Origin of the sequence: Phenylobacterium sp. (assembly GCF_025934275.1) — a bacterium.
In the GTDB taxonomy this organism is placed as follows: domain Bacteria; phylum Pseudomonadota; class Alphaproteobacteria; order Caulobacterales; family Caulobacteraceae; genus Phenylobacterium.
Genome location: NZ_JAICYI010000016.1, coordinates 1 through 54,493, shown reverse-complemented (window position 1 = coordinate 54,493; position 54,493 = coordinate 1). Strand labels below are relative to the sequence as shown.

The 54,493-nt window shown below is 71.4% G+C and carries 55 protein-coding genes, 1 tRNA gene and 1 pseudogene (1 of these 57 cut by a window edge); 28 read left to right on the top strand and 29 right to left on the bottom strand.

All coding sequences use genetic code 11. The features are described from left to right. Positions 1-76 carry the 5' portion of a hypothetical protein gene (locus tag Q0W60_RS06190; RefSeq protein WP_297693666.1) on the bottom strand. It extends 572 nt beyond the left edge of the window, so only the first 76 of its 648 coding nucleotides appear in the window; it begins with the start codon at positions 74-76; the stop codon falls past the left edge of the window. Between the two features lie 527 nt (positions 77-603). On the opposite strand from Q0W60_RS06190, the pseudogene Q0W60_RS17385 reads away from it, so the two are divergent. From Q0W60_RS17385 to uvrC, 3 genes and pseudogenes are all read left to right on the top strand, one after another. Then, positions 604-738, top strand: a pseudogene (locus tag Q0W60_RS17385) (ClpX C4-type zinc finger protein); the annotation flags it as partial. A 314-nt stretch (positions 739-1,052) separates the two neighbouring features. After that, complete coding sequence (locus tag Q0W60_RS06180) at positions 1,053-2,840, top strand: long-chain-acyl-CoA synthetase (RefSeq protein ID WP_297693662.1); 1,788 nt, start codon at positions 1,053-1,055, stop codon at positions 2,838-2,840. Between the two features lie 32 nt (positions 2,841-2,872). Further along, a complete protein-coding gene (gene uvrC, locus Q0W60_RS06175) occupies positions 2,873-4,738 on the top strand; it encodes an excinuclease ABC subunit UvrC (RefSeq protein ID WP_297693660.1) in 1,866 nt (621 codons plus the stop codon). Positions 4,739-4,790: 52 nt separating this feature from the next. On the opposite strand, the gene Q0W60_RS06170 is transcribed toward uvrC, so the two are convergent. From Q0W60_RS06170 to Q0W60_RS06160, 3 genes are all read right to left on the bottom strand, one after another. Next, positions 4,791-5,066 (bottom strand): hypothetical protein, encoded by a 276-nt coding sequence (locus Q0W60_RS06170; protein WP_297693658.1) that lies wholly within the window; start codon positions 5,064-5,066, stop codon positions 4,791-4,793. 202 nt (positions 5,067-5,268) lie between these two features. Further along, positions 5,269-6,954 (bottom strand): gamma-glutamyltransferase family protein, encoded by a 1,686-nt coding sequence (locus Q0W60_RS06165; protein ID WP_297693656.1) that lies wholly within the window; start codon positions 6,952-6,954, stop codon positions 5,269-5,271. Positions 6,955-6,994: 40 nt separating this feature from the next. Further along, a complete protein-coding gene (locus tag Q0W60_RS06160; protein ID WP_297693654.1) occupies positions 6,995-8,542 on the bottom strand; it encodes a tetratricopeptide repeat protein in 1,548 nt (515 codons plus the stop codon). A gap of 123 nt (positions 8,543-8,665) precedes the next feature. Between Q0W60_RS06160 and pgsA the strand changes: the two genes are divergently transcribed. Continuing rightward, positions 8,666-9,283, top strand: a complete 618-nt coding sequence (gene pgsA, locus Q0W60_RS06155) for a CDP-diacylglycerol--glycerol-3-phosphate 3-phosphatidyltransferase (RefSeq protein WP_297693652.1) — start codon at positions 8,666-8,668, stop codon at positions 9,281-9,283. Between the two features lie 4 nt (positions 9,284-9,287). Here the strand turns inward: pgsA and Q0W60_RS06150 are convergent, their stop codons facing one another. From Q0W60_RS06150 to Q0W60_RS06115, 8 genes are all read right to left on the bottom strand, one after another. After that, positions 9,288-9,992: a YceI family protein gene (locus Q0W60_RS06150; protein ID WP_297693651.1), complete on the bottom strand. Its 705-nt coding sequence runs from the start codon at positions 9,990-9,992 to the stop codon at positions 9,288-9,290. A 25-nt stretch (positions 9,993-10,017) separates the two neighbouring features. Then, positions 10,018-10,443 carry a VOC family protein gene (locus Q0W60_RS06145; RefSeq protein WP_297693649.1) on the bottom strand — a complete coding sequence of 142 codons (426 nt, stop codon included), beginning with the start codon at positions 10,441-10,443 and terminating at the stop codon, positions 10,018-10,020. Between the two features lie 60 nt (positions 10,444-10,503). Beyond that, the gene (locus Q0W60_RS06140) at positions 10,504-11,760 is read right to left on the bottom strand and encodes an RNA polymerase sigma factor (protein ID WP_297693646.1); all 1,257 of its coding nucleotides are present in this window, start codon (positions 11,758-11,760) and stop codon (positions 10,504-10,506) included. Further along, the gene (locus tag Q0W60_RS06135) at positions 11,757-12,167 is read right to left on the bottom strand and encodes a YciI family protein (RefSeq protein WP_297693644.1); all 411 of its coding nucleotides are present in this window, start codon (positions 12,165-12,167) and stop codon (positions 11,757-11,759) included. Before Q0W60_RS06135 ends, Q0W60_RS06140 begins: the two co-directional genes overlap by 4 nt. Before the next feature lie 72 nt (positions 12,168-12,239). Then, positions 12,240-13,424: a serine hydrolase domain-containing protein gene (locus Q0W60_RS06130; protein ID WP_297693642.1), complete on the bottom strand. Its 1,185-nt coding sequence runs from the start codon at positions 13,422-13,424 to the stop codon at positions 12,240-12,242. Positions 13,425-13,429: 5 nt separating this feature from the next. Then, positions 13,430-13,870: a YciI family protein gene (locus Q0W60_RS06125; protein WP_297693638.1), complete on the bottom strand. Its 441-nt coding sequence runs from the start codon at positions 13,868-13,870 to the stop codon at positions 13,430-13,432. Between the two features lie 84 nt (positions 13,871-13,954). Further along, positions 13,955-14,848 carry a pirin family protein gene (locus Q0W60_RS06120; RefSeq protein WP_297693636.1) on the bottom strand — a complete coding sequence of 298 codons (894 nt, stop codon included), beginning with the start codon at positions 14,846-14,848 and terminating at the stop codon, positions 13,955-13,957. A gap of 25 nt (positions 14,849-14,873) precedes the next feature. Beyond that, complete coding sequence (locus Q0W60_RS06115; RefSeq protein WP_297693634.1) at positions 14,874-15,371, bottom strand: Lrp/AsnC family transcriptional regulator; 498 nt, start codon at positions 15,369-15,371, stop codon at positions 14,874-14,876. Between the two features lie 142 nt (positions 15,372-15,513). On the opposite strand from Q0W60_RS06115, the gene Q0W60_RS06110 reads away from it, so the two are divergent. Both Q0W60_RS06110 and Q0W60_RS06105 read left to right on the top strand, forming a co-directional pair. After that, a complete protein-coding gene (locus Q0W60_RS06110) occupies positions 15,514-18,960 on the top strand; it encodes an indolepyruvate ferredoxin oxidoreductase family protein (protein WP_297693632.1) in 3,447 nt (1,148 codons plus the stop codon). Between the two features lie 127 nt (positions 18,961-19,087). Further along, positions 19,088-19,531, top strand: a complete 444-nt coding sequence (locus tag Q0W60_RS06105; RefSeq protein ID WP_297693630.1) for a hypothetical protein — start codon at positions 19,088-19,090, stop codon at positions 19,529-19,531. On the opposite strand, the gene Q0W60_RS06100 is transcribed toward Q0W60_RS06105, so the two are convergent. Then, positions 19,513-20,439 (bottom strand): sulfotransferase domain-containing protein, encoded by a 927-nt coding sequence (locus tag Q0W60_RS06100; RefSeq protein WP_297693628.1) that lies wholly within the window; start codon positions 20,437-20,439, stop codon positions 19,513-19,515. The two genes, Q0W60_RS06105 and Q0W60_RS06100, sit on opposite strands and share 19 nt — an antisense overlap. Positions 20,440-20,628: 189 nt before the next feature. Between Q0W60_RS06100 and Q0W60_RS06095 the strand changes: the two genes are divergently transcribed. Continuing rightward, entirely contained in the window at positions 20,629-21,738 is a 1,110-nt protein-coding gene (locus Q0W60_RS06095; protein WP_297693626.1) for an NAD(P)/FAD-dependent oxidoreductase, read from the top strand. Positions 21,739-21,741: 3 nt separating this feature from the next. Here Q0W60_RS06095 and Q0W60_RS06090 read toward each other — a convergent pair whose 3' ends face one another. The 3 genes from Q0W60_RS06090 to Q0W60_RS06080 are packed head-to-tail and all read right to left on the bottom strand — an operon-like array spanning position 21,742 to position 25,794. After that, on the bottom strand, positions 21,742-23,001 hold the full coding sequence (locus Q0W60_RS06090) for a PQQ-dependent sugar dehydrogenase (RefSeq protein ID WP_297693624.1): 1,260 nt from the start codon (positions 22,999-23,001) through the stop codon (positions 21,742-21,744). Between the two features lie 11 nt (positions 23,002-23,012). Further along, positions 23,013-24,764, bottom strand: coding sequence for an asparagine synthase (glutamine-hydrolyzing) (gene asnB, locus Q0W60_RS06085; RefSeq protein ID WP_297693622.1), 1,752 nt, complete (start codon positions 24,762-24,764; stop codon positions 23,013-23,015). A 1-nt stretch (position 24,765) separates the two neighbouring features. Beyond that, the gene (locus tag Q0W60_RS06080; protein WP_297693620.1) at positions 24,766-25,794 is read right to left on the bottom strand and encodes a glycosyltransferase; all 1,029 of its coding nucleotides are present in this window, start codon (positions 25,792-25,794) and stop codon (positions 24,766-24,768) included. A 102-nt stretch (positions 25,795-25,896) separates the two neighbouring features. On the opposite strand from Q0W60_RS06080, the gene Q0W60_RS06075 reads away from it, so the two are divergent. Both Q0W60_RS06075 and Q0W60_RS06070 read left to right on the top strand, forming a co-directional pair. Then, positions 25,897-25,973 (top strand) — tRNA-Met (locus Q0W60_RS06075). 30 nt (positions 25,974-26,003) lie between these two features. After that, positions 26,004-26,987: a mitochondrial fission ELM1 family protein gene (locus Q0W60_RS06070; RefSeq protein ID WP_297693618.1), complete on the top strand. Its 984-nt coding sequence runs from the start codon at positions 26,004-26,006 to the stop codon at positions 26,985-26,987. Here the strand turns inward: Q0W60_RS06070 and Q0W60_RS06065 are convergent. Next, positions 26,984-27,883, bottom strand: coding sequence for a Kdo hydroxylase family protein (locus tag Q0W60_RS06065; protein ID WP_297693617.1), 900 nt, complete (start codon positions 27,881-27,883; stop codon positions 26,984-26,986). The two genes, Q0W60_RS06070 and Q0W60_RS06065, sit on opposite strands and share 4 nt — an antisense overlap. Positions 27,884-27,966: 83 nt before the next feature. Next, positions 27,967-28,587 (bottom strand): class I SAM-dependent methyltransferase, encoded by a 621-nt coding sequence (locus Q0W60_RS06060; RefSeq protein ID WP_297693615.1) that lies wholly within the window; start codon positions 28,585-28,587, stop codon positions 27,967-27,969. Between the two features lie 124 nt (positions 28,588-28,711). Here Q0W60_RS06060 and Q0W60_RS06055 point away from each other — a divergent pair, with 124 nt between their 5' ends. Continuing rightward, entirely contained in the window at positions 28,712-28,981 is a 270-nt protein-coding gene (locus Q0W60_RS06055; RefSeq protein WP_297693613.1) for a BON domain-containing protein, read from the top strand. Between the two features lies 1 nt (position 28,982). Here Q0W60_RS06055 and Q0W60_RS06050 read toward each other — a convergent pair whose 3' ends face one another. After that, on the bottom strand, positions 28,983-30,026 hold the full coding sequence (locus Q0W60_RS06050) for a DUF2125 domain-containing protein (protein WP_297693611.1): 1,044 nt from the start codon (positions 30,024-30,026) through the stop codon (positions 28,983-28,985). Positions 30,027-30,058: 32 nt separating this feature from the next. Between Q0W60_RS06050 and Q0W60_RS06045 the strand changes: the two genes are divergently transcribed. After that, a complete protein-coding gene (locus Q0W60_RS06045; RefSeq protein ID WP_297693609.1) occupies positions 30,059-30,601 on the top strand; it encodes a gamma-glutamylcyclotransferase in 543 nt (180 codons plus the stop codon). 8 nt (positions 30,602-30,609) lie between these two features. On the opposite strand, the gene Q0W60_RS06040 is transcribed toward Q0W60_RS06045, so the two are convergent. Genes Q0W60_RS06040 through Q0W60_RS06025 form a run of 4 tightly spaced genes read right to left on the bottom strand, consistent with a single transcriptional unit; the run spans position 30,610 to position 33,559 of the window. Then, positions 30,610-31,314, bottom strand: coding sequence for a lysophospholipid acyltransferase family protein (locus tag Q0W60_RS06040; protein ID WP_297693607.1), 705 nt, complete (start codon positions 31,312-31,314; stop codon positions 30,610-30,612). Positions 31,315-31,317: 3 nt separating this feature from the next. Beyond that, on the bottom strand, positions 31,318-31,947 hold the full coding sequence (locus Q0W60_RS06035; RefSeq protein WP_297693605.1) for a YdcF family protein: 630 nt from the start codon (positions 31,945-31,947) through the stop codon (positions 31,318-31,320). Further along, positions 31,944-32,834, bottom strand: coding sequence for an ABC transporter permease (locus Q0W60_RS06030; RefSeq protein ID WP_297693604.1), 891 nt, complete (start codon positions 32,832-32,834; stop codon positions 31,944-31,946). The genes Q0W60_RS06035 and Q0W60_RS06030 overlap by 4 nt, the downstream gene beginning before the upstream one ends. Then, positions 32,831-33,559, bottom strand: coding sequence for an ATP-binding cassette domain-containing protein (locus Q0W60_RS06025; RefSeq protein ID WP_297693602.1), 729 nt, complete (start codon positions 33,557-33,559; stop codon positions 32,831-32,833). Before Q0W60_RS06025 ends, Q0W60_RS06030 begins: the two co-directional genes overlap by 4 nt. Before the next feature lie 57 nt (positions 33,560-33,616). Here Q0W60_RS06025 and Q0W60_RS06020 point away from each other — a divergent pair, with 57 nt between their 5' ends. From Q0W60_RS06020 to Q0W60_RS06005, 4 genes are all read left to right on the top strand, one after another. After that, positions 33,617-34,456, top strand: a complete 840-nt coding sequence (locus Q0W60_RS06020; protein ID WP_297693600.1) for a DUF3426 domain-containing protein — start codon at positions 33,617-33,619, stop codon at positions 34,454-34,456. Next, entirely contained in the window at positions 34,449-34,976 is a 528-nt protein-coding gene (locus Q0W60_RS06015) for a phosphoribosyltransferase family protein (RefSeq protein ID WP_297693598.1), read from the top strand. Before Q0W60_RS06020 ends, Q0W60_RS06015 begins: the two co-directional genes overlap by 8 nt. Then, entirely contained in the window at positions 34,973-35,482 is a 510-nt protein-coding gene (locus Q0W60_RS06010; protein ID WP_297693596.1) for a 2'-5' RNA ligase family protein, read from the top strand. The genes Q0W60_RS06015 and Q0W60_RS06010 overlap by 4 nt, the downstream gene beginning before the upstream one ends. An 81-nt stretch (positions 35,483-35,563) precedes the next feature. Further along, the gene (locus Q0W60_RS06005; RefSeq protein WP_297693594.1) at positions 35,564-35,965 is read left to right on the top strand and encodes a hypothetical protein; all 402 of its coding nucleotides are present in this window, start codon (positions 35,564-35,566) and stop codon (positions 35,963-35,965) included. A 10-nt stretch (positions 35,966-35,975) separates the two neighbouring features. Here the strand turns inward: Q0W60_RS06005 and Q0W60_RS06000 are convergent, their stop codons facing one another. Further along, entirely contained in the window at positions 35,976-36,737 is a 762-nt protein-coding gene (locus tag Q0W60_RS06000; protein ID WP_297693592.1) for a phosphatase PAP2 family protein, read from the bottom strand. Between the two features lie 181 nt (positions 36,738-36,918). Between Q0W60_RS06000 and Q0W60_RS05995 the strand changes: the two genes are divergently transcribed. Continuing rightward, the gene (locus Q0W60_RS05995) at positions 36,919-37,269 is read left to right on the top strand and encodes a hypothetical protein (protein ID WP_297693590.1); all 351 of its coding nucleotides are present in this window, start codon (positions 36,919-36,921) and stop codon (positions 37,267-37,269) included. Here the strand turns inward: Q0W60_RS05995 and Q0W60_RS05990 are convergent. After that, positions 37,193-37,720, bottom strand: a complete 528-nt coding sequence (locus Q0W60_RS05990) for a GtrA family protein (RefSeq protein WP_297693588.1) — start codon at positions 37,718-37,720, stop codon at positions 37,193-37,195. The two genes, Q0W60_RS05995 and Q0W60_RS05990, sit on opposite strands and share 77 nt — an antisense overlap. 71 nt (positions 37,721-37,791) lie before the next feature. Between Q0W60_RS05990 and Q0W60_RS05985 the strand changes: the two genes are divergently transcribed. Further along, a complete protein-coding gene (locus Q0W60_RS05985; protein WP_297693586.1) occupies positions 37,792-38,697 on the top strand; it encodes a diacylglycerol kinase family protein in 906 nt (301 codons plus the stop codon). Between the two features lie 7 nt (positions 38,698-38,704). On the opposite strand, the gene lysA is transcribed toward Q0W60_RS05985, so the two are convergent. Genes lysA through argH form a run of 3 tightly spaced genes read right to left on the bottom strand, consistent with a single transcriptional unit; the run spans position 38,705 to position 41,720 of the window. Beyond that, positions 38,705-39,973, bottom strand: a complete 1,269-nt coding sequence (lysA, locus tag Q0W60_RS05980; RefSeq protein ID WP_297693584.1) for a diaminopimelate decarboxylase — start codon at positions 39,971-39,973, stop codon at positions 38,705-38,707. Beyond that, entirely contained in the window at positions 39,970-40,284 is a 315-nt protein-coding gene (locus Q0W60_RS05975; protein ID WP_297693582.1) for a hypothetical protein, read from the bottom strand. Before Q0W60_RS05975 ends, lysA begins: the two co-directional genes overlap by 4 nt. Continuing rightward, a complete protein-coding gene (gene argH, locus Q0W60_RS05970; RefSeq protein ID WP_297693580.1) occupies positions 40,281-41,720 on the bottom strand; it encodes an argininosuccinate lyase in 1,440 nt (479 codons plus the stop codon). Before argH ends, Q0W60_RS05975 begins: the two co-directional genes overlap by 4 nt. Here argH and Q0W60_RS05965 point away from each other — a divergent pair, their 5' ends adjacent. Then, positions 41,721-42,350: a TlpA disulfide reductase family protein gene (locus Q0W60_RS05965; protein ID WP_297693578.1), complete on the top strand. Its 630-nt coding sequence runs from the start codon at positions 41,721-41,723 to the stop codon at positions 42,348-42,350. Positions 42,351-42,353: 3 nt separating this feature from the next. Here the strand turns inward: Q0W60_RS05965 and Q0W60_RS05960 are convergent, their stop codons facing one another. Continuing rightward, positions 42,354-42,791 (bottom strand): helix-turn-helix transcriptional regulator, encoded by a 438-nt coding sequence (locus Q0W60_RS05960; RefSeq protein WP_297693576.1) that lies wholly within the window; start codon positions 42,789-42,791, stop codon positions 42,354-42,356. Between the two features lie 133 nt (positions 42,792-42,924). On the opposite strand from Q0W60_RS05960, the gene Q0W60_RS05955 reads away from it, so the two are divergent. The 10 genes from Q0W60_RS05955 to Q0W60_RS05910 all read left to right on the top strand — a co-directional run. Then, the gene (locus Q0W60_RS05955; RefSeq protein WP_297693574.1) at positions 42,925-43,788 is read left to right on the top strand and encodes a hypothetical protein; all 864 of its coding nucleotides are present in this window, start codon (positions 42,925-42,927) and stop codon (positions 43,786-43,788) included. 100 nt (positions 43,789-43,888) lie between these two features. Continuing rightward, positions 43,889-44,140 carry a hypothetical protein gene (locus tag Q0W60_RS05950; RefSeq protein WP_297693572.1) on the top strand — a complete coding sequence of 84 codons (252 nt, stop codon included), beginning with the start codon at positions 43,889-43,891 and terminating at the stop codon, positions 44,138-44,140. Between the two features lie 88 nt (positions 44,141-44,228). Further along, positions 44,229-44,678 (top strand): hypothetical protein, encoded by a 450-nt coding sequence (locus Q0W60_RS05945; RefSeq protein ID WP_297693571.1) that lies wholly within the window; start codon positions 44,229-44,231, stop codon positions 44,676-44,678. A gap of 118 nt (positions 44,679-44,796) precedes the next feature. Next, positions 44,797-46,851: an NAD(+) synthase gene (locus Q0W60_RS05940; RefSeq protein ID WP_297693569.1), complete on the top strand. Its 2,055-nt coding sequence runs from the start codon at positions 44,797-44,799 to the stop codon at positions 46,849-46,851. Between the two features lie 70 nt (positions 46,852-46,921). Continuing rightward, on the top strand, positions 46,922-48,190 hold the full coding sequence (locus Q0W60_RS05935) for a cytochrome c (protein ID WP_297693567.1): 1,269 nt from the start codon (positions 46,922-46,924) through the stop codon (positions 48,188-48,190). After that, positions 48,187-48,663 (top strand): (2Fe-2S)-binding protein, encoded by a 477-nt coding sequence (locus Q0W60_RS05930; protein WP_297693565.1) that lies wholly within the window; start codon positions 48,187-48,189, stop codon positions 48,661-48,663. Before Q0W60_RS05935 ends, Q0W60_RS05930 begins: the two co-directional genes overlap by 4 nt. After that, positions 48,660-50,885 carry a molybdopterin cofactor-binding domain-containing protein gene (locus Q0W60_RS05925; RefSeq protein ID WP_297693563.1) on the top strand — a complete coding sequence of 742 codons (2,226 nt, stop codon included), beginning with the start codon at positions 48,660-48,662 and terminating at the stop codon, positions 50,883-50,885. Before Q0W60_RS05930 ends, Q0W60_RS05925 begins: the two co-directional genes overlap by 4 nt. 51 nt (positions 50,886-50,936) lie before the next feature. Next, on the top strand, positions 50,937-51,752 hold the full coding sequence (locus tag Q0W60_RS05920; RefSeq protein ID WP_297693561.1) for an enoyl-CoA hydratase/isomerase family protein: 816 nt from the start codon (positions 50,937-50,939) through the stop codon (positions 51,750-51,752). Between the two features lie 5 nt (positions 51,753-51,757). Next, entirely contained in the window at positions 51,758-53,047 is a 1,290-nt protein-coding gene (locus tag Q0W60_RS05915) for a 2-hydroxycarboxylate transporter family protein (RefSeq protein ID WP_297693559.1), read from the top strand. Positions 53,048-53,199: 152 nt separating this feature from the next. Beyond that, the coding region (locus Q0W60_RS05910) for an MdtA/MuxA family multidrug efflux RND transporter periplasmic adaptor subunit (RefSeq protein ID WP_297693558.1) at positions 53,200-54,493 on the top strand (1,294 nt) is incomplete at its 3' end.

The window sequence follows — 54,493 nt, the reverse complement described above, 5'->3', positions numbered from 1 at the left end:
CCGCCGGCGCGATCGAGCCGCGGCGAGCCGGCGCGGTGCGCGGCGGCGCGACGATCGGCTCACCGGTCGGGCTCATCGCTTCCTCGCGTTCGAAGTCCGCGTCCGTGGCTGCGGCGCCGGTCGCGATCGGCGCGCTCGGGCGCGCTCGAGCGCCGCGACGCCGGCGGCTGCTTTTGTCCCAGATCGGGGTGGGCGCGAACATCGAGGCGTCCGCGTCGGTATTCGCCGGGTCATTCCCCGGACCCCGCGTATAATCAACAGACATGATCTGTCTCTCCCAAGAGTGTCATGGAGAGCATGAACGGAAGGGCTTGATGTCAGTTCCCCCATATTTACCGTGAAGCGTGGCCTTTTCGAGCGATGCGACCGCGTGCAAGCTGAAGCCTGAGCGATGAATATCTCCGGATATATTCAATCTATACAACAGAGGCAGGCGTGCGCCGGACGCGCTCTGGTTCCCCGGCCTCGTCAGGTCCGACTTGACACGCCGACTGTCGGGGCGTACCTGGCTGTCAGGATAAGCCTGACGGAAGTCGCGCGATGAACGATCCGAACCCCGAGCGTTCGCCGGATGAAGTTCGCGCCCGGAAGCATGCGGAGGGCGTGCTCGGCCACAAGCTGCCGGCCACGCTGCACTGTTCGTTCTGCGCAAAGTCGCAGCGCCGGGTGGAGAAGCTGATCGCCGGACCGCGAGTCTTCATCTGCAACGAGTGCGTCGGCCTGTGCGATCAGATCATCGCAGGGACCTGGAAGCCGTCCGAGGAGAAGCCGTTCAAGCCGCTGGAGCGGCCGACGGAGGAGCTCGTCGAGCTGCTGCCGTCGGTCAACTTCGCCAGCGAGGCCAACCGCGACTTCCTGCAGGAACTCGTCGACGCGCTGCGCAAGCGCAAGGTGAGCTGGGCCGCCATCGGCGAGGCGCTCGGGGTCTCGCGGCAATCGGCGTGGGAACGGTTTTCCTGAGCCTCTCCGCCGTGTGACCAAACGCGCGAATCGCGGCGCTTGACCACCGCTTCCGCGCGCCCCCAAGCTTGCTCCGCAAGTCGGAGAATCGGATGAGCCTGAAGGCCAAGCTCCAGCGGGAGTGGCGCTTCGTGCGCGGCCTCAATCGCACCCTGGCCCGCGTCAAGTCGATCGACTCCGACTCCCGCAACCTCGTCTGCGACGACCTGCAGGATGCGGTGGAGACGTGGCGCGAGCGCGCGGCGCTCACCTTCGAGGGCCGCACGGTGACCTATGGCGAGTTGGACGCCATCGCCAACCGCTTCGCCCATTGGGGCAAGGGCCTCAACCTGCGCCGCGGTCAGACGGTGGCGCTCTTCATGCCCAACCGCCTGGAGTACTTCGCGGTCTGGTATGGGCTCTCGAAGATCGGGGTGGTTACGGCGCTGATCAATAACCAGCTGGCGGGCCTGCCGCTGGCGCACTGCCTGAACATCTCCGGCGCCGGCCACGTGATCGTCGATCCCGAGACCGCGCCCGCGTTCGAGGCCGCGCGGCCGCTGCTCGAGAAGACCGTGCGCGAGTGGGTGCTGGGGCCGGCGCACGGCGATCAGCGCGACCTCGTCCAGGCGCTGAAGAGCTGCAGCCAGCTGCCGCCCGACCGCAGCGTCCGCGACGACCTGAGGGCCCACGACACGGCGCTGCTGATCTTCACCTCCGGCACGACGGGCATGCCGAAGGCCGCGCGCATCACCCATGTGCGGGCCCAGCTCTACATGCGCGGCTTCGCCGGGGCGACCGGCGCGAAGGCTTCCGACCGCATCTATGTGGCCCTGCCGCTCTACCACGCCACCGGCGGCCTCTGCGCCCTGGGCGCCGCCTTCCTGAACGGCGGCTCGGTGGTGCTGCGCCGGCGCTTCTCGGCCAGCCACTTCTGGGGCGAGGTGGCGCAGGAAGGCTGCACCATGTTCGTCTACATCGGCGAGCTCTGCCGCTATCTGGTGAACCAGCCGCCGGCCGAGGACGAGCGGCGCCACAAGATCCGGCTGGCGTTCGGCAACGGCCTGCGCCCGGACATCTGGCCGCTGATGAAGAGCCGCTTCCGCATCCCCGAGATCCTGGAGTTCTACGGCGCGACCGAGGGGAACGTCTCGATGTTCAACTTCGACGGCCGGGAGGGGGCGATCGGCCGCGCGCCCAAGTGGCTTCGGGGCCGGTTCAACATCCGCCTGGTGCAGTTCGACGTCGAGCGCGAGCAGCCGATCCGCGGAGCCGACGGCTTCTGCGTCGAATGCGGTCCGGGCCAGATCGGCGAGTGCATCGGCAAGATCGGCGACGACGCCCGCGCCGAGTACTCGGGCTACGTCGACAAGGCGGCCACCGAGAAGAAGGTGCTGCGCGACGTGTTCGCCAAGGGCGACGCCTGGTTCGCCACCGGCGACCTGATGAAGACGGACGCCGACGGCTACTTCTACTTCGTCGACCGCATCGGCGACACCTTCCGCTGGAAGGGCGAGAACGTCTCCACCAACGAGGTGGCCGAGCGCCTGCAGGCGGCGCCGGGCGTGCGCGAGGCCAACGTCTACGGCGTCGCCGTGGAAGGCGCCGAGGGCCGGGCGGGCATGGCGGCGCTGGTGGTCGGGCCGGAGTTCGACATCAAGGCGTTCGGCGAGCACATCGCCCGCGACCTGCCCTCCTACGCCCAGCCGCTGTTCGTGCGCATCCTGCCGGCCATGGAGACCACCGGCACCTTCAAGCTGCGCAAGATGGACCTGGTCGCCGACGGCTACGATCCGGCCAGGATCAAGGGCCCGCTCTACTTCCACGACGCCAGGCGCGGCTACGTCAAGCTCACCAAGGCGGTGCACGAACGCATCACCGGCGGCCTCGCGAAGGTCTAATCCCGAGAGCCGAACCGGCCTATATCTCGCGCATGCTCGACACTCCCGCCGAGGCGCCGCTCAGAGGCGCGGCGCTGATCAAGGACGAGGTCAGGCGGCTGCCCGACAAGCCGGGCGTCTACCGCATGATCGGCGACGACGCAGAGGTGCTCTACGTCGGCAAGGCGCGCAGCCTGAAGAAGCGGGTCGTGCAGTACGCGCAGGGGCGCTTCCACACCCAGCGCATCGCCCACATGGTCGACCTGACGCGCGCCATGGAGTTCGTCGTCACCCGCACCGAGACCGACGCCCTGCTGCTGGAGATCAACCTGATCAAGCAGCTGAAGCCGCGGTTCAACGTGCTGCTCCGCGACGACAAGAGCTTCCCGGAGATCCTGATCCGCCGCAATCACCCGGCGCCGCAGCTCAAGAAGCACCGCGGCGCCCACGCGATCCCCGGCGACTACTACGGCCCCTTCGCCTCGGCCTGGGCGGTGAACCGGACGCTGAACACCCTGCAGAAGGCGTTCCTGCTCCGCTCCTGCACCGACAGCGTCTACGAGACCCGTACGCGGCCCTGCATGCTGCACCAGATCCGCCGCTGCTCGGCGCCCTGCACCGGCCTCGTCAGCCTGGAGGACTACAACGGCCTGGTCGGCCAGGCCGAGCTCTTCCTGCGCGGCAAGAGCCGCTCGGTGATGGCCAGGATGAGCGCCGAGATGCAGGCCGCCGCCGACGACCTTGAGTTCGAGCGGGCCGCGCGCTTGCGCGACCGCATCCGCGCCCTCGCCTCCATCGCCCAGGAGACCAAGGTCAATCCGGAGACCGTCGACGAGGCCGACGTCTTCGCCCTCCACGCCGAGGGCGGCCAGGCCTGCGTGCAGGTGTTCTTCTTCCGCGCCGGCCAGAACTGGGGCAACCGGGCCTATTTCCCGCGCGTCGACAAGTCCGACGAGGATCCCGACGTCATGGCCGCCTTCCTCGGCCAGTTCTACGAGGACAAGCCGATCCCCAGGCTGGTGCTCCTGAACGTCGAGCCGTCGGACAAGGACCTGCTCTGCGAGGCTTTCGCCATCAAGGCCGGCCGCAAGGTGGAGATCATCCGGCCGCAGCGCGGCGAGAAGCGCGAGCTGGTCGAGGCGGCGCTCACCAACGCGCGCGAGGCGCTGGGCCGCAAGATGGCCGAAAGCTCGGCCCAGTCGAAGCTGCTCGCCGGCGTCTGCGAAGCCCTCGGCCTGGAGGCCCAGCCCGAGCGCATCGAGGTCTACGACAACTCCCACATCATGGGCACGAACGCGGTGGGCGGCATGATCGTGGCCGGCCCCGAGGGCTTCCAGAAGAACCAGTACCGCAAGTTCAACATCCGCTCGACCGAGCTCACGCCCGGCGACGACTACGGGATGATGAAGGAGGTGCTGCGCCGCAGGTTCGCCCGCCTGGTCAGGGAAGAGGAGGAGGGCGAGGACGCCGTGCGGCCCGACCTGGTGCTGATCGACGGCGGCGCGGGCCAGCTCGCCGCCGCCCTGGAGGTGATGGCCGATCTGGGCGTGCAGGACGTCCCCGTCGTGGGCGTCGCCAAGGGCCCGGACCGCGACGCCGGCCTGGAGCGCTTCTTCATCCCCGGCAAGGAGCCCTTCATGCTCGAACCGAAGTCGCCGGTGCTCTACTACCTGCAGCGGCTCCGCGACGAGGCGCACCGCTTTGCGATCGGCAGCCACCGCACGCGGCGCGCCATGGACATGCGCCGCAATCCGCTCGACGAGATCGAGGGCGTCGGACCCTCGCGCAAGCGCGCCCTGCTGCACGCCTTCGGCTCGGCCCGGGGAGCCTCCCGCGCCTCGGTGGAGGACCTCGCCAAGGTCGACGGCGTTTCCGAAGCCCTCGCCCAGCGCATCCACGACTTCTTCCGCAAGGCATAGCGAGCGCGGCGCCCCGACCAGTCGGCCCAAGCCCGCGCCCGTCGTCTCCCGTTCAGCGAACGGTTTCCTTCTCCCTGGGCGCCGAAACACGGCGTGTCCTGGCCTGCGCCCTGGGCTTTGGCAGCAGTCGGAAGCGCGTCTGGCACCACGCGAAGTCGACGCCCACGTCGAGCAAGGCGTCGGAACGCCCGCAGGGGCAGGCGAAATCCATCACCCCGATGACGCGGTAGGTCTCTCCGGCTTGCAGGGGCACCGGCCGTCCCGTGGCATGGTTCGGGGCGGCGTTGACGCATAGAACCAGATCGCCAGGGCCAACAGCGTCGCTCATGGGATTCATCCACTACAGGAGGGGAAGACTAATCCCTCACCGGCAAGGCGCAAGGATGGCCGAGGCCGCCGCCGCCTATGCGGTCCTGCCGCGCAGATCCGCTTCAAGGCGCTGGAGCAGCCGCTCGCGCGTGGCGGGACGTGGCGTTGCGCCCAGGAGGAGGAACAGCCGGACGATAGGCAGGCGCCTCTCCACCGCGCGCCTAGAACCCCAGCGCAAGCCCCTCCACGCGAGGGTCGGAGCCGGCCATCAGGACGCCGGTGGCGGGGTCGCGGGCGATGATCTGGGCCGCGCCCTGGCCGCCCCAGCCGGGCAGCCGCTCGATGCGGTGGCCCTTGGCCTCGAGGCCCTCCAGCGCCGCCTCGCCGATCCGCGTCTCGACCTGCAGCCGGCAGGGGTTCGGACGGTCGTGCGGGTCGGTGCCGGGCCAGACCTGCCAGCGGGGCGCCTCGGTCGCGAGCTGGACGTCGAGGCCGCCGTCGATCAGCGCCGAGACGAGCTGCAGGCCCCACTGCGGCTGGCCGTCCCCGCCCGGGGTGCCGCCGACCACGACGGGGGCGCCCGCCTCGTCCAGCACCAGCCAGCAGTTCAGCGTGTGCATGGTCTTCTTGCCCGGGGCGTAGAGGTTGGGGCTCGCCGGATCGAGCTCGAAGCCGCGGCCGGCTCGGTTGTTCATCAGGACGCCGGTGTCGCCGGCCACGATGCCGCTGCCGAACGCCGAGGAGACCGACTGGATCAGCGAGACCATCATGCCCTCGGCGTCGACCGCGCAGAGGTAGGTCGTGTCGCCGTCCTGCAGGGCCGGCGCCGGCGCCTCGGCGGCGCGCGCGGGATCGATGCGGGCGAACGCTTGGGCGGCGTAGGGCTTGGCGAGCAGCCGGTGGAGCGGGGTGGGCCCTGCGGCCGGATCGCGGGCGTGGGCCAGCCGGTCCGCATAGGCCCGCTTGAGCGCCTCGGCCATCAGGTGGACGGCCTCGGCGTCGGCCCGGGCGAGCGTCGCCGCCGGCGCGTTCTCGACGATGTTGAGCGCCTCCAGCAGCAGGAAACCCTGGCTCGGCAGGCCGGTCTGCAGGATCGTGCGGCCGCGGTAGGTGGTGGCGATCGGCGCCTCGATCGTCGTCGCATGCCTGGCCAGGTCGTGCGCCGTCAGCGCCCCGCCCGCCGCCTGCACGCCGGCGGCGATCCGGGCCGCCAGCGGGCCCTCGTAGAAGGCCTCAGGGCCCTCGCGGGCCAGTCGGCGCAAGGTAGCCGCCAGGTCCGTCTGCGGCAGCAGGTCGCCGGGTCGCGGCGGCCGCCCCCCTGGCAGGAACACCGCCGCCGTGGCGGCATGCGAGGCCAGCACAGCCTGGAACAGGCTGATCACGTGGGACGCCAGCGGGCTGAGCGGCGCGCCGTCCTCCGCCAGCCGGATCGCATCGTCCGCCAGCTCGCCGAGCGGCAAGGTCCCGAACCGCGCCAGGAGCGCGCCGTAGCCCGCCACCATGCCGGGCGTCGAGATGGAGAGCCCGCCCCGGAGCGGCATCCGCGGCGACCCGTCCGCTCCGCGCTCGGCCTTGGCGCGCACCATGGCGAGGCTCGCCTGCGCAGGCGCCGCGCCGCTGCCGAGGAAGGCTAGGGGCTCGCCCGCGCGCGGGCCGGGATGGACGATGGCGAACAGGTCCCCGCCCAGGCCGCACATCTCCGGCATCACCACCGCCGCCGTGAGACCTGCCGCCACCGCCGCGTCCACGGCGTTGCCGCCGCGGCGCAGCACATGGAGGCCGCTGGAGGCGATCAGCGGGTGAGCGGCCGCCACCATCCCGCGGCGGCCGACGACGGGATGCGTCCGCCGCCTGGGCCAGGACGGCCGCGGCGCCGTCAGCGCATTCGGAAAGCCAAGCTGCGGCATTGCGCGATGCCATCCCGCGCGCCCGGCGGAGTCAACTTGGCTAGGGCGTGATCCCGAACCGGGCGTAGTTGGCGGCGACGTCGGGATCGAGCTTCGCCGCGGCGGCGAGGTCGGCGCGGGCTTCGTCGCTCCGCCCGAGCTTCAGCTCCGCCAGCCCGCGGCCGAAGCGGGCGCTGGCCATCTGTGGCCTGAGCTTAAGGGCGGCCTCGTAATCCGCCAGCGCCGGCGCGAAGTCGCCGCGGCGCAGCCGGGCCAGGCCGCGACTGTCGTAGGCCTCGGGCACGTCCGGCTTCAGGGCGAGCGCCCGGTCGCAGTCGGCGAGCGCCGCGTCCAGCGCCTGGCCGGCCAGCGCGCGGGTCCAGCAGCGGGTGTTGAGGGCCTCGGCCGATGTGGGCGCGAGGCGCACGGCGGCGTCGGCGTCGGCCAGCGACAGGACCGGCTTCCTGTCCGCGCCGTAGGCGATGGCGCGGCCGAGCAGCGCCTCCAGGTCGGCCGGATCCTGCTGCAGCACGGCCGAGTAGTCCGCTGCGGCGGACTCGAATTCGCCGGCCTGCAGCGCCAGGCCGGCGCGGTTGGCGAGCGCCAGGCGGTAGCCGGGCCGAAGCGCCAGGGCCTGGTCGAAGTCGGCCTTCGCCTGCTTCACCCGCCCCTGCGTCGCCTCGGCGTCGCCGCGGTTGTTGAACGCGCCGGCGTCCTTCGGGTCGAGCGCGATCGCCGCGGTGTAGGCCGCGACCGCCCCGGCCGCATCGCCGCTCGCGGCGCGGGCGAAGCCCTGGTCGAACTGGGCCGAGGCGTCGTTCGGCCGAAGCCGCAGCACCGCGGCGTAGTCGGCCACGGCGCCCGCCGGCTCGCCGGTCCGCGTCAGGACCCAGGCCCGGCCGGCCAGCGCATAGGCGTCGTCCGGATGCAGCCGGAGCGCCGCCCCATAGTCGGCGAGCGCCGGCGCGTAGGCGCCGCGCGCCGCCTCCAGCGAGGCGCGGTTGCGGTAGGCGGCGGCGTCGCGCGGGTCGATGGCGATGGCGCGGCTCTCGTCAGCCGCCGCCCGCTCAGGCTCGCCGAGCTTGGCGTGGGCCAGGCCGCGCGCCTCCAGCGCCTCGGTGGAGCTGGGCGCGATCTCCAGCGCGCGATCGTAGTCGGCGATGGCGGCCGGGACGTCGTCCAGCGCCGCATGCGCCGCGCCGCGTCCGATCAGGGCGTCGACGTTGGCGGGCCGGGTCCGCAGCGCCGCGTCGTAGTCGGCCAGCGCGCCCGCGAAGTCGGCCTTGGCGAAGTGGGCGGCGCCGCGCGCTGCGAGCGGGTCGGGCAGCGTCGGATCGAGCTGGGCTGCGCGGTCGTAATCGGCGATCGCGTGCTCGATCTCGCCCTGGCCCTGCAGCACGACGCCGCGGTTATAGAAGGCGACCGCGAGGTGCGGCGGGGTCTCCAGCCCCGAGCGGATCACCTCGCTGCAGCCGTTGATCTGCTGCAGCGGGCCGGCCTCCCCGTCGCCCACGCAGTCGCGCCAGGACTGCAGCAGCTGCGCCTGGGCGGATCCCGCCGCGGCCAGGGCCGCACCGCCCGCGAGTAGAGAGACCAACCAGACGCGCACGGACGCCTCCTTAGAACCTAAGGCCGCCCCGCCGCCGCAAGGATAGCCTCGGCGACCGGCCGGCTGAAGACGCGTTGTGCGGATCGCGGCGTTGGCCATAGTGGCGGCCGCGAAGGAGTTTCGATGAAGGCCCTGCCGAACATCCTGACCTCGATGCGCCTGGTGCTGGCGCTGTTCATGTTCGTGGCGCTGGCCGCCGCCTCCGGCTCGGTCCCGGGGCTGGCCGAACGGCTCGACGCGCCGCAGCAGTTCGCCCTCGAGCGTTGGGCGGTCTACGCCTTCGTCGTCGCGGCGGTGACCGACTTCTTCGATGGCTGGCTCGCCCGCAAGCTGGACGCCACCAGCATCTGGGGCGCGATCCTCGACCCGATCGGCGACAAGGTTCTGGTCTGCGGCGCGGTGCTCGGCCTCCTGTCGCTCGGGCCCCAGCCGATGGTCGTTCTGCCCGCCGGCCTGATCCTGTTCCGCGAGTTCACGGTCAGCGCGCTGCGCGAAGTGGGCGCCGGCAAGGGCGTGAAGCTGCCGGTCACCCGCCTCGCCAAGTGGAAGACCACGCTGCAGCTCACAGCCCTCGCCCTCGAGCTGATCGTCGCCGCCTGGGGCGCTTTCTCCCTGCCGGACGATCCGGCCCTGCGCGGACCCGCCACATTTGGCGCTCACGCGCTCTTCTGGCTCGCCGCCCTGGTCACCCTGATCACCGGCGCCCAGTACTGGGAGCAGACCCGCAAGGCGCTGTCCTGACGAGCTACTTGCCGGTCGGCTTGCCGCTGTTCCACTCGGTCTCAACGGCGACGTCCACCCGATCGCCCACGCCGAGGTTCGTGCCCGGCGCCGGCAGACCGGACGCGACGCCGAAGTCCGAGCGGCGGAAGCTCGTCCGCGCCGAGAAGCCGACCCGCGCGCCGTCGAAGGCGTTGGCCGGGTAGCCGCCGTTGAAGGTGGTCTCCAGCACCACGAGCCTGGTGACGCCGTGCAGGGTGAGGTCGCCGGTGACGCGCGCCGTGTTCGGCCCGGTCCGATCGACCTTGGTCGAGACGAAGCGGATCTCCGGAAACTTGCCGGCGTCCAGCCATGTGGGACCGAGCAGGGTCTCCCTGAAGCCGGCGGGGGGCGTCGGCAGGGCGAGCGAACGGGGATCGATCGAGACGGTCACCCTCATCGCGTCCGGATGCGCCGGGTCGAAGGCGAGCTGGCCGTCCAGCTTGGCGAACTGGGCCGTGTAGTGGGAGAAGCCCAGGTGGTTCAGCCGAAACACCACCGTCGAGTGGTTCTTGTCCAGCGTGTAGGTCGCGGCCGGGGCCTGGGTCCGGCCGGGCGGCCCGGGCACGACCGGCTCGCCCTTCACCGGCGCGGCCGCGGGCGGCGGAGCGGCAGCCCTGCGCGCCGGGGTCTGCGGAGCGCAGGCCCAGAGCGCCGCGCTCGCCAGCAGGGCTGGGCCGATCGCTTTCATGGGACGCCCTTCGCCTCCTCGAATTCTAGCGCTTCGGGGCGTTGAAGGCCCACTCGACGCCGAACGGGTCGCGGACCGTGCCCCAGCGGGCGCCCCAGAACATGTCGGAGACGGGGTTCGCCGCCGTCGCGCCCGCCTTGATGGCGCGATCCGCCCAGGCGTCGGCGTCGTCGACCTCCAAGGTGAGCGTGAAGCCGGCTGGCGGCTGCCAGGGATGGCCGTGCTCCGGATAGGCGTCGGAGAGCATCACCGAGCTGCCGTTGATGTAGAGGTGGATGTGCATGAACTTGCCGTCCGGCCCTCCGATCCGGGTGACCTCCTCGGCGGCGAACGCGCGCTGGTAGAAGTCGGACGCCTTGGCTGCGCCGTCGACGGTGAGGTAGGGCGAGACGCCGCCCTTCACCGGAGGGAGGGCCTGCGGGTTCGGGGCTTCTAGGGTTTCGGTGGTCATGGTCCGATCCTCCATCTTACGACCCTAGGACGAAGGCGCCGGCGCGGTCCCGACACGGGCTCACGCGGCGGTGGTGTCATTCTCCAGCCGATCGAGATGAAGACGAATGTGGGCCGCTTCGGCCGCGGTATTGGCGAGTGCGATGGCGCGGTTGAAGGCGACGCGCGCCTCCCTGCTGCGGCCGAGCTCCTTCAGCAGCGCGCCCTTCAGGCCGTGGAAGTGGAAATAGCCTTCGAGCGCCGGTTCCAGGGGTTCGATCATGGCGAGCGCGGCGGCCGGGCCCGCCACCTTGCTCACCGCCACGGCGCGGTTGAGCCTTATCACCGGCGAGGGCGTCAGCCGCTCCAGCGCCACGTACAGCCGCTCGATCTGCGCCCAGTCGGTCTCGGCGGGCTTGGCGGCGCGGGCGTGCAGGGCGGCGATCGCGCCTTGGATCTGGTAGGGCCCCGGGCTGTTGTGGCGCAGCGCCTTGTCCATCAGCGCCAGACCCTCGCCGATGAGCTGGCGATTCCAGCGGCTGCGGTCCTGGTCGTCCAGCAGGATGACGTTCCCCTCGGCGTCGAAGCGGGCGGCGGCGCGGGAGTGCTGCAGGACGAGCAGCGCCGTGAGCCCCATCACCTCGGGCTCCGACGGGAACAGCCGCTGCAGGAGGCGCGCCAGCCGGATCGCCTCATCACAGAGCGGGATGCGCGCGGCGGCGTCCTTCGCGGCCGTGGAATAGCCCTCGTTGAACACCAGGTAGATCATCGCCATCACGGCGAACAGCCGGGCGTCCCGCTCCTCGTCGCTGGGCGTCTCGAACGGGATGTCGGCGCGCCCGACCTGGCGCTTGGCGCGGGTGATCCGCTGCTCCATGGCGGCTTCCGAGACCAGGAAGGCGCGGGCGATCTGCTTCACCGACAGGCCGGAAACCACCCTGAGCGCCAGCGCGATCTGCTGGGTCGGCGGCAGCTGCGGGTGGCAGCAGATGAACAGCAGGCGCAGGATGTCGTCGCGGTAGTTGGCGCTGTCCAGCCGCTCGGCGAGCGGGGTCTCCACGTCATCCAGGTCGGAGAGGGCCTCCTCGGGCGGCAGCTCGTCCAGGCGCGCGGTCTTTCGCTTGGCGTCGAGGGCGGCGTTGCGGCCGACCATGATCAGCCAGGCGGCGGGATCGCGCGGCGGCCCGTTCTGCGGCCAGGCCCTCAGCGCCCGCAGGCAGGCGTCCTGGTAGGCCTCCTCCGCGGTCTCCAGGTCGCGGAAGTAGCGGAGCAGGGCCCCGATCGCCTGGGGGCGCGCCGAGGTCAGCGCCGCATCCATCCAGGCGAGGTCGGCGCTCATGCGTCTTCCGTCGCCGCTTCCGCAGCGGATTCCTGGGCGCTCTGCGGCAGGCTTCCAGGCAGGAACAGACGCACCGGGCGGATCTCGTAGGAGCCCCCGGGATTGGCCTGGCCGAGGTCCTTGGCGATGGCCAGCGCCTCGTCGAGGTTCTCCACGTCGACGACGTAGAAGCCCAGCAGCTGCTCCTTGGTCTCGGCGAACGGACCGTCGACGACGACCGGCGGGTCAGACTTGCGGAGTGTGGCGGCGGTGGTGGTCGCCATCAGCCGGAGCGACGGGCCGAGCTTGCCTTGGCTGTGCAGCTTGCCGTGCACCTGATGCAGGCGCTCCATGACGGCGTCGTCCTCCTCCTGGCTCCAGGAGAAGACCATGTCCTCGGAATTGTAGCAGAGCAGGGTGTAGAGCATGGGCGCGTCCTCGCTATCCGAGGACGACTGAGCGCCAGAGGCGCCGACAAGGCCAAGTGAAATTTTCGGGTGTCAGACGCGTGCCGCCGCCAGCGCCGCAGCGTGGAACGCCGCGTGCGCGGCGCCGCCGCCCGGGCCGTCGAACATCCGCTGCGTCATCAGCAGCGCGACGAGACCGCGCCCCGGCTCGGTCATCCAGGAGGTGCCGAAGCCGCCCATCCAGCCGTAGGTCCCCAAGGGCAGGTCCTGCGGGTTTTCCTGGAACATCACGCCCAAGCCGTAGCCCCAGCCCTGCCCCGCCGCGAGGAAGGGCGCGCCGCGCCTGGCCTGCTCGGGCGTGAGGTGGTTGGTCTTCATCGCCGCGAGGCTCTGCGGGCGGAGCAACACCCGCTCCCGCGCATCGCGGCCGGTCTCCAGGAACCGGGCGAACGCGGCGAAGTCGTCCGCCGTCGAGACGAGCCCCGAGTCGCCCTGCGGAAACGCGGGCCTGCGGCTCCAGGCGCCTTGCGGCGGGTCGTGGACGCCTTGCGCCGTATAGGCCGGCGGAAGCCGCGCGAGCTTCTCCGGCGGGACGTGAAAGCCGGTGTCGGTCATGCCGAGCGGCTCGAAGATGCGCTCGCGCAAGACCTCCGGCAGCGGCCGGCCGGCGGCGCGGGTGATCAGCGCGCCCAGCACGTTCGAGCCTGTGGTGTAGCGCCAGTCGCGGCCGGGCGGGCTGAACAGCGGCAGCTGGCCAAGCCGGCGGAGGTACTCGTCGGGGCCATAGGGCACGCTGGGGTCCGGGGGTCCGAACCCGACGAGCTGCTGCCCCGCGATGACCTGCTGCACCGGAGAGGTTCCCGGCGGCGCCATGATCACCCCCCAGCCCAGCCGGAAGCTCATCACGTCCTCAACGGTCATCGGCCGGGGGGAGGGGATCGCCGCCGAGAGCGGCGCGTCCAGGCTGGGCAGCACCTTCATCACCGCCAGTTCCGGCGCGAGGCGGCCCACCGGCTCGTCGAGCGAGAGCGCGCCCTCCTCGATCAGCATCATCGCCGCCGCCGCGGTCACGGCCTTGGTCATGGAGGTGATGCGGAAGAGCGTGTCGCGCCGCATCGGCTCGGCCCCGTCGACCGCAAGGGTTCCAGCCGTGACAACGTGCGTCTCGGCGCCGCGCGAGACCAGGCCCACCAGCCCCGGCGCCCCGCCGCGCGCCGCCGTTTCGTCGACGATGCGCTGCAAGGCGCCGAGGCCGGCGGGGGTGAAGGCGACGGCCACGACGCTCAGGCCGGCGTCTTGGGCGCGTTCCTCATCTGCTCGTCGCGCCAGGCCTGCTCCTGGGCGATGACCTCGTCGGAGGCGAGGCCCTGGAAGTCCTCCGGTTCGTGGAAGGGCCGCAGCTCGACCTCGCCCTCGTGGAAGGGGACCCGCCTGGCCCAGGACAGCGCTTCGCCCATGTCCTTGCACTGGATGACCCAGTAGCCGGCGATCAGCTCCTTGGTCTCGGCGAACGGGCCGTCAGTTACGATGGTCTTGCCGCGGCCCTCGAAGCGGACGCGCTTGCCGGCCGAGCTCGGCTTCAGGCCCGCGGCGTCCAGCATGACGCCGGCTTCGATCATCTCGTTGTTGAAGGCCGCCATCTCGGCGAACATCGTCGCCGCTTCCGGCGGGAATTGGCCGGATTCGGATTGCGGCGTCGCCTTGACGATCATCAGGTAGCGCATGGCGGTCTCCTTGCGTTGTCGGCCGAAGGACGCACGCGACCTGGCGAATCCGACAGCCGTCGGACAGGGGCCTGCCGGCCCGGATCAGCTCATCGGGCTAGCCGGCGGCGGCGGATCACCGGGCAATGGGATCCATTCCTTTTCGTCGAAGATCGGCAGCTTCATGCGCCCGGCGCGCCAATCGGCCTTGGCGTCTTCGATCCGTTGCCTGGAGGAGGCGACGAAGTTCCATTCGATGAAACGCTCGCCGACCGGCTCGCCGCCGAGCAGCAGGACGATCGCCGGCGTGACCGCGATCACCGGCACGGTCGCTCCTGGCTCGAAGATCGCCATCTGGCCTTCGTGCAACTGCTGTCCATCGACCTCGACGACGCCTTGCGCCACGTAGGCCGCCCGCTCCGGGTATTTCGACTCGAGCTGCGCCGTCGCGCCCGCGTCGAGTCGCCAGTGGACGTAGAACAGCGGCGAGGAGACCTCCACGGGCGACTTGGCGCCGAACGCCTCGCCCGCGATCAGGCGGGCCCACATGCCCCCGCCGTCGTAGGTCGGCAGGTCCTCGCCGTCGTAATGCGCGAACCAGGGTTCCGTCTCCTCGGCCTCGAGGGGCAGGGCGAGCCAGGTCTGGATGCCGTTCATCCGGCCGCCGTTGGCGCGCAGCGTCTCGAACCGCTCGGAGTGGGTGACGCCCGAGCCCGCGGTCATCCAGTTCACCTCGCCCGGCCGGATCACCTGCATCGCGCCGGTGGAATCCCGGTGCGTCATCTCGCCCTCGAACAGGTAGGAGAGCGTCGAAAGGCCGATGTGCGGATGCGGGCGCACGTCGACGTCGCGCGGGAAGCCCGCCTGGAAGTCGGCCGGGCCCATGTGGTCGAAGAAGATGAACGGGCCGACCATCCTGCCGCCATGGTGCGGCAGCACGCGCCCAACCTCGAAGCCGCCGAGATCGCGGCGCCGCTGGTCGATGACGAGCTGGATCATGGCCTCTCCTGCACGTCGGCGAGGGCTACGCCTGCGCGCTCACGTACGGGCTGATCAGGCCGAGCGGAGCCGCCGTCGTGTTCTTCACCGAGCGGATCACGATACGGCTCTCGATGTTGGAGACCAGCCCCAGCGACAGGATCTTGTCGCGCAGGAAGTCGTCGAAGGCGTGCATGTCGCGGGTGACGATGCGCAGCTCGTAGTCGGCCGCTCCGGTGACGGTCGCGCACTGCACGACCTCCGCCAGCCGCGCGATCGCCTGCTCGAAGGCGTCCAGATTGTCCTTGGTGGGCAGCGACAGCTTCACGGTGCAATAGACTTCGAAGCCGAGGCCCAGGCGTTCGCGGTCGAGGATGGTCACGCGCCGCTGGATGACCCCGGCGTCCTCCAGTCGCTTGATGCGCCGCCAGCAGGGGCTCGACGAGAGTCCGACCCGATCGGCGATCTCGGCGACCGACAAGGCCGCGTCGTGCTGGATCAGATCGAGAATCTTGGCATCGACGGCGTCTAATGCCTCCGACAAGTTTTCCTCCTTCTCTCGCCGCTTACACGCGCTGTTCTTGCCCCGGAACTGCGAAGGCCGGGCACGTCTTTGGTAAGCAATTGCTCCGTTCTTATATGATCATTCCAAAGCGGGCGCGAGGGCCGAAAGGAAGAATATTGCGATGCGGCACTCGGAAGTCACCCTCGACGACAAATTCGTGCTCACCGAGGGCCGAGTCTTCATCACCGGCGTGCAGGCGCTCATCCGGGTGCTGCTCGACCGGCGTCGGCTCGACGAGCAGGCGGGCCTCAATACGGCGGGTTTCCTCTCGGGCTATCGCGGATCGCCGCTCGGCGGTCTCGACCAGCAGGCGCACCGGGCCGAGAGGTTCCTCAGCGAGGCGAATATCGTCTTCAAGGAGGGCCTCAACGAGGACTTGGCGGCCACGGCCGTCTGGGGCAGTCAGCAGGCGAACCTGTTCCCGGGCGCGCGCTACGATGGCGTGTTCGGCATGTGGTACGGCAAGGCGCCGGGCGTGGACCGTTCGGGCGACGCGTTCAAGCACGCCAACTTCGCCGGCGTCTGGCCGAAGGGCGGCGTGCTGGCGGTGGCCGGAGACGACCACTTCTGCAAGTCCTCGACGCTGCCGTCGCAGTCGGAGTTCGCCTTCCAGGACGCCGAGATCCCGGTGCTGTCGCCGGCCGACGTGCAGGAGGTGCTGGACTTCGGGCTGATGGGTTACGCCATGAGCCGCTTCTCGGGCCTGTGGGTGGCGCTGATCGCGCTCGCCGACACCATGGACTCCGGGGCGACCATCGATGTTTCGCTCGCGCGCCACAAGCTCATCGTTCCCGACAACGTCCGCATGCCGCCCGGGGGCCTGGGCATCCGCCTGAAGGACCAGCCGCTCGACAAGGAACGGCGGCTGCGCGCCCACAAGCTTCCGGCCGCGCTCGCCTTCGCCCGCGCCAACCGCCTCGACAAGGTGATGCTGGCTTCGGCCCGGCCGCGTCTTGGCATCATCTGCCAGGGGCAGGCTTACAAGGATGTGATCGAGGCCTTCGCGGCGATGGGAATCTCGTTCGCCGAAGCCGCCGACCTTGGCGTCTCGATCTACAAGGTCGGCATGCCGTGGCCGCTCGAGCCGGCGGGCGTCCGCGCCTTCGCCGCCGGCCAGCAGACGCTGATGGTCGTCGAGCACAAGCGCCCGCTGGTGGAGACCCAGGCCCGCGCCGTGCTCTACGATCTGCCCGCGCACGCCCGGCCGCGGATCGTCGGCAAGACCGACGAGCACGGCCATCCGCTGCTTTCAGAGCTGGGCGCCCTGTCGGTGGCGGAGATCGCGCTCGCCATCGCCGACCGCCTGCCGCCGGGTCCGCACATGGATCGGGTGCACGACTATCTCACCCGCGTCTCGGCGGCCTCGATGGCCGCGGTGACGCTGTCGTCCGATCAGCAGCGCAAGCCCTATTTCTGCTCCGGCTGCCCGCACAACTCCTCGACCCGTCTCCCGGAAGGCAGCCGCGCGCTCGCGGGCATCGGCTGTCACTACATGGCGAGCTTCTCCGATCCGCAGACGGACCTCACGAGTCACATGGGCGCGGAGGGTCTGACCTGGGCCGGCGCCCACTCCTTCACCACCGAGAAGCACGTGTTCGCCAATCTCGGCGACGGCACCTACAACCACTCGGGCTCCCTCGCCATCCGCGCCTCGATCGCGATGGGCTCGAACATCACCTACAAGCTCTTGTTCAACGACGCCGTCGCCATGACCGGCGGGCAGGCGCCGGAGAGCGGCTTCAGCCCGGCGCAGATCACCCGCCAGCTCGCCGCCGAGGCCGTGCGGAAGATCGTCATCGTCGCCGCCGAGCCCGAGCGGTACGACGCCGTGACCGACCTCGCGCCCGGGGTCGAGGTGAAGCCCCGCTCCGAACTGATGAAGGTGCAGCGCGAGCTGCGCGCCACAGAGGGCGTGACGGTGCTGCTTTACGACCAGGTCTGCGCCAACGAGAAGCGCCGCCGCCGCAAGCGCGGAAAGATGCCGCCCGCCGCCCAGCGCGTGATGATCAACCCGCTGGTCTGCGAAGGCTGCGGCGACTGCTCGAAGACCTCCCACTGCGTCTCGGTCGAGCCGCTCAACACCGAGTTCGGCCGCAAGCGGAAGATCAACCAGTCCACCTGCAACCAGGACTACACCTGCCTGGAGGGGTTCTGCCCGTCGTTCGTCACCGTTGAAGGCGCGGAGAATCCGCACCGCGAGGCGATGCCGGCCTTGACCGCGGATTCCACGCCCCTGCCGAGGTTCGAGGCTTTCAGCGGCGTGAAGAACATCCTCTTCACGGGCGTCGGAGGCACGGGCGTCACCACCGTCGCCTCGATCCTCGCCATGGCCTCCCACGTGGACGGCCGCGCGGCCTCCGTCGTCGACATGACCGGACTCGCCCAGAAGGGCGGCGCCGTCTTCAGCCACGTGCGGCTCGGCGAGACCGAGGAGACCAATGTCGGCGGCCGGATCCCCGCGGCGAGCGCCCACGTGCTGATCGCCTGCGACGTCCTTGTGGCGGCCGGGCCCGACGCGCTCGCCCTCTACGCCAAGGACCGCACCGAGGCTGTGGGCGACTGCGACTTCACGCCGACAGCCGATTTCGTGACCGACCGCGACGTGCGCTTCGATTCCGACGCCCAGGCGCGGCGCATCCAGGCGGCGGTGAAGAGCTATGACTCCGTGCCCGCCCAGACGCTGGCGGTGGATCAGCTCGGCGACGCCATCTACGGCAACATGATCATGCTCGGCTTCGCCTGGCAGAAGGGCGTGATACCGGTCTCCAGCCGCGCGCTCTATCGCGCCATCCGGCTGAACGGCGTCGACGCCGAGGCCAACCTGCAGGCGTTCGAGCTGGGCCGCAAAGCCGCCCATGACCCGTCCGCCCGCGGCAAGCGCCAGGATGATGTCCCGACGCCCGAGACCATGCCGCTGGACGAGCTGATCCAGCATCGGGCGAGGGAGCTCACCGCCTACCAGGACGCCGCGTACGCGCGCCGCTACCTCGACCGGGTGGAGAGGGTCCGCACGGCCGAGGCGAAGGCGGGCGGATCGGGCGCGCTCGCCCGCGCCGCCGCGGTCAACCTCCACAAGCTGATGGCCTACAAGGACGAATATGAGGTGGCGCGCCTCTACGTCGACGGTCGGTTCGCCGCCTACCGCGCGGAGACCTTCAAAGGCGGCCGCGCGAAGGTCTGGCTTTCGCCGCCGATCCTCGCGCCGAAGGATGCGGCGGGTCGGCCGAGGAAGATCGCCTTCGGCGGCTGGATGCTGGACCTGGTGTTTCCGGCGCTCGCCAAGCTCAAGCGCCTGCGCGGCACGCCGCTCGATCTGTTCGGCCGCACCGCCGATCGCAAGATGGAGCGCCGGCTGCTGGCTGGGTACGAAGCCTCCCTGGACCGGCTCCTCGAGGGCCTGACGCCCGAGCGCCTGGAGACGGCGGCGAAGATCGCCTCCGTCCCCGCCCAGATCCGCGGCTTCGGCCACATCAAGGAGGCGTCGGTCGGTCCGGCCGAGGCCGAGGAGGCGCGGCTCTGGCGGGAGTGGGAGAACCTCGCGCAGGTGCGCGAGCCGGTTCCGGCCTGACATCAAAGATTATTGACGTAATAAATTACGAGCGTAACCTCCTGCTTGGCCTCCCCAGGCCGAGGAGCGCGCCATGGCGCGAGATTTTGGCGGCAGGCGCGCTCCATCCCCGCGCAAGGGGCGTGTGGTGTCGCTGGTCCGCAGCATCGGCATGGCGGTGGGCGTCGGCGGCCCGATCCTGACGCTGGCGATGATCCCGACGCTGATCGGCGTGGCGGCCGGCGCGCCCGATCCGGACAACCCGCGGCGGGGCGCCCGGGGCGAGGCCTGCCGGGAGGTGTCGCAGGCAGCCTTCTACCGCGGCTGGCGCGACCCGCCGCGCCGCTTCGTCTTCCAGGGCGCCGCCTTCGCGCGCCGCCGCGGCGACGCCGACTGCACAGTCCTGCACGATGGCCCGTTCGGGCCGCCCTATCCGGCCTGCCGGCTCACCGCGCCTGCGGCGATCGCAGTCACCGCGCACGGCCGATCGGTCTATTTCGACATCGGCCCGGGCCTGACCGCGGAGGTGGAGGCGCGGCCTTCAGGCGTCCGCTGCGTGGTGACCGGCAAGCATCAGCTCGAGGCAGGTTGAAGGGTCCTCGTCCGCACGGCCTGCTCGAACGCGGCGTAGTCTGCGAAGCCAAGCTCGGGCGCGATCAGGGTCCGCCACTGCGCATCGAGCGCGTCGGCCACCTCGCTCGGCAGCTCCTGCCGCCCCGCGCCGGAGCCGCCCTTGCGAACCTTGGCCGAGTCGCTGCCCGGCGGCAGGTTGCAGCGCCGCTCCGAAGCCGTGCGCATCAGCAGGTCGTCGAACTTCGCTTTGTGCTCGAGCATGAAGCCGATGGATGAGCGCTCGAGCGTGTGCTGCAGCAGGCGCTGGTCCAGCGGCAGGCCGCAGAAGGCCGCCACGCGCCGGATCGTCCCCGCGGCGTCCGCCAGCATCTGTTCGTAGGAGAGCAGCAGGACAGCCGGGTTGTCGCGCTCGGCCCACCAGCTCTTCAGGTGGCTCCAGTAGTCCGTTCCCAGCTCCACCCGGCTCGACCAGGTCAAGGCGAATTCGCCGAGCGAGACCGCCCCCGGCTCCAGGAACCAGCCCGACATGAAATGGTGCATGGAGACGAAGGCATCCTTGGGATCGCGGAACGCCACGATGTAGCGCGCGCCTTTCGGGACGCGATCATAGCCGAGGTGGCTCTTGTAGCCGCGCGGCGCGGCTTTTTGCGGCGCCTCGAGATCGACGCCGGTGACCATCGCCGTCTCGATCCAGGGCACGACGCGGGAGATGTCGTCGAAGTCCAGGTCGCCGCCGGTGCGCAGGGTGTGGAAGATCTGCTGCAGCCAAGTGGTGCCGCACTTGCCGTATGGCGAGATGATCAAATCGGTGGGCCGCGGCCGGTAACTGGCGATCGCGGCCGCCATCTCGGAAGGGACGAACATCTTGCCGGCCAGCGCTGCGAACTCCGCCAGGCTGCGGGCGCGATGCGGCGCGATCTGATCCATGGCGGCATCTCCCGCGACTTTGCACCGTGAGCCTAGCTCTGGGGCGCAGCAGGCGCGAGTCCCGTCGAACCCGGTTCCTTCACTCGGTCTCGTCGAGCCGGACCGCGTCCGGCGCCCGCCGCGGCCCGGCGGCGCGTTGGCGCCTTCAGCGCCGCTAGGCAGGCGGCGAGGCATGCAGTAGGCGGGGCCATGGATTTCGATTTCGACGCCGTGGTGGTTGGGGCGGGCGCTGTCGGCCTGGCGAGCGGCCATGCGCTGGCGCAGCGCGGCCTCAGCCTGGCCGTGCTGGAGCGCGAACCCGCGATCGGGCAGGGCGTCTCGTCGCGCAACTCCGAGGTCGTGCACGGCGGGCTCTACTATCCGACCGGCTCGCTGAAAGCGCGGCTCTGCGTCGAGGGACGCCGCCGCCTCTACGCCTTCCTCGACAAGCACCACGTGGCCTACGACCGCTGCGGCAAGCTGGTGGTGGCCACCGCGCCGGCGGATCTCCCGCGGCTCGAGGCGATCTTCGAGCAGGCGACGACCAACGGCGTCGAGGGGATGGCCAGGCTCTCCCGCGCCGAGGCGCTCGCCCTGGAGCCCGAGCTGAACTGCGAGGCGGCGCTCTTCTCGCCGCAGAGCGGGGTGTTCGACAGCCACGGCTACATGCTGGCCCTGCAAGGCGAGATCGAGGCGGCCGGCGGAGCGGTGGTGCTGGCGACGCCGTTCGAAGGGGCGCGCCCGCTGCCGGGCGGCGGCTTCGAGGTCCGCGCCGGGGGCGCCGAGCCGGCGACGCTGACGTGCCGCTGGCTGGTCACCGCCCCGGGGCTCTCGGCCCAGGCGGCCGCCGCTTCGATCGAGGGCTTTCCGGCTGCGGCCATTCCCGGCGGTCACTACGGCAAGGGCCGCTACTTCCGGCTGCAGGGCAAGGCGCCGTTCTCGCACCTGATCTATCCGCCGCCGATTCCCGGCGCGCTCGGCACCCATTATCGCCGCGACCTCGGCGGCCAGGCGGTGTTCGGCCCGGACCTGATCTTCGTTGACGAGCCGGAATACAGCGTTGATCCGGCCGCGGCCGAGGGCTTCTACAGCTACATCCGCAAGTTCTGGCCCGGCCTGCCCGACGGCTCGCTTTCTCCCGACTACGCCGGGATCCGGCCCAAGCTGCACGGTCCGGGCGAGCCGCAGGGCGACTTCCGCATCGACGGGCCGCAGGCGCACGGGATCGCCGGCCTGGTCGCCCTGTTCGGCATCGAAAGCCCCGGCCTCACCTCATCGCTGGCCATCGGCGAGGAGGTGGCGAGCCGGCTCGATCTCTGACGTTCACTTCGGCGCCAACCTGAGCACCTTCCCGTCGGTATCGTCGGTCAGCAACCAGAGCGCGCCGTCGGGCCCGACGATCACGTCGCGGATCCGCATGCCCATGTCCTGCAGCAGCCATTCCTCGCCGACCACGCGGTCGCCCTTCAGCGTCAGGCGCGCCAGGTGCGTCGAGGCGAGGCCGCCCACGAACAGGCTGCCCTTCCAGGCCGGGAACAGGCTCGCGTCGTAGAAGGCCATGCCCGAGGGGGCGATCACCGGGTCCCAGTAGTAGATCGGCTGCCGCATGCCGGCGTGCTGGGTGACGCCCTGGCCGATCGGCGCGCCCGAGTAGTCGATGCCGTAGGTGATCACCGGCCAGCCGTAGTTCTTGCCGGCCTCGGGGATGTTGACCTCGTCGCCGCCGCGCGGGCCGTGCTCCACGATCCAGAGCTTGTGCGTCCACGGATTGATCGCCGCGCTCTCCGGATTGCGATGGCCGTACGACCAGATCTCGCCGCGCGCGCCGGCCTTTCCCACGAAGGGATTGTCCGGCGGGATCGAGCCGTCGGCGTTGATGCGGACGACCTTGCCGATGTCGTTGTCCAGGGTCTGGGCCCTGGCGCGGTTCGGCGGCGAGAAACGGTCCCCGACGGTGATGAACAGGGTCCCGTCCGGGGCGAAGACGATCCGCCCGCCGATGTTGGCGTTCCCGGAGAGCGCAGGCTCAGCCCGGAAGATCACGGCGAGGTTCTGCAGCGCAGGCTTGCCGGCGGCCTCGGTGAGCCGCGCGCGGGCGACGCTCAGGCCCGAACCGCCGGCCCGCGGCTCCATGTATGCGAAATAGACCAGGCCGTTCGTCTTGAACTTCGGATCCAGCGCCAGGCCGAACAGGCCGGCCTGCTCGCCCTGCACAGTCGCGGGGACGCCGCTGGCCGGGGCGGAAAGCCGGCCGTCCTTGCCGATGATGCGCAGCCGCCCGACCCGTTCAGTGACCAGCAGGCGCCCATCCGGCAGGAAGGCCTCGCCCCACGGATGGTCGAGTCCGCGCGCGATCGTGGCGACCCGGAAGGCCACATTGGCGTGCAGCGCGGGCGCTCGGGTCTGGCCGGGGAAAGCGGGGTGCTGGCCCGTGGCGTTCGGCGGATCGGTCTCCTCCGGCGCGTTGTCGTCCGAGGCCGCCGCAGCGGCGTGCGCCCCGGCGGCGTCCGCCTGCGACTTGGCCCCCGGGGGGCTGCATGCCGCCAACAGACCCAACATGAGGATCGAGAGGGCGATGCGCATGATTGGCCTCCTCAGATGGCGCCCACCGCCGCCTCCAGCGCGGCCCTGGGCTCCGCGCCTTCCAGGTGGATCAGCGACCAGACCGCGAAGAACAGCAGCGGCCAGCGCCCGGTTGCGCGCTCGTTCGCGAACTGGGCCTTCACCTCGTCCGCCCCCCGCAGGCGCCTGACCGCCTCGAAACCGGCGATCCGCTCGCCAATAACGGGTGCGCGCGGCGCGATCCAGGCCTCGACCGGAACCGTGAAGCCCTGCTTGCGCCCCCAGGGCTGCGCCGCCGGGCAGGTGCGCTCCAGCCACTTGCGCAGGATCCACTTCCCGTAGCGGCCGCGCACCTTGAAGCGGTCCGGGAGCGCATAGGCGAAGGCGGCCACCTGCGGATCGAGGAATGGCGTGCGTCCCTCGAGCCCGTGCGCCATCAGGCAGCGGTCGAGCTTGAGCAGCAGGTCGTTCGGCAGCCAGGTCGTGACGTCCGCCCACTGGGCCTGCTGCAGCGGCGTGAGACCCGGCGGCGGCTTGGCCTCCGCCCGCCAGCGGGCCAGGACTCCTGCGTCCCCGGGCCGCGGCTCCGCGGGCCGGCCGCCGAGCCACGCCGGCCGCAGCGCCCGCCGATACCGTCCGTAGCCGCCGAACAGTTCGTCGCCGCCCTCGCCGGTCAGCACCACGGTGAGCGATCCCTTGGCCGCCTCGGCCAGCTTGTAGGTCGGGAGCGTCGCATAGTCGGCGGTGGGATCGTCCAGCGCCCAGGCCACCTGCGGCAGGATCCGCCAGAAGTCCGCCTCGTCGAACCGGGTCTCGCGCCAGTCGAGGTCGAGCGCGCGGGCCACCCGTTCGGCCTGCGCCCGCTCGTCCTTTGCCCCAGCCGCCTCGAAGCCGCAGGTGAAGGCGGTCACCGGCCGCTCGTTCAGCCGCGCCATCAGGGTGGCGATAGCGGCCGAATCGATCCCGCCGGAGAGGAACAGGCCGTAGGGCACGTCCGAGCGCTGGTGTACGCGGACGCTATCCTCGAGGACGGCGTCGAGCCGGCTGAGGACGTCTCGCTCCCCGCTCGTCTTCGAGGGGATGGGGGAGGGTGACCGTGGAGCAGCGGAGTCGGCGCTGGCGGCGCGAGGGAGGAGCCAAGGCCGCCGACGTCCGCTGACGATCCGGCCGTCGCGCACCTCCATGATCTCGCCTGGAGCGACCCGCCGCAGGCCCTGGAAGGTCGTCCGTTCGCCGAGCGTGTAGTTGAGCGAGACGAGTTCCCTCGCCGGCCGCTCGTTCAGCACCGGCGCCATCAGCCCCGCCTTGAAGAACGCCCGCGGCTCGGAGGCGAAGGCGAGCCCGCCCGCATGCTCCATGATGTAGAGCGGCTTGATGCCGAACGGGTCTCGAGCGAGCCAGGCGCGCCCATCCGCCCCGATCAGGCAGAGCGCGTACATGCCGCGCAGGCGATCGAACGCGCGCTCCCCTTCGCGGGCATAGAGGTGCAGGAAGGGCTCGAAGTCGGAGCCGGTGGCCAGCACGCCTTGCAGGCCGAAGTCCTGGGCGAGCTCGACGTAGTTGTAGATCTCCCCATTGCCGATGACGGTTGAGCCGGCCGCATGCAGCGGTTGCCAGCCGCCTTCCAGGTCGATGATTGAGAGCCTGGCGTGCGCCAGCGCCGCGCCGGCCGCGTCCTCGATGCGGATCCCGTCGGGCCCGCGGTGGGCGAGCGCCGCGATCAGTTGCGGAGCGATGGCGCGCGCGGCCGCGTCGCCCCCCAGGACGCCGGCGATTCCGCACATCTCAGAGCGCCCCGTAGTCGGCGAACAGGTCGGTCCAGTGGCCGACCACGGCCTCCTGCGAGAATTCCGCGGCGACGCGCGCCAGGCCCTTGGCGGCGAGACTCGCCCGCAACTGCGGCTGTTCAATCAGCCGGCGAGCGCCTTCCGCCAGCGCTTCGGCGTCGTCGATCGGCACCAGCAGGCCATCCTCTTCGGCGCGGACCAGCGCCTTCGGCCCCTGGCTCTCGGCGGCGATCACCGCGAGGCCATGCGCCCAGGCCTGGATCACCACGTTGCCCAGCGGCTCGTAGCGCGACGGGAACAGGCAGATGTCGGCGGTCCGGTAGAGCGCGGACGGATCGGTCCGCCAGCCCAGGAAGCGCACCCGGGAGGCGACGCCGTGCGCCTCGGCGAGCGCCCTGAGCTTCGCCTCCTCCGGTCCCGCGCCGGCGATCCACAGGTAGGCGTCAGGCAATCTGGCGAGCGCCGCCAGGCTGACGTCGTGCGCCTTGGCTTCGTGCAGCCGCCCCATGCCGAGCAGCAGCGGCGCATCGCCCGGCGTGTCCAGGCTCGCCCGCTCGATCGGGGCGACGGCCTCGGGCGCGCTGGCGAAATTCGGGATGCAGCGCACGCGTCCCGCCGGCCAGCCCTGGCCGACGATCCAGTCGGCGATGTCCTCGGTGTTGGCGACGAGCGTGTCGAAGCCCTTGTAGTACTTGAGGTTGTAGTAGCCGCCGAGCCGGGCGATCCGCGCCCAGGGCCCCTTGGGGGTGTGGCGTGCGGCGCGGCTCATCCAGGCGAGCGTCAGCTTCGTCCCTTGGCGTCTTGCGAAGCTCGCGGCCTGGCGTCGGGTGAACACGTCGAGCGGGCCGCCGAAACCGAACGTCTCCACGGCGAGGCCTTCGCGCCGCAGCGCCGACTCGCGCCCGGGATGCGGCCGGATGGCGGCCGCCTCGGCCACCCCCGCCCGGCCGAGCGCAGTGACCAGGTCGACGAAATAGGTCTCCGCGCCGCCTTCGCCGGCCGTGCCCAAGAGGTGGAGGACGCTCATCCCGGCCGGAAGCTAGCGGTTCTGGAGCGGCGACCCAAGCCGCTTGAAGGGCTGGAACCGAAACCCTATAACCCGCGCCTCGCGCCGAGCCGCGCGAGCCGTGGCTGGGTAGCTCAGCTGGTTAGAGCGGCGGATTCATAACCCGCAGGTCGGCGGTTCGAGCCCGCCCCCAGCTACCACGGCCTTCCGCAACGCAAGCGATCCCGTCCTTGGCCAAGCCCTCCCGACCCTTGCCGCTGACCGCCTGGGCGATCACCACGGGCGAGGCGGGCATGCGGACCCAGGCGCGGGGCCTGGCGGCGGCCGTCGCCGAGACCGTGGTCGAAAAGGTGGTCAGCGTCCGCTGGCCGCAACGGTGGTTTCCGGCGGGCTGGCCGGGCGTGCTCGCCGGGATCGACGAATCGAGGGGCGATGGCCTGCGCCCGCCCTGGCCTGACGTGGTCGTCACCTGCGGCCGCCGCTCGGCGATCATCGGCCTCGCCGCCAAGTGCGCATCCGGCGGCCGCGCCGTCCTGGCGCACGTGCAGGACCCGCGCGCCCCGCTCGACGGCTTCGACCTCGTCGTCGCCATGGCGCACGACGAGATCTCCGGACCCAAGGTCGTCAAGGTGCTGACCGCCATGCACGACATCTCCCCGGAGCGGCTTGCGAAGGCCGCCGAGGCCTGGCGCGACCGCCTCTCCGACCTGCCTCGGCCGCTGATCGGCGTGCTCATCGGCGGCCCCACCAGCAACAGCCCGTTCGGCGCCCAGGAAGCCGACGAGCTGACGCGCCGGCTCACGGCGCTCAGGACCCGCACGGGCGGCGGGCTGCTCCTCGTTCCCTCGCGCCGCACGCCGGAGGCCGCACTTGCGGTGTTCGCGCGGGCGTTCGGGGCCGACTCGACCGCACGCGTCTGGGACCGCAGCGGCGACAATCCCTATCTCGGCGCCCTGGCGCTCGCCGATCGTCTGGTGGTCACCGGCGATTCGGTCTCCATGGTCTCCGAAGCGCTCGCCACGCCGCATCCGGTGGAGGTCTTCGTGCTCAATCTGCGCAAGCGGCACGCGGGCTTCGTCCAGACGCTGTTCGACCGCGGCATGGTGGGGCTCCTGCAGGAGGGGGTCGAGGCCCCGAGCCACCCGCCGCTCGACGCCACCGCCGAGGCCGGCGACGCGCTGCGCGCCCTGCTCGCCAGCCGCCGCAGCGGCTAGACCAGCCTGCGGCCGGTCATCGCCTCGAGGATCCTGAGCGGCGAGGCGGCCGGATCCCCCATCGCCGAGACCGGAAGATAGAAGGTCTGCTCGAAGGCGTAGCGGCCGCCGAGCGCGGCGTGCACCACCGAATCGGTGAAGCACATCCAGGTGGCGCCGGCCGGGAAGTCCGCCGCCCAGCGCGGGCCGTGCGCCTGGTACTCGTCATGCTCCTTGGCCGCATCGTGCAGCTGCAGCATCAGGTGGTCGTAGGCGCTCCGCCGGCCCGTGGTGACGCGCAGCGCCTGCAGGATCGCGCCCATGCCCGGCGCCATCGGCCGGGTCTGCGGCAGGAAGCGGGCGGCGAAGTCGGCGAAGGGCTCGCCCACCCGCCAGTTCCGCGCCTCCCCGGCCGGGTTCACATTGCGGAACACCCGCAGGATCCGCCGCCCCTGCACCGGATTGGACGGGAAGGCGTCGACGTGCAGGCGCCGGTCGTCCTTGCGCTTGGAGAGGTTGTGGTCGGCGGCGCGGGGCCGAAAGCTCGTGCGGCCCTTCTCCAGGCCCTTGGCGTAGGCAGGCAGGAGCTCGCGCACCAGGGCCTCGGCCCAATCGGAATAGCGGGCGACCGCGTCGGCCAGCCGTTCGCGCGCCGTCCCGTCGAGCGGCGTGCCCTTCAACTCGCCGTTCGCCGGATTGTAACTGACGTTCTTCACGCCTGCGTCGGAGACGTCGGCGTAGATGACATCGGCGGCCTCGCTCACGTCGAACGTCAGGTCCGGCAGCACCAGCACGTGGCCGTGCTCCAGGAGCGCCATGGCGCGATCGGCGTCGCTGCGCGCGACGACAGCGACGGGTCCTTCGCTGGGCGGCGTGGCCGGCGTGCGGGATCGGAGCTTCTGGACGCGCTTGACCAACGAGGGACCTTCGATCGGAGCGGGCGTGGAGGGCGCAACCCATACACCAGCGGGAGGCGCGCGGCGACGGCGCCGCCCCGGCCTCAAGGTCGCGCCGCGCCCCACTCGTTCCAGGCGGCGATCCGCGGCATCTTCGGAAGGTACATGGTCTCCACCTGCTCCGTGCGGAAGCCGGCCGCCTCCAGGGCGCCGCGGACCGGGCGGTTGATGTGGCAGCCGCCGAGCAGCTTCGACCAGACAGGATCGATTCGCCGCTGCCACTTGGCGACGCCCGGGTCGGGGGATAGCCCATGCTCGCAGAACAGGAACCGGCCGCCCGGCTTCAAGACCCGCCGCGCCTCCGACAGGGCCGCCATGGGCGTGCAGACCGAGCAGAGGGTGTAGGTGCAGACCACGCTGTCGAAGCTCGCGTCATCGAACGGCAGCGCCTCGGCGGTCGCGTCCTCGACGCGGACCTCGAGACGCGGGTCGCGCTCGGCCCGGCTGGCGATCGCGCGTAGCTCGGGCGAGGGGTCGATGCCGGTGATCGAGGTGACCTTCTCCGGATCGTAGTGGCGCAGATTGTATCCCATGCCGACGCCGAGCTCGAGGACGCGGCCCTCGGCGGCGGGAACCACCTTTTGCCGCTGGCGCAAGATGGGGTTCTGCGAGCAGGCCCAGGTGAGGATCTTGGGCAGCACGACGCGTTCGTAGAGCGAGGCCATGCCATGTTTTCGCACGAGTTGCGCTTTACGTTGCGTCAGTCGCGAAGCTGTGAGCCCGGTGAAGCTGGCAAGCGGCGTAGGATCGAGGAGCTGGTGGAGAAGTGTCTGTACGGAGGTGCGCGTGATGCCCGAGCCGATATATCCCACGTCCGATCTTCGGATCCGGTTGGAGGTCCTGGATCGGCTGCGACACGCGCCCGGGTTCGACGCCTCCGACATCGCAGTCACCTCCGACCACGGCGAGGTCCGCCTGAGCGGCGTCGCCTGGTCGGAAACCGATTGCCGGCAGGCCGAGCAGGTCGCCGCCGCAGTGCTGGGCGTCAAGCGCGTGCGCAACGGTCTGCTGGTGCAGGCCAAAAGCGGCGGCGTCGGCACGGGCCTGCTGGCCCCATAGATCAGCGCGTATCGTAGACCTTCGGCGCAGGCCCGATCGAGACCGGCCCGAGGGTCGTCCGCCCGGCCTGGAAATCCAGGGTGGCCCGAGCGGCATGATCCGCGCCTTCGCGGGCTCGGGCGACCGCGGCGGCGGCGTCGGCCGTCTCGCGCGGCAGCACCCCGCTCTCGCCCATGGCGCCCAGCGCCCGCGGGGCCTGGCGCAGCGTCACGTCCAGCACGCCCTGCAGCCGCCCGTCGGCGCCGACGCTCAGCGTGCCCGCGTTGCAGCCGATCAGCGCCTCGCCGGCGGTGACGCCCGCCTGCCGGACGGTCATCTGGCCGCCGGCGTCCGCCCAGTGACGCACGGCCGCGGGCCAGTCCTTGCCGGTGAAGGCGCTCATCTTCGAGAGCGTCGAGTTCCAGACGATCGAGATCGGCTTGCCGCCGGCGATGCGCGCGAACAGGCCGGCGAGCCGCGCCTTGCCCTTCTCGACCTCCAGGAACACCCCGCCCTGGTCGTCCGGACCGGCGCGCAGGTGGAACTCCACGCGGTCGGCGGCCGAGAGCGCGAACGGCTGCCCGCCCGGGGCCGGCTGGAAGGCCAGGCCGACGCCTTCGAGATCGAAGCTCGGCGGCCGCTGGTCGAAGTGGCTGAGGCTCGCCCGGATCAGCTTGCCGCTGACCGCGACCGGACCGGCTTCCGGCCGCACGAAGGTGAGCCCGGCCGGCGCGGCGAATATCCAATGCGTCACCGACAGGAGATAGGCCTCGCCTTCCAGCGTCGGCGCGGAGAGCCCCCAGCCGGAGGGCCCGCGCACCTTGAAGTCGCTGAGCGTGACGTCGATCCGGAACGGATAGCCGCCGATCTCGCGCCGCCTCCAGCCGATCCGGTATCCCGACTGCTCCAGTCCGGCCACGGCCGCATCCATCCGCGTTTGCGCCTGGCTGCGCGCCGCGAACCAGGCGATCGACCAGGCCGCGATCAGGGCCAGCAGGATCGCGATCGGCGCATAGAGGCCCAGGCGGCTCGGTTTGCGGGCGGGGGCGGGATCGGGCAGAGACATGCGTCAGGGCTTCGGCGGTGCGGGCGCGGCGGATGGCTGGCGAGCGATGGGTGTTCGGCTATGGCTCGCTGATGTGGCGGCCGGACTTTCCCTACGTGGAGCGAACGGCCGCCACCCTACACGGACGCCGCCGCGCCTTCTGCATCTATTCGGTGCATCACCGCGGCACCTACGAGCGCCCGGGCCTGGTGCTGGGCCTCGCGCCCGGCGGGGCGACGCGCGGGACGGCCTACCGCGTGGCCGAGGCCGACTGGGCGGTCGCCTACGCCTACCTGCGCGAGCGCGAGCAGCCGACCGAGACCTACTTCGAGACCACCCGGCACGTGCGGCTCGCCGATGGCCGCCGCGTCGAGGCGCTGGTGTTCTTCTCAGACGTCCGCCACGCGCAGTGGGCCGGCGCGCTCAGCCTGGAGCATCAAGCCCAGTTGATCGCCGGCGCCAGCGGCGTCTCCGGCCGCAACGTCGATTACCTGCGCGACCTGATCCATCACCTGCGCGAAGCGGGCGTGCGCGATCATGCGATGGAGACGCTCCTGGGCCTGGTCGAGGCGCGGGAGCTCAAGTCCCTGCGTTGAGCCGGGGACTACACCGTCAGCAGCTTGTTGGACGCCGTCTCGATCCGGGCCTCCAGCATGCGCATGAACTCCGCACGTTTCAGGCCCGGCGGAATGGGTTCGAGGTACTCGAAGACGATCGTTCCGGGACGGCGGATCAGGCCGTGCGCCGGCCAGTGGACGCCCGAGTTCGTCGCCACCGGGTGGACCGGCACCGCGAGCTCGCGATAGAGCGCCGCGACGCCTGGCTTGTACTCGCCGGCGATCCCCGGCTCGCCGCGGTGGCCTTCCGGAAAGATCACCACCTGGCGTCCCCGGGCGAACAGCGCCTTGGCCTCGCGGACCATCTGCTTGAGCGCGCTCGCGCCGGCCCCGCGGTCGATGTCGATGGTGCCGACCTTGGCCGCGTACCAGCCGAACCACGGGATCCAGTTGAGCTCCTTCTTCATGACGAACACCGAAGCCGGCAGCCAGGTGAACTGGGCGAAGACGTCCAGCATGCACTGGTGCTTCGGCGCGACCAGCGCCGGGCCGGTCGGAATGTGCTCGCGTCCGCGCACCTCCACGCGCACGCCGCAGACCACCAGCAGCCGCACGACGCCGCGGCCCCAGAGGTGGAACATCGCCAGCGTCCAGTTCGACGGTCCGAGCAGGATCGGCGTGCAGACGACGGCCACGAGCGCGGTCCAGAGGTAGAACAGCGCCACGTAGAGAAGCGAGCGGATGACGATCAAGGATCAGGCCTTCCGTGGCGCCGCGGGTCCGCCCCGGTCACGGGGACCGAGACTCAGGATGAGCTCGCGGCCGAGGATCGCCAGATACTTGCAATATTCCACCACCATCAACCGCGCGGCGGTCGGCGAGCGCCACCAGCGCCGGGCGTTGAGCGCCGAGGTGGCGACCGGCACGGTCTGCAGCGACACGTGTTGCGGACCCAGCACCGCCTTCAGCTCGAGCATGGCGCGGGGCATGTGGTAGTCCGCCGTCACCACGATCAGGCTTTTGAACCGCATCGCCTTCACCCAGTCGGCGGTCTCGCGGGCGTTGCCGACGGTGGTGGCGGCGGTGAAGCCCAGATCGACACAGCAGTCGTAGAGCCGCTTCACGGCGCCCGAGACGTGGCGGATGTCCTCGCGGCTCGCTTCGCGATTGACGCCCGAGACCAGCACGCGCTTGCCGAAGCCGTTGGAGAGCAGGTCGACGCCGGCCGCGATCCGCTCGCTGGACGACGCGCCCGTCAGGACGACGATGCCGTCGGCGACCTGCGGCTCCGGGGCGGGCGTCGACTGCTGCACCCGGGCGGCGAAGGCCAAGAGGCCCGACGTCCAGATCAGCGCCAGCACCAGGAAGGCCGCGACGCTCCTCATTCGAGCGCCCGGATCAGCCCGGCGGCGGTGAACCGGGCGGCGGCGGCGGCGACCATGGCCGCCGCCAGCGGGCAGGGCAGCACGGCCAGGAGATCAACCCAAGAGACCGGCAGCGCCGGCGTCACGCCCTGCGGGCCGCCCGCCAGCCGGAGGGCTGCGCCGACCAGGGCCGCCGCGCCCGCCCCGGCGAGGCCCCCCACCGCAGCCATGCGCGCGAACCGGGCCTGGAACAGACCGGCGATGAAGTCGTCGCCGGCGCCCGAAAGGTGCAGCACCTCGACCACGTCGTGACGCGCTGCGAGCCCCGCCCGCGTGGCGAAGGCGACCACCGCGGCGGCCGCTGCGGCGATCAGCAGGAAGATGCCGGCGCCCAATCCCCGCGCCAGGTTGGCCGAGCGCTTCACGCCGCGGATCCAGAGGCTGTGATCGTCGACCGCGCCGTCGACGTCCTGCGCCTTCAGGGCCGCCGTCAGCCGTGCGGCGTCGGCGGGCGCCTTCCTGTCGAGCGTCACGGTGACCAGCCGCGGCACCGGCAGGTCTTCGAGGTCGCTGATGTCGCCAAGCCAGGGCCGGATCAGGTCGTAGGCCTTGGCAGGTTCGAGCGCCCGCGCTTCGGCCACGCCGGGAGTCCCCGCCAGCGCTTCGGCCGCCCGCGCGGCGGCCGCATCCGGCGTCTCGCCGCGTGTGGGCCGGACGATCACCGTCGCCTCCCCGCCCAGCTGGCCGATCCAGCCGCGCGCGGCCCGATCCGAGGCGATCACGCCGATCGCGGTCAGGCAGGCCAGAAAGCAGAGCACCGCCACCACGAACAGCAGCGCGCCATCGCGCACGTCGGCCTCCGGCAGCAGCGGCGCCGGGCGCCAGCGGACCGGATCGAAGGCGGTCATGCAGGCTCGGCGCCGTAGGCCGCCCTCTGCGTGAGCTGGCCCTCGTCGAGATGCAGGACGGGCCGTCCCGAGCGGGCGACGAGGTCCTGATCGTGGGTCGCGATCAGCACCGTCGCCCCCAGCCGGTTGAGCTCGACGAAGAGTCGGAAGATGCGCAGCGCCATCTCGTGATCGACATTCGCCGTCGGCTCGTCGGCCAGCAGGATCTCCGGCCGGTTGACCACGGCCCTGGCGATGGCCAGCCGCTGCTTCTCCCCGCCCGCCAGCGTCTGCGGCATGGAGTCCATGCGCGCGCCCAGGCCCACCCAGGCGAGCAGCTCGGCCACGTCGCCGCGATACTCCGAGGCGCGCCGGCCGGAGATGCGCAGGGGCAGGGCGGCGTTGTCGAACGCCGACAGGTGATCGAGCAGCAGCAGGTCCTGGAACACCACCCCGATCCGCCGGCGCAGCGCCGGCCGGCTCGCCGCCGGCATGCGGCCCACGTCGCGGCCGAACAGCGCGATGCGGCCGTCCGAGGGCCGCGCGGCCAGCGCGATCAGCCGCAGGAGCGAGGTCTTGCCCGCCCCGGAAGAGCCTGTGACGAAATGGAACGAGCCCGGCGCGAGCGTGAAATCCAAGCTCCTCAGCACCTCGGGTCCTTGGCCATAGCGCATAGACACGGCGTCGAAACGCACGATCTCCTCGGCGCCATCAGGCTGCGCGGCGGCGTTCGGGCTTGTGGACATGGAGGCCGAAATCGGCGACCTCGGGTGAGGTTGCTGGAAAGCGTCCGATTCGCTCGAATGATACTGACCTGTCCAGAGTGCGCCACCAGCTATTTCGTGGAGGATTCGCGGATCCCGGCGTCGGGCCGGACCGTGAAGTGCACGAGCTGCGGCGCGCGCTGGACCGCGAGCCGCGAGCCGCCGCCGTCCGAACCTGCGCCTGAGCGCGAGCCGGAGGCGCGCCAGTCTCCTGCCGAGACGAAGGTCGCGCCGGACCCGGCCCTTGCCGACGACCTGGCGGTGGTCGCGGCCGAACCGGTGCGCGAGCCGTTCCGTCTGAGGCCGGACGGGCCCGGGTTCTCGCCGGCGCGGGAAGCCAAGGCCAAGGCTTTCATGTGGGCCGCCGCCGCGGTCGCGGTCATCGGCGTGGTCGCCTCGGCGATCCTGTTCCGGGCCCAGGTGGTGCGGATCTGGCCCACCAGCCAGGCGGCCTACGCCGGTCTCGGCCTGCCGGTGGAAGGTCCCGGCCTGATCATCGAAGCGGTGCGCGTGGAGCCCACCTTCCAGGGCGGCCGGCCGGTGCTCTCGGTCACGGGCTCCATCCGCAACGTCAAGGACGAGGCCCTGGACGCGCCGCCGATCCGGATCAACCTCTTGAACCGCGCGGGCCAGGCGGTGGCCGCCAAGATCGCCCGGCCGCTCGACGCCCGCATCCCCGCCAGAGCCCTGCGCCATTTCGCCATCGCCATCGCCGATCCGCCGGCCAACGCCCAGGACCTGGAGGTGCGGTTCGAAGGCCCCGACGCCCGGCGCGCGGCCTCGGTCGGCGCGAGCCTCCCGCCGCAGCCGGCGGTCGAGCCGGTGGACGCCCAGCCTCTGCCGCCCGGAACGCCCGATTCGCTCACCGAACATGGCTGAGCAGGCGCCGGCCATCCTGCTCACCGAGGCCGAGGTCGCCGAGCGGGTGGCCGCGGTCGCCCGCCGGATCGCCCCTCGCATCGACGACGACACCGTGGCCGTCTGCCTGCTCACCGGGGGCCTGTGGTTCTGCGCCGACCTCACCCGCGCGCTCGCCAGGCTGGGGCGCAACGTCGGCTTCGATGCGCTGTGGCTCGCCTCCTACGGCGACGAGCGCGCGAGCCTCGGCCGCTGCGAGGTGCGCGCCGACCTGCAGCGGCCGCTGGCCGGACGCAGGGCGCTGATCGTCGACGACGTCTGCGACACCGGCCTGTCGCTTTCCGAGGCCGCCCGGCTGGTCCGCGACGCGGGTGCGAAGGACGTCTCAACCGCGGTGTTCGCCCGCAAGCCCTGGCCCGCGAAGCGCGCCATCGAGCCGGAGTTCGTCGCCTGGGAGGCGCCGGCGCGCTTCCTGGTGGGCTACGGCATGGACGCCGCCGGGGCGCTGCGCGGCCTGCCCTACGTCGGCGCGCTGGATTGAGCTCATCGGGCCTGGTCCTGCTGGCGCCCGAGCTCGACGAGCGCGTCGGCGACCTGCGCGCCCGTCACGATCCGGCCTCGCGCCAGGGCATGCCGGCGCACGTCACCTTGCTTTATCCGTTCATGGACCCCGTGCGGCTGGGCCCCACGCCCCGGGCCCGCCTGGCCGAGGCGGTCCGCCGCTTTCCCGCCTTCGATCTCAGCTTCGCCCGCATGGGCCGCTTCCCGGAGGCGCTGTGGATCGCGCCCGATCCGGCCGAGGGCGTCATCGCCCTTGGCGCCGCGCTGGCCAAGGCCTTCCCGGAGTTCCCGCCCTATGGCGGACAGTTCGAGACGGTCATCCCGCACGTGACGGTCGCGCTCGGCGAGGGGCTTGACCTCGCCGCGCTGGAGCCTGAGCTTCGCCGCCGCCTCGATCCGCCCATCCGGCAGCGGGTGGAGGCGGTCTCGCTGTTCACCACCGTGCGTCGCCGTTGGCGCGAGGTGGATCGCTTCCTGTTGGCGTAAGCGCCCCCTCGCCATCGTGTTCGCCATATTGGGGCCGCAAGTCTTTGGCTTGAGCACGGGCCCTCATCGGAGCAACGCCTCTTGAAGATCGTGACGGGCGGCCTCGCCCTCAGCCTTATCCTCCTGGCCGGCTGCAGCGGACGGCCGAACGGCGCCGCGGGCGATCCCTACGCCGGGCTCGAGGACGCGATCCGCGCCTGGAAGAACGAGGTCGCTGCGACCGATCGGAGCTGCAGGTCGAAGGACCCGGCCCAGAAGTGCGAGATGTTCGACATCTCCTGCAAGGCGCAGCGGGTGATCACGCCGGAGGAGCAGGCGAGCGGCGTCTCGGTCAAGGTGGTCGCCGACATGACCTGGTCCGGCTTCGACGACAAGGGCGCTTCGCAGCCCGCCTCTTCGGCGGCGCTGTTCGAGAAGACCAAGGGCGTCTGGAGCCGCAGCCCCTATAAGTCGGTGAACCCGGAGAGCTGCGCGGACATGTAGGACGCGGCGCCTAGGCCTTGGGCTGAGGCGCGACCGGGGTCTCGCCGGGCCGGCCAGCGCGCCTCGATCGGTGCGGCGCGAAGCGGTGGAGCACCAAGGTCGCGAGCAGCGCCACGGCCGTGCCCATGGCCCATCCCCCCAGCACGTCGGTCGGCCAATGGACGCCGAGGTAGACCCGGCTCGCGCCGACGCAGAGGACCAGAGCGGCCGCCACCCCCAGCAGCAGCGTCTTCGCCCCTCGGTTCGGCTCGCCCGCGGCGAGGATCCCCGCGAGCGTGAAGTAGACGATCGGCGACATCGCCGAGTGGCCGCTCGGGAAGCTGGACGAGTAGACCAGGTCCAGATGCGGCACGAGATCGGGCCGGTTGCGGCCGACAAGGTGCTTGGTCAGCTCCGCCAGCGTCTGGCCGAGCAGCACCGCTGCGCCGAAGATCAGCGCCTGGATGCGACGCCGGTGCAGCACCAGGAGCGCGATGCTGACGACCACGACCAGCGCCAGGATCGTGACGCCGCCAAGCGCCGTCACGTCGCGCGCAGTCTCCTGCAGCCAGCGTGGACCGATCGGCACGGCGAGGTCCCCCTGGCGCCGCAGCGCGAGCAGGATGGAGCGGTCGAACCTGTAGGTGTCGCCTTCGCGAACCTCCCCCATCGTATGGAGGAACGCCCAGAGGAAGACCGAGACGACGGTCAGGCCGATCAGCAGGCGCAGCTCGGTCCGGACGAGGTGAATCGCCCAGGCCTTCGCCGACCACGGCTGCGCATCGGTGGTCATGACCTCGAAAGGCGCGCGTCGGACTCGGGTTCCATTTCCGGGCGTCGGGACGCCGGGCGGCAGCGCCATGCAGGCTCGGCGGGGCACGATCCGGGGTCATGCGCGTTCTTTCCGCTCCGGAAACGCGAGGCTTAAGCGGATGTTGCGGACTTTGGGTCTGATCGGGGGGGCGGTTCTTCTCATGGGCGCGAGCGCCGAGCCGCGGCTGGAGAAGGCTTCCAGCGCGCCGCCGCAGCTGGAGAAGGCGTTCAGGGGCACGATCGTCTCGACCTATCCCGACGGGCGCAAGGCCGAGCTGTGGCTGAAGCCCGACGGCTCCTACGTCTCGGAAGGCCGCCGCCACGACCGCCACACCGGCCGCTGGAGCCGCAGGGGCGACAAGGTCTGCTTCAGGCGGTTGATCTTCACCTACTGCACGGCGATCCCGAACACGACGGCGTTCACCACCAAGGCGGTCACCGGCGAGAGGATCCAGGTTCGGCTGGAGCCGGGGCGCGAGGGGGAGAAGGGCAGGGGCGCGAAGGCCGGCTGAAGGCCAGCCGCTTTACGCGCGCGGCCAGCCGCCGGCCGAGCCCGCCGAACACCAGGTAGCGCGCGCCCAGGAAGTTGATCGCCCAGGCCGTCACCGAGCCCGCCAGGAACGCCACGTCGGTGTTGCTGATCACCGGCCGGTGCGTCGACCTCAGGGTCAGGAACACGAAGTAATTGCAGAAATTGCCGACCGCGCTGTTGGCCACATAGGCGCCCCACAGCGGCAGGAAGCGGGCGCGGGTGAGCGCATTGAACGTGAACCGGCCGTTGATCAGGAAGGTGACGTGCATCGCCAGCAGCAGCGCGATCAGTCGCGCGGCCCACCCGCGCAATCCCGCCTGCAGGCCCAGATGCAGCGCCACGGCGCTGAAGGCGAAGCCGACGAGGGCGGCGCCGGTGAATTTCGCCAGCAGCCGCCTTCGGGGACGGGGAGGGACGGCGGCCTCTTCCATGGCCCTCGAACGTGGCGCCCCCGCGCTCGGTTGCCCGCAACCGGCGCCGTCGGCGCGACGTTGGGGCCTCCGTGCAGTTGCAGCTTGCCGAGCAGCCCGCGGTCGCGATCCGCCGCGTCCACGCCGTGGTCAATCCCGCGTCAGGCGGCGTCGGTCCCGCCACCGCGCAGGAGCTGGCGGCGCTCTTCGCGGAGTTGGGCCTCGACCACCGGGTCAGCGAAATCACCCCTGGCCGAGGGGAGGACATGGTGCGGGCGGCGGTCGAGACGGATCCCGACCTCGTGGTCGTGTTGGGCGGCGACGGCACCGCCCGGCTGGTCGCCGAGGCGTGCGGTCCGTTGGGGCCGCTGGTCGCGCCGCTGTCCTGCGGCACCATGAACAAGCTCGGCCGGGCGCTCTATGGGCCGATCCCCTGGCGCGAGGCCCTGATGGGTATCCTCCAGAGCGGCGCGCCGCGCTGGATTTCAGGCGGCGAGGTCGGCGGCCGCGCCTTCTATTGCGGCGCCGTGCTCGGCTCGCCCGCCTTGCTGGCGCCGGCGCGCGAGGCGTTCCGGGCGCGCGAGCTCGGTCGCGCATGGCGCCGCGCGGTGGTCGCCTCGCGCAAGGCTTTGCTGTCGCGCCTGTCCTATGAGTTGGATGGGCGACGACGCGGCCGCGGGGTCGCGATCAGCCTGATCTGTCCGACCGTCTCGCGCGCCCCGGGCGAGCATGACGCGGCGCTCAGGGCGGCGGTGCTGGATCCGCCCCCCAGGGCGGCGGCCCGCGCCAGGGCCGGGCTCCATCTGGCCTTGCGCCATCTGGTCGGCGACTGGCGCGACGATCCGGAGATCACCGCGCCGTGCGTCAGCGGCCGGGCCTGGGCCGGCCGCTCGTTGCCGGCCATGCTCGACGGCGAGTTCTTCCGGCTGGGTCGCCAGGTGGAGATCCGCTTCCGCCCCCGCGCCTTCCGCGCGCTGGCGCCGCGCACGGACGCGTAGGGCGGTCCTACAGCCAGGGCGCAGGGCGTTCGCGGCCGAGCATGGCCTCGTAGGTCTCGCGGGGGCGCACGATCGCGAACTCGCCGCCTCTCACCAGCACCTCCGGCACGAGCGGGCGCGAATTGTACTCGCTGGCCATGGCCGCGCCGTAGGCGCCTGCGCTCATGAAGGCTATGAGGTCGCCGGCCGCGAGCGGCGGCAGCGCACGGTCGCGGGTGAAGGTGTCGCCGGTCTCGCAGACCGGGCCCACGACGTCGTAGGTGACCGCCTCGCCCGCGCGCGGCCGAACCGGGCGGATGTCGTGGTAGGCCTCGTACATGGCGGGCCTGAGCAGGTCGTTCATCGCGGCGTCCAGCACCAGGAACCGCCGCCCCTCCGGCCGGGCGTTGACGTGCAGCACGCGCGCGACGAGGACGCCGGCGTTGGCGGCGATCACCCGGCCAGGCTCGAAGGCGAAGGCGATGTCCAGACCCCGCATCACTCGGCCGATCATGGCGGCATAGTCGACCGGTCCCGGCGGCTCCGGCTGGTTGAAATAGGGCACGCCCAGCCCCCCGCCCAGGTCGAGCCGCTCGACGGCGAGGCCCTGTCCGCGCAGCCGCTCGACCAAGCCGCGCATCTTGCGGAACGCCGCCTCCAGGGGCGCAAGCTCGGTGATCTGGCTGCCGATGTGGCAGGCGAGGCCCACCGGCTGCAGCCCCGCGGCGTTGGCGGCGTTGGCGTAGAGCCGCTCGGCCTCGTCGAGGGAAACGCCGAACTTGTTCTCCGCCTTGCCGGTGGCGATCTTCGCATGCCCGCCGGCGGCCACGTCGGGATTGACCCGGATGGCGATCCGCGCCCGCTCGCCCAGGTTCCGGGCGACCTGGTCCACGAGCCGCAGCTCCGGCTCGGACTCCACGTTGATCTCGGCGAGGCCGGACTGCAGCGCAAAAGCGATCTCGCCCGCGGTCTTGCCCACCCCGGAGAAGATGATGCGCTCCGGCGGCACCTGCGCGGCGAGCGCGCGCCGGATCTCGCCCTCCGAGACCACGTCGGCCCCCGCGCCCAGCCTCGCCAGCGTGCGCAGCACCGCGACATTGGAGTTGGCCTTCACCGCGAAGGCGATCAGCGGATCGCCGAGGCCGGCGCCCCGCAACGCTCCGTCCAGCACCGTGTAGTGCCGCTCCAGGGTGGCTGTTGAATAGACGTAGACCGGCGTCCCCACCGCCTCGGCGATGGTGGTGAGCGGCACGTCTTCGCAGGTGAGCTCGCCGTCCTTGAGCTCGAAATGATTCATCGCGGGGGGTTGGCGTAGGGATCGGGCAAGGCGCCGGGCGGCCCGAGCCCGTTCGGCGCATTCTGGCTGGGCAGCGGCACGGTGCGAGGCGGGGCCGGCGTGGCGTTCTCGTCGCGCGGATCGACCGTCTGCACCGGCCGGTTGGGATCCTGCGTCTGGTTGCGCTGCATCGGGCCATGCTGCGGCGCCGCGCCGCCGAAGAGCGGCCCCGGCCGCTCCAGCTCGCCCATCTTGCCGCAGGCGGAGAGGGCGCCGGCCGTCAGGGCGATCGCGGCGAGCGCGCCGATCGGCGCGAAGCGGCTGCGGCTCATCGAAGGATCTCCTTCCAACGCTCGATCTGCGCACGGACCTGGTCGGGCGCGGTCCCGCCATAACTCCTGCGGCTGGCCACGGATGCTTCAGGCGTGAGCACAGCGTACACCTTCTCTGTGAGGCCGGGATGCAGCGCCTGCAACTCCGAAAGCGGCAGGGTGGCGAGATCGCAGCCGAGCGCCTCGGCCCGCTTCACCGCCGCGCCGGTGATGTGGTGCGCCTCGCGGAAGGCCACGCCCTGCTCGCGCACCAGCCAGTCGGCGAGGTCGGTGGCGGTGGAAAAGCCCGCGCCGGCGGCGGCGGCCATGCGCTCAGTGTCGGGCTCGAGGTCGGCGACCACCCCGGCCATCGCCTTCAGCGACAGCTCGAGCGCATCGAACGCCTCGAACGCCGGCTGCTTGTCCTCCTGCATGTCCTTCGCATAGGTCAGCGGCAGGCCCTTCATGACCACCGCCAGCTGGCTGAAGGCGCCCAGCAGCCGGCCGGCCTTGGCCCGCACCAGCTCCGCCGCATCGGGGTTCCTCTTCTGCGGCATGATCGAGGAGCCGGTGGTGAACGCATCGGAAAGCCGCACGAAGCCGAACTGCGGGGTCATCCAGATGACGATCTCCTCGGCCAGCCGGGAGAGATGGATGGCGCAGATCGTCCCCGCCCCCAGCGCCTCGAGCGCGAAGTCGCGGTCGGCGACGCTGTCCAGGGAGTTGGCCGTGGGCCGCGCGAAGCCGAGCGCCTCGGCGGTCTGGTGGCGATCGATCGGGAACGGCGAGCCGGCCAGCGCAGCCGCGCCCAGCGGGCTCTCGTTCATCCGCGCCCGCGCATCGGCGAAGCGGCCGCCGTCGCGGCCGAACATCTCCACGTAGGCCATCAGGTGATGGCCGAACGTCACCGGCTGGGCGGGCTGCAGGTGGGTGAAGCCCGGCATCAGGGTCGCGGCGTGCGCCTCGGCCTTGGCGAGCAGCGCGCGCTGCAATGCTTTCAACTGCTCGACCGTGCGGTCGCAGGCGTCGCGCACCCACATCCGGAAGTCGAGCGCCACCTGGTCGTTGCGCGAGCGCGCGGTGTGAAGTCGGCCGGCCGCCGGGCCGATCAGCTCGCCGAGGCGGGCTTCCACGTTCATGTGGATGTCCTCGAACTCTTCGCGGTAGGGGAAGGTCCCGGCGGCCACCTCGGCCTCGACCTGCCGGAGGCCCTCCTGGATCGCCGCCTCGTCCTGGCTTGAAATGACGCCCGCCTTGCGCAACATCGCCGCGTGCGCGCGGGATCCCGCCAGGTCCTGCATCGCCAGCCGGCGGTCGAAGCCGATGGAGACGTTGATCGCCTGCATCAGCTCGGCCGGCTTTTCGGAGAAGCGCCCGCCCCACATGGCCTGGCTTTGCGCGGGGCCCTTGCCGGTGGGGGGCGTCTTGGCGGCGTCGTCGGAGGAGTCGTCGGTCATATGAGCGATCATCCCGCAGCGAAGCCCAGGGGCGGCGCCCTGACCTGGGCCCTCTGGGGCGCCGCATTGATCGGCGTCGCGGCGGTTGTCTACATCATGGCGCAGGCTTCGACCAAGCCGGCCTCTGAAGCGCCCGCGCCCGCCGCGGCCCCTGCGGCCGCCGAGCACGACGTGGCCAGGAAGCTCGAGCATCCCGCCGACGGCCAGGCGCCGCCCGCCTACGCCTTCTATGACGCCGACGGGAAGAAGCTCACGCCCGCCGACTTCAAGGGCAAGGTGGTGGTGATGAACCTCTGGGCGACCTGGTGCGCGCCCTGCAAGATCGAGATGCCGACGCTGGCCAAGCTCGCCAAGACCTATCAGGGCAAGCCGGTGGCGGTGGTGGCTGTCTCCATCGACAAGCCGGAGGCGCTGGCCGAAGCCAAGGCGTTCATCGCCCAGAACGCGCCGCTCGCCTTCTACAACGATCCCGACGCCAAGCTCCCGTGGGCCATCAAGCCGGCCGCGGCCGGCATGCCCACGACCCTGATCCTCGGCAAGGACGGCCTGGAGCGCGGCCGCATCTCCGGCGAGGCCGACTGGTCAGGACCCGGCGCGAAGGCGGTGATCGACAAGGCCCTGGCGAACTGAGCCTCAGGCGAGCTCGCGCAGGCGACGCACGGCCTCGGGATGGCCGGTCAGGGTGCGGAGCAGCGCGACGAGGGCGGTGCGCGATTCCGGCGTGAGCTGCTCGAACGCGGCGAGCAGCTCGATCGCGCCGGGCGTGCGCATGCGGCTCAGGAGGTCGAGGTCGGCGGCGGTCTCGCGGTCGGGGGTGTCCAGCACGTCCATCAGGTCGACGACCCGGCACTTCAGGGCGCGCGCGATCTGCACCAGCCGCGAGAAGGAGATCCGGTTGGCGCCGTTCTCGTACTTCTGGATCTGCTGGAACGAGATCCCGCATTGTTCGGCGAGCGCTTCTTGCGAAAGCCCCAGCGTCCGCCGGCGGATCCTCACCGCCGCGCCCAGGGCGACATCCATCGGATCCGGCGCCTTGGAGGATCGCTCGACCACTTGTTCGCTCCCGTCCATCGAGCGTTCTTTTGGCGATCCGGAGACCGCCCGCGCCCTGATAAGGCCAGACTAAGGCCATTGTTTCCGATTTGAAAAGGGCATCGCATCCGCCGTCGCGCAACCCAAGGCTTCGCTTCCGAGTTGGCTTGGCATGGCCGGCGACGTGAACCCCTGGACGGTGACGCCGGACGTGACCTCGGAGCCGGTCACGCCGCCGCCGCAGCCGTCGCCGCGGGCGAGGGAGGGGCCATCACCGCCCAGCCGCGCAGCGCGCGGTCTGCGACCCGGCCGGCTGCTGGTCGGCCTTCTGGCGCTCGGGGCGTCGCTCGGATTCGGACTGTGGCTGCTGTCGCCCGACAAAGGCTTCGCGCCGGCCCCCCCGGCCTCGTCGCCCGCGCAGGTCGAAGACATCCCGCCGCCGGCGCCCAAGCCTGCCCCCCTGCGTTTCGCGGCGCCGGAACCCAATCCGCAGCAGGTGCGGCGCGCCTATGACGAGGTCCGCGCCGCATATTCCGGCGGCGGCCCCGAGGCCCTGGCGAAGGCGTCGGTCGACTGCGCGAAGGGGTTGCAGCAGGATCCGGGCCGGCTCGACGAATGCCTCGCCTTCGACGACTACGCCGCCGACATCCTGCCGCCCGACGGCTCCGAAGCCGCCGGCTGGTTCCGGGACGCGCCGGACCGGGACCTGGCGCTGGCCCGGGCCGCCCTGCCGGCCGATGTCGACGCTGCCGACCGGCTCGGCCAGGTGCGGGCGCTGACCACCGTCGTGCTGCCGCGACCCAAGCTCCACAAAGCCAAGTCCGAAGTCCGCAGGCACGCCGCGCCGCATCGCGTGGCGCAGAAGTCGAAGGCCGCGATCCGACCCAAGACGCACGGTCACCGCCTCCGCCGGCCGCCGAGGTCCGCGTCCGCCGCGTCCGCCTGGGAGCCGCCGGCGACCAAGCTGCACGATCCGCCTGACGCGACGGGCGACGACCTGCCGCTCCCGCCCGGCGACCTGGTCCCGCCGCACTGAGCCTGGCGGGGCGGTTAAGCTCTTGGTGACCGAAGCACCCGCGAATTCGGCCTCCCGACCCGACCGATTCTCACCAGGACCCCAAACGGCCCTCAAGACCATGCGCGCCAGAGCCTTTCAGCCCCGGTTCGACCACGGCGCCGCCCTGCGCGTGCCGCCGCCGGGCGACGCCGAGAACTGGCGGATGCTGTGGATGTGGCTGGGCGCGGAAGCGCACGCGGTCGCCGAGGCGCACGCCGTGCAGGTCCGCACGCCGGATGGCCCGGTGGTGGCCCACTGCGGCGACTGGATCGTGCTCTCGGTGACCGGCGATTTCCACGTCGCCCATGCGGTCAGGGCCTGCGACGCCTAACGAATGAGTGAACGCCGTTCACCGGCCTTGTAACAATAGGTCGGCGGGTCCAGCCTCGCTCCAGAGAGTGGGATTCGGGAGGGAACCCATGCGTTATCTGATGATGGCCGCCGGCGTCGCCGCCGCCGCCACGCTGCTTGCCGCCTGCCAGCAATCGTCCAGCGAGGCCCAGGAGGTCGCGCCGAAGCCAAGAGACCTTGGCCGGTCGCAGGTTTTCTATCAGGGGCAGGGCCTGATCGTGAAAATCGACTCCGCCACCATCGTGCCGGCGAAGACGGCCGGGGTGCTGGCGCTAAAAGTGTCCGGCACGGCGGCCGGTCCCGGCTACACGGACCCGGAGTTCGTGCCGAGGATCTACCCCGCCGCGCCGCCGGACGGCGTCTATGAGATCGACGTCGTCGCGACCAAGCCGGCCGGCGCAGCCGCCAAGCCCACCGCGATCGAGGTGAAGACCGACTGGCAGCCGAAGCGGCCCATGAAGGCGGTGCGGTTCATGTCGGCGACGAACCAGGTCGAAGTCCCTATGCCGGCCAAGTAGCGGCGCGCGTCGGCGCTGTCCTCCGGTCCATCTCCGCGTCGAAAGTGGCGCGATTGATCGCGCGTCAATAGATAGGGGCTAGGGAGCGCCGCCATGCGGGCTCTGGTCGAGGGCACGGATGGCTGACGCGGGCGCGTTCTATTCGATCCACCGGCACGGTTTCGTCCGGGCGGCGGTCTGCGCGCCGCGGGTGTCCACCGCCGAGCCGGCGGCGAACGTCGCCGACACCTTGGCGCTGGTGCGCGAGGGCCACGCCGAGGGCTGCGACCTGATGCTGTTCCCGGAGCTCGGCGTCTCCTCCTACGCGGAGGACGACCTGCACATGCAGGATGCGCTCCTCGAACGCGTGGAGGCGGGCCTGGCGGAGATCGCGCGGGCCACGCGGCGGCTGAGCCCGGTGCTGGTCGTGGGCGCCCCGGTGCGGCGGAACGGGCGGCTCTACAACTGCGCGGTCGCGATCGCCAAGGGCCGCATCCTGGGCGTCGTCCCGAAGAGCTTCCTGCCCAATTACCGCGAGTATTACGAGAAGCGCTGGTTCGCCTCCGGCGTCGGCCTGACGGGGCTCGAGATCGAGCTCGCCGGCCAGACGGCGCCGTTCGGCGTCGACCTGCTGTTCGAGGCCGCTGATCTCGCGGACTTCGTCTTCCACCTGGAGATCTGCGAGGATTTCTGGTCGGCGACGCCGCCCTCGAGCCTCGGCGCCTTGGCCGGCGGGCTCATCCTCTGCAACCTGTCGGCGTCCAACATCCTCATCGGCAAGGCCGACGAGCGGGCCATGCTCTGCGCTTCGCAATCCGTTCGTTGCCAGGCGGCCTATCTCTACGCCGCCGCCGGCCCCGGCGAGAGCACAACCGATGTCGCCTGGGACGGCCAGGGCTCGATCCACGAGCTGGGCGTGCTGCTGGCCGAGACCGAGCGCTTTGCGAGCAGGCCGCAGATCGCCATCGCCGACATCGACGTGGAGCGGCTGCGGCTGGAGCGCCTGCGCACGCCGACCTTCAACGACGCCGCCGCCGCCGCCGGCCACCCGGAGATGCGCTTCCGCAGCATCCGCTTCGAGCACCAGCCGCATACCAGCGACGTGGGGCTGATCCGCCCCGTCGACCGCTTCCCCTTCGTGCCGGACGATCCCGCCCGCCTGGACCAGGACTGTTATGAGGCTTTCAACATCCAGGTCCAGGGGCTGGTCCGCCGCCTGAAGGCCACCAAGAGCCAGTCGATCGTCATCGGCGTCTCGGGGGGGCTGGATTCCACCCATGCCCTGGTGGTCGCCGCCAAGGCTTGCGACGCGCTTGGGCTTCCCCGCTCGGCCATCCTTGCCTTCACCCTTCCGGGCTTCGCCACCAGCGAGACGACCAAGACGAACGCCTGGTCGCTGATGAAGGCCGTCGGCGCGACGGGCGAGGAGATCGACATCCGCCCGGCCGCCCAGCAGCTGCTGAAGGACATGGGCCACCCCTTCGCGAAGGGAAAGCCGGTCTACGACGTGACCTTCGAGAACGTGCAGGCCGGCCTGCGCACCGACTACCTGTTCCGCCTCGCCAACCAGCGGAAGGGCATCGTGCTCGGCACCGGCGATCTTTCCGAGCTGGCGCTCGGCTGGTGCACCTACGGCGTCGGCGACCAGATGAGCCACAACAACGACAACGCCTCGGTCGCGAAGACCTCGATCCAGCACCTGATCCGCTGGGCCGCGAAGACCCACCAGTTCGACGATGCGACCTCGAAGACCCTGCTTTCGGTGCTCGACACCGAGATCTCCCCGGAGCTGGTGCCGGCCGACGCTTCGGGCGCGATTCAATCCACACAGGCGATCGTCGGGCCCTACGAGCTGCAGGACTTCAACCTCTACTACGTCACCCGCTTCGGCCTGCGGCCTTCGAAGGTGGCGTTCCTCGCCTGGCACGCCTGGCGCGACAAGGCCCTGGGCGCCTGGCCGCCCAACTTCCCGGACGAGGCGCGGCACGACTACGACCTCGCCACGATCAAGAAATGGCTCCGGGTCTTCCTGGTCCGCTTCTTCGAGCTCAGCCAATTCAAGCGCTCGGCGCTGCCGAACGGGCCGAAGGTGATCTCCGGCGGCAGCCTCTCTCCCCGCGGAGACTGGCGCGCCCCCTCCGACGCCACGGCGCGGACCTGGGTGGACGAGCTCGATGCCAACGTGCCCGGCTAACGGAACTGTACAGCGTCACCTGGGTTGCGTTGCACCGAGGCCGAGCTCGGCCTTGGCGCAGGAGCGGCGCATGAGCCTAGGCTGGAAGACGCCCGCGCCGCCGGCCGCCGCCCTGGCGCTGGCGCTGGCCGCCTGCACGGGCGGGGCTCGCCTGCCGCCGCCTCCGCCGCAGACCTTCTCCGCCGCCGAGATCGAGAAGGGGGCCGAACTCGCAAAGCTGGCCGATTGCCAGGGCTGCCACACCGCCGACGGGGGCCAGGCCTTCGCGGGCGGCCGCCCGCTCAAGAGCCCCTTCGGGACGATCTACACCCGCAACATCACGCCGGATCCGAGCACCGGCCTTGGCCGCTACAGCCGCGAGGCCTTCGTCCGCGCGCTCCGCCGCGGCGTCCGATTTGACGGCGCCGAGCTCTATCCGGCGATGCCTTACGATCACTTCGCCTACGCGGACGATGCGGACCTGGGCGCGCTCTACGCCTACCTCATGACCCGCCGGCCCAAGGATCGGCCGCCGACTCCCAACGAGCTGATCCCGCCGGCCAACATCCGCGGCGCCGTGGCGATCTGGAAGGCGCTGTTCTTCCACCCGGGTCGCTTCCAGCCGACGCCGGGACAGAGCGCGGAGTTCAATCGCGGGGCCTACCTCGTCCAGAGCCTCGGCCACTGCGGGGCCTGCCACACACCGCACAACATCCTCGACGCGGAAGAGACGAAGAAGCCGCTGCAAGGCGGTGTCCAGGAGGGCTGGTACGCTCCGCCCCTGAACGCGCTCTCGCCAGCCTCCGTCCCGTGGACGCCGGAGCGCGTCTACCGCTTCCTGCGCACCGGCTTCGATCGCGACCACAGCGCCGCCGCGGGACCGATGGGGAGCGTGGTGCGCGAGCTCGCCCGCGCGCCGGAACCCGACGTCCGCGCGCTTTCGGTCTATCTCGCGACGCTCATGCAGCCCGCCTCCGCCGCCAAGGGCCGGGCCGCCCCTGCCGACCATGCCGCGCAGGCCGCCGCAGCGCAGCCGGCCGGCGCGGCGCTCTATGCGGGAGCCTGCGCCGCCTGCCATGACGCGGGCGCGGCCATGATGCGCGAGGGCCGACCGCCGCTGCAGTTCGCCACCCCGCCCCAGGAGGACAGGCCGACGGACGTGATCCAGGTGATCCTGCAGGGGGTGCAGCCGGCGACCGGCCCGCGCGGCCCCTACATGCCGGCCTTCGCCGGGACACTCTCCGATGGGCAGGTCGCCGCGATCGCCGCCTACGTCCGGGCGCGCTACAGCGACAGGCCGCCCTGGAAGGACCTGACGTCGGCCGTCGCCAAGGGCCGCAGGCAAGGGGGTCAGGGATGAGTTTCGTGCTCACGATCAACGGCCGCGACCACCCGGTGGACGCCTCCCCCGAGACGCCGCTGCTCTACGTCCTGCGCGACGACCTCCGGCTCAACGGCGCGAAATTCGGCTGCGGCCTGGGCCAATGCGGCGCCTGCACGGTGCAGGTGGACGGCAAGGCGGCCTACGCCTGCCTGCTGCCGGTCGCGGCCGCCGCGGGCCGGCGCATCCGCACCGTCGAGGGGCTCGGGACGGCCGAGGCGCCGAGCCCGCTCCAGAAGGCCTTCATGGTCGAGCAGGCCGCGCAGTGCGGCTACTGCATCGCCGGCATGATCATGCGCGCCCAGGCGCTGCTCGACGCCACGCCGCGCCCGACCGAGGCCGAGATCCGCGCCCACATGCAGCCGAACCTCTGCCGGTGCGGCACGCACATGCGCATCCTTCGCGCGATCCGCCGCGCGGCCGGCCTGCCGGTCGAGGCGGCCTCCGCATGAGCGTGGGAGCGCCGTCCCGCCGCGACGCGCTGGCCGGCGGCGCGCTGGTGGTCGCCTTCTCGATGACGGGCCATGCGCGCGCGCAGGAAGCGCGCGGCCCGCAGAAGACGGTCCCCCCCGCCCTGCCCGGCAGCCTGAAGACCACGCCCTGGCTCGACGCCTGGATCCGCGTCGACGTCACGGGCCAGATCACCGTCTTCACCGGCAAGGCCGAGCTCGGACAGGGGATCAAGACCGCGCTCATCCAGATCGCGGCCGAGGAGTTGGACGTGCCGCCGCAGAGCTTGCGGCTGATCACTGCCGACACCGGCCAGACCCCGAACGAGGGGTTCACCGCCGGCAGCCACTCGATGCAGGATTCGGGCACGGCGATCCTCAACGCCGCCGCCAATGTGCGGATGATCCTGGGCCAGGCGGCCGCCCGGCGGCTCGGCGTCGCGGCGGATTTGCTCGCCACCACGGGCGAGGGCCGCTTCAAGGCGCCGGACGGCCGTCTGGCGGGCTATGGCGAACTCGCGGCCGGCCTTTCGCTGCATGTCGAGGCGCAGCCCAATGCGCCGCTCCGCTCGCGCCAGGGTGGGAAGCTCATGGGCCAGGACTATCCGCGCGTGGACATCCCGGCGAAGGTGACGGGCGGCCAGGCCTATGTCCAAGACCTGCGGCTGCCCGGCATGCTGCACGCCCGGGTCGTGCGGGGTCCGAGCTTCGGGACCGAGCTGACGGGTCCGGACTTCGCCGCGGCGCAGGCGATGCCGGGCGTCGTGGCCGTCGCCCGCAACGGCCGCTTCGCCGCGGTGATCGCCGAGCGCGAATGGACCGCCGTGCAGGCGCTCCAGCGGCTGCAGCAGGCCGCCTGGCGGCGCACGGCTCCGCCGCTGCCGGAAGGCCGTCCCGAGGCTGGGCTCTCGGGCGCCTCCCAGGACCAGGTGATCTTCGACAAGCCCGGCGGAGCGGGCGGCGCGAAGACCGTGAAAGCCCGCTACAGCCGGCCCTGGCTGATGCACGCCGCAGTCGGCCCCTCCTGCGCGGTGGCCCTGCTCCGGAACGGGCAGATGACCGTCTGGACCCACAGCCAGGGCGTCTATCCGCTGCGCGGCGCGCTCGCCCAACTGCTGCGGATGCCGCCCGACAAGGTGCGCTGCATCCACGTCGAGGGCTCCGGCTGCTACGGTCACAACGGCGCCGACGACGTCGCCGCCGACGCGGCCTTGGCGGCGCTGGCCGTCCCCGGCCGGCCTGTGCGGATGCAGTGGATGCGCGAGCAGGAGCACGGCTGGGAGCCCCTGGGCTGCGTGCAGGTGGGCGAGGCGGAAGCGAGCCTCGACGCCTCGGGCCGCATCGCCCACTTCCGCTATGAGGTCTGGAGCCACAGCCACAACGGACGGCCGATGACGGCCGGGGGCCTCGTGGCCGGCGCCGAGGTCGATCCGCCCTTCCCGCCGCAGGTTCCGCGACCGATCCCGATGCCGGAAGGCGGCGGCGACCGCAACGCCATCCCGATCTACGCGGTCCCGGCGGGGCGGGTGGTTTCGCACTTCGTCCGGGACGCGCCGCTGCGCGCCTCGGCGCTTCGCTCGCTCGGCGCGCACCTCAACATCTTCGCGATCGAATGTTTCATGGACGAGCTCGCCAAGGCCGCGGGCGCCGATCCGGTGGCCTTCCGGCTGGCGCATCTGGACGACCCGCGCGCCCGCGATGTCGTCAGCCGCTGCGCCGAGGCGTTCGGCTGGGCGGCGCGCCGGCCCTCGGATGGCCGCCGCGGCGCAGGCTTCGCGTTCGCCCGCTACAAGAATCTCGCCAGCTACTGCGCCGTGGCCTTGGAGGTCGAGGTCGAGCACGAGACCGGTGCGGTCAAGGTGGGGCGTGTGACGGCCGCGGTCGACGCCGGCGAGGCGGTGAATCCAAACGGGCTGCAGAACCAGATCGAGGGCGGGATCGTCCAGGCGCTCTCCTGGGCCGGGCTCGAGGCCGTGGGGTTCGACGCGGCGCACCGCACCAGCTTCGACTGGAGCGCCTATCCGATCGCCCGCTTCAAGGATGTCCCCCGGTCCGTGGCCGTGCAGGTGATTGATCGCCCCGGCTTGCCGTTCCTGGGCGCGGGCGAGGCGAGCCAGGGCCCCGCCTCCGCCGCGCTCGCCAACGCCGTCGCCGACGCCTGCGGCGCACGCATCCGCGACCTGCCGCTGTCGCCCGAGCGCGTGAAGGGGGCGATCGGCGTCTAGCGCCGCTCGCGCGGCGCGTCCTACTGTGCCGCTCGAAGGGGAGGGTCGCTCATGGCGGAAGACCGGCTGTTCGACGAATCCTGGAGGACGGTGCGGGTCACGCGTAACGGCCCAGTCGTCGAGGTGGCGCTGCACCGGCCCGACGCGCGCAATGCGCTCGATTCGACCCTCATGGACGAGCTCACCGAGATCGCGCGGCTGCTGCGCCTGCGGCCCGACGTCCTGGCGGTGACCCTGACGGGCGCCGACAGCTACTTCTCCGCCGGCGCCGACCTCAGGAGCTCCGGCGAGCGCACGGCCCAACCCACCCTGATGGAGGCCCGCCGCGCGGTCATGCGCGGGCCCGATCTCTGCCAGGCGTGGGAGGCGATCGAGTTGGTCACCATCGCCGCCATCGAGGGCTACTGCCTTGGCGGCGCCTGCGCCCTGGTGGCGGCCTGCGACTTCCGGATCATGGGCCGATCGGCTTATGTGCGCCTGCCCGAGATCCCGCTCGGCATCAACATGAGCTGGCGCACCCTGCCCCGGCTGGTCTCCCTGATCGGGCCGGCGCGCGCCAAGCGGTTCGTGATGTTCGGCGAGCCGGCCGACGCGGCGGCCTGCGAGGCCTGGGGGATGTGCGACGAGGTCGTGGATGACGGGCGCGCGCTCGCCGCCGCGCGCGGCTGGGCGGCGAAGATCGTGAAGCTGCCGCCGCTGCCGGTCCGGATGACCAAGGAGGCGATCACCGCCATCGCGGCGGCCAACCACCACGCCTCGATCTACATGGACCGCGACCAGTTCCTGCTCGCCACGCGCAGCCACGACTATCGGGAGGGCGTCACCGCCTTTTTCGAAAAGCGCGAACCTGAGTTCAGGGGCGACTGAGCCCGGTGGCGCTCTGGTGGAAGCTGATGGACCTGCGGCTCGGGATCGTGCCGGTCCCCGTCGCGGTGATCATCGCCGCCCTGGCGGCGGCCTTCGTGAGCCTGGGCCACGTTCCCGCCGATCTGCCGATGGGGATCGCCGTCCTGGCGCTGGGCGGCTTCGCTTGCGCCGAGATCGGCGAGCGCATCCCGGGCCTGCGCACGCTGGGATTCGCCGCCATCTTCGCGACCTTCCTGCCGTCGTGGCTGGTCTATGCCGGGCTCCTGCCGAAGCCGCTGACCGACGCCGTCGCGAAGTTCACCGACCAGTCTAACATCCTCTACCTGTTCATCGCCTCGATCATCGTGGGCTCGATCCTCGGGCTCGACCGGCGTCTGCTGATCCAGGGCTTCCTGAAGATCATCGTGCCGCTGGCCGCGGGTTCGTTGGCCGCTCTGGCGGTGGGCTGCGCGGTCGGCGTGGCGCTCGGCCTCGGCTTCGGCCACACCCTGTTCAAGATCGTGGTCCCGATCATGGCCGGCGGCGTGGGCGAAGGGGCGATCCCGCTCTCGGTGGGCTACGCGCAGCTCAGCCACATGCCGCAGGGCGGCTATTTCGCCGAGGTGCTGCCTTCGGTGATGTTCGGCAGCCTCACCGCCATCGTGCTCGCGGGCGGGCTCAACTTCCTGGGCAAGCGGGCGCCGCAGCTGACCGGCGAGGGCCGCCTGCAGCCCGGGGAGCACGACGTCCCGCTCGCCGGGCCGGCCGCGGAGGGCCAGACCCCCGACCTGCGCACGATCGGGGCGGCGGTCGTCATGGTCGTGACGCTCTACCTCCTGGGGGCGCTCACCCAGCGGCTCTGGGACTGGCCGGGGCCGATCGTGATGCTGGGGCTTGCGGTCGCCATCAAGCTCGGTCGCATCGCCTCGCCCGCGCTCGAGGCCGGCGCCTACGCCAACTACCGGTTCTTCCGCGCCAACGTGACCTATCCGCTGCTGTTCGCCATCGGCGCGGCCAAGACCCCCTGGGACAAGCTCCTCGCCGCATTCACGCTTCCGACGCTCGCCACCATCGTCGCTACCGTCGCCGCCCTGATGGGGACCGGCTTCGCGGTCGCCCGGCTGGTCGGGCTCTATCCGATCGAGGCGGCCATCGTGAACGCCTGCCACTCCGGCCAGGGCGGCACCGGCGACGTGGCGATCCTCACCGCGGCGAACCGCATGCAGTTGATGCCCTTCGCGCAGATCGCCACGCGCATCGCCGGCGCGATCACGGTCACGCTCGCGCTCATCGCCTTCGCCCGATTTGGCCGATGAGCCGAAATTTCCACTTGAAACAAAGTGTCGTGCGCTGAAAGGCATTGGCCTCAGTTCAGCCGAGCTCATCTGCGACCGGCGGGGAACGCTCTGCGGTCGGCTACGGTTTAGCTTCGGGCCGACGAGACTATGGCAAGCTCGGTGGAGGCGACATGGACGTCACGGCTGGTGAACCGGGCCGCCGACGCTACCGACTGATCTCCTCCCCCCGTCCCTGGATCGCCCTGCTCGTCCTGCTCCTGGTCGCCGGCGCGATCTGGGGCGGCTGGGCGCTGGTGCACAACGCGGGGGGCGGCTCGGGACCGGGCGGCTTCGGCCGCCGCGGCGGGCGTCCGCCGACGACCGTGGGGATCGCTCAGGCCGGCGTGGCCGACGTGCCTGTGACGCTGGACGCGCTCGGGACCGTGACGCCGACCGCGACGATCACCGTCCGGCCGCAGGTGTCGGGCACGATCACCCGGATCATGTTCCGCGAGGGCCAGATGGTGCGCCGCGGCGAGGCGCTGGTGGAGATCGATCCGCGGCCGCTGCGGATGGCGCTGATGCAGGCCCAAGGCCAGCTCACCCGCGACGAGGCGCAGCTCGCCAACGCGCGATTGATGCTCACTCGCTTCCGCACCCTGCTCGCCGAGGATTCCATCGCCCGCCAGGACGTGGACACCCAGGCCGCCACTGTGAAGCAGCTCGAGGGCGTCGTCACCACCGACCGGGCGGCCGTCGGCACGGCCCGGTTGAACCTCGGCTACAGCCGCGTCGTGGCGCCGGTGAGCGGCCGCGTCGGCCTGCGCGCGGTCGACGTGGGCAACTTCATTTCCGCGGGCGACGCCAACGGCCTGGTGGTGCTGACCGAGGTCGCGCCGATCGACGTCGAGTTCACGGTGCCGCAGGACGAGGCGCCCTCGATCATGCAGCGCGCCGCCCGCGCCGCCCTGCCGGTCGTGGCGCTGGATCGCACCCGCACGACCGAGCTCGCCCACGGCGTGTTCTCGACGCTCGATAACCAGGTCGATCCGACCACCGGCACGGTCCGGGCCAAGGCTCGCTTCGCCAACACCGACGGCGCGCTGTTCCCAAATCAGTTCGTCAATGTCCGCGTGCAGCTCGACACGCTGAACAACGCGGTGGTCGTCCCGGTGACGGCGGTCAGGACCGGCCCCAACGGCGACTTCGTCTGGATCGTGCAGCCGGACCAGACGGTAACGATGCGTCCGGTGAAGCGCGGTCAGACCACGGCCACCCAGGTGGTCATCCTGTCCGGGCTCAGCCATTGCGAGCGGGTTGTGACGGAGGGCGGCGACCGGCTGACCGAAGGCGGACGCATCCTGCTGCCCGGCCAGATCCCGCGGGGCGGCTTCGGGCGCGGCGGACGTGGCGGTCGCGGCCGCTCCGGCCGGGGCGGCGGCCCGGGCGCTGCGGCCGGCGGCCAAGGCGGCGCTGGCGGCTATG

Excerpts from the sequence above, each read along its gene's own strand:
- Q0W60_RS06180 (WP_297693662.1), top strand. The coding sequence starts at position 1,053 with ATGAGCCTGAAGGCCAAGCTCCAGCGGGAGTGGCGCTTCGTGCGCGGC.
- uvrC (WP_297693660.1), top strand. The coding sequence starts at position 2,873 with ATGCTCGACACTCCCGCCGAGGCGCCGCTCAGAGGCGCGGCGCTGATC.
- Q0W60_RS06170 (WP_297693658.1), bottom strand. The coding sequence starts at position 5,066 with ATGAGCGACGCTGTTGGCCCTGGCGATCTGGTTCTATGCGTCAACGCC.
- Q0W60_RS06165 (WP_297693656.1), bottom strand. The coding sequence starts at position 6,954 with ATGCCGCAGCTTGGCTTTCCGAATGCGCTGACGGCGCCGCGGCCGTCC.
- pgsA (WP_297693652.1), top strand. The coding sequence starts at position 8,666 with ATGAAGGCCCTGCCGAACATCCTGACCTCGATGCGCCTGGTGCTGGCG.
- Q0W60_RS06150 (WP_297693651.1), bottom strand. The coding sequence starts at position 9,992 with ATGAAAGCGATCGGCCCAGCCCTGCTGGCGAGCGCGGCGCTCTGGGCC.
- Q0W60_RS06145 (WP_297693649.1), bottom strand. The coding sequence starts at position 10,443 with ATGACCACCGAAACCCTAGAAGCCCCGAACCCGCAGGCCCTCCCTCCG.
- Q0W60_RS06140 (WP_297693646.1), bottom strand. The coding sequence starts at position 11,760 with ATGAGCGCCGACCTCGCCTGGATGGATGCGGCGCTGACCTCGGCGCGC.
- Q0W60_RS06135 (WP_297693644.1), bottom strand. The coding sequence starts at position 12,167 with ATGCTCTACACCCTGCTCTGCTACAATTCCGAGGACATGGTCTTCTCC.
- Q0W60_RS06125 (WP_297693638.1), bottom strand. The coding sequence starts at position 13,870 with ATGCGCTACCTGATGATCGTCAAGGCGACGCCGCAATCCGAATCCGGC.
- Q0W60_RS06120 (WP_297693636.1), bottom strand. The coding sequence starts at position 14,848 with ATGATCCAGCTCGTCATCGACCAGCGGCGCCGCGATCTCGGCGGCTTC.
- Q0W60_RS06110 (WP_297693632.1), top strand. The coding sequence starts at position 15,514 with ATGCGGCACTCGGAAGTCACCCTCGACGACAAATTCGTGCTCACCGAG.
- Q0W60_RS06100 (WP_297693628.1), bottom strand. The coding sequence starts at position 20,439 with ATGGATCAGATCGCGCCGCATCGCGCCCGCAGCCTGGCGGAGTTCGCA.
- Q0W60_RS06095 (WP_297693626.1), top strand. The coding sequence starts at position 20,629 with ATGGATTTCGATTTCGACGCCGTGGTGGTTGGGGCGGGCGCTGTCGGC.
- Q0W60_RS06090 (WP_297693624.1), bottom strand. The coding sequence starts at position 23,001 with ATGCGCATCGCCCTCTCGATCCTCATGTTGGGTCTGTTGGCGGCATGC.
- asnB (WP_297693622.1), bottom strand. The coding sequence starts at position 24,764 with ATGTGCGGAATCGCCGGCGTCCTGGGGGGCGACGCGGCCGCGCGCGCC.
- Q0W60_RS06080 (WP_297693620.1), bottom strand. The coding sequence starts at position 25,794 with ATGAGCGTCCTCCACCTCTTGGGCACGGCCGGCGAAGGCGGCGCGGAG.
- Q0W60_RS06060 (WP_297693615.1), bottom strand. The coding sequence starts at position 28,587 with ATGGCCTCGCTCTACGAACGCGTCGTGCTGCCCAAGATCCTCACCTGG.
- Q0W60_RS06055 (WP_297693613.1), top strand. The coding sequence starts at position 28,712 with ATGCCCGAGCCGATATATCCCACGTCCGATCTTCGGATCCGGTTGGAG.
- Q0W60_RS06050 (WP_297693611.1), bottom strand. The coding sequence starts at position 30,026 with ATGTCTCTGCCCGATCCCGCCCCCGCCCGCAAACCGAGCCGCCTGGGC.
- Q0W60_RS06045 (WP_297693609.1), top strand. The coding sequence starts at position 30,059 with ATGGCTGGCGAGCGATGGGTGTTCGGCTATGGCTCGCTGATGTGGCGG.
- Q0W60_RS06035 (WP_297693605.1), bottom strand. The coding sequence starts at position 31,947 with ATGAGGAGCGTCGCGGCCTTCCTGGTGCTGGCGCTGATCTGGACGTCG.
- Q0W60_RS06030 (WP_297693604.1), bottom strand. The coding sequence starts at position 32,834 with ATGACCGCCTTCGATCCGGTCCGCTGGCGCCCGGCGCCGCTGCTGCCG.
- Q0W60_RS06025 (WP_297693602.1), bottom strand. The coding sequence starts at position 33,559 with ATGTCCACAAGCCCGAACGCCGCCGCGCAGCCTGATGGCGCCGAGGAG.
- Q0W60_RS06020 (WP_297693600.1), top strand. The coding sequence starts at position 33,617 with ATGATACTGACCTGTCCAGAGTGCGCCACCAGCTATTTCGTGGAGGAT.
- Q0W60_RS06015 (WP_297693598.1), top strand. The coding sequence starts at position 34,449 with ATGGCTGAGCAGGCGCCGGCCATCCTGCTCACCGAGGCCGAGGTCGCC.
- Q0W60_RS06000 (WP_297693592.1), bottom strand. The coding sequence starts at position 36,737 with ATGACCACCGATGCGCAGCCGTGGTCGGCGAAGGCCTGGGCGATTCAC.
- Q0W60_RS05995 (WP_297693590.1), top strand. The coding sequence starts at position 36,919 with ATGGGCGCGAGCGCCGAGCCGCGGCTGGAGAAGGCTTCCAGCGCGCCG.
- Q0W60_RS05990 (WP_297693588.1), bottom strand. The coding sequence starts at position 37,720 with ATGGAAGAGGCCGCCGTCCCTCCCCGTCCCCGAAGGCGGCTGCTGGCG.
- lysA (WP_297693584.1), bottom strand. The coding sequence starts at position 39,973 with ATGAATCATTTCGAGCTCAAGGACGGCGAGCTCACCTGCGAAGACGTG.
- Q0W60_RS05975 (WP_297693582.1), bottom strand. The coding sequence starts at position 40,284 with ATGAGCCGCAGCCGCTTCGCGCCGATCGGCGCGCTCGCCGCGATCGCC.
- argH (WP_297693580.1), bottom strand. The coding sequence starts at position 41,720 with ATGACCGACGACTCCTCCGACGACGCCGCCAAGACGCCCCCCACCGGC.
- Q0W60_RS05965 (WP_297693578.1), top strand. The coding sequence starts at position 41,721 with ATGAGCGATCATCCCGCAGCGAAGCCCAGGGGCGGCGCCCTGACCTGG.
- Q0W60_RS05960 (WP_297693576.1), bottom strand. The coding sequence starts at position 42,791 with ATGGACGGGAGCGAACAAGTGGTCGAGCGATCCTCCAAGGCGCCGGAT.
- Q0W60_RS05955 (WP_297693574.1), top strand. The coding sequence starts at position 42,925 with ATGGCCGGCGACGTGAACCCCTGGACGGTGACGCCGGACGTGACCTCG.
- Q0W60_RS05950 (WP_297693572.1), top strand. The coding sequence starts at position 43,889 with ATGCGCGCCAGAGCCTTTCAGCCCCGGTTCGACCACGGCGCCGCCCTG.
- Q0W60_RS05945 (WP_297693571.1), top strand. The coding sequence starts at position 44,229 with ATGCGTTATCTGATGATGGCCGCCGGCGTCGCCGCCGCCGCCACGCTG.
- Q0W60_RS05940 (WP_297693569.1), top strand. The coding sequence starts at position 44,797 with ATGGCTGACGCGGGCGCGTTCTATTCGATCCACCGGCACGGTTTCGTC.
- Q0W60_RS05935 (WP_297693567.1), top strand. The coding sequence starts at position 46,922 with ATGAGCCTAGGCTGGAAGACGCCCGCGCCGCCGGCCGCCGCCCTGGCG.
- Q0W60_RS05930 (WP_297693565.1), top strand. The coding sequence starts at position 48,187 with ATGAGTTTCGTGCTCACGATCAACGGCCGCGACCACCCGGTGGACGCC.
- Q0W60_RS05925 (WP_297693563.1), top strand. The coding sequence starts at position 48,660 with ATGAGCGTGGGAGCGCCGTCCCGCCGCGACGCGCTGGCCGGCGGCGCG.
- Q0W60_RS05920 (WP_297693561.1), top strand. The coding sequence starts at position 50,937 with ATGGCGGAAGACCGGCTGTTCGACGAATCCTGGAGGACGGTGCGGGTC.